31 protein-coding genes and 2 pseudogenes are annotated in these 43,516 nt (G+C 59.1%); 18 read left to right on the forward strand and 15 right to left on the reverse strand.

Annotated features, from left to right (window positions below; translation table 11 throughout):
- Positions 1-152: 152 nt before the first annotated feature.
- Both EYC95_RS30255 and EYC95_RS26585 read right to left on the reverse strand, forming a co-directional pair.
- The gene (locus EYC95_RS30255) at positions 153-530 is read right to left on the reverse strand and encodes a hypothetical protein (RefSeq protein ID WP_165557510.1); all 378 of its coding nucleotides are present in this window, start codon (positions 528-530) and stop codon (positions 153-155) included.
- Positions 523-5,322: an RHS repeat-associated core domain-containing protein gene (locus tag EYC95_RS26585; RefSeq protein ID WP_131062976.1), complete on the reverse strand. Its 4,800-nt coding sequence runs from the start codon at positions 5,320-5,322 to the stop codon at positions 523-525. Before EYC95_RS26585 ends, EYC95_RS30255 begins: the two co-directional genes overlap by 8 nt.
- A gap of 251 nt (positions 5,323-5,573) precedes the next feature.
- Here EYC95_RS26585 and EYC95_RS26590 point away from each other — a divergent pair, with 251 nt between their 5' ends.
- Positions 5,574-6,269 carry an HAD-IA family hydrolase gene (locus EYC95_RS26590; RefSeq protein WP_131062977.1) on the forward strand — a complete coding sequence of 232 codons (696 nt, stop codon included), beginning with the start codon at positions 5,574-5,576 and terminating at the stop codon, positions 6,267-6,269.
- A 123-nt stretch (positions 6,270-6,392) separates the two neighbouring features.
- Here EYC95_RS26590 and EYC95_RS26595 read toward each other — a convergent pair whose 3' ends face one another.
- Positions 6,393-7,139: a 3-oxoacyl-ACP reductase family protein gene (locus EYC95_RS26595; RefSeq protein WP_131062978.1), complete on the reverse strand. Its 747-nt coding sequence runs from the start codon at positions 7,137-7,139 to the stop codon at positions 6,393-6,395.
- Positions 7,140-7,264: 125 nt separating this feature from the next.
- Here EYC95_RS26595 and EYC95_RS26600 point away from each other — a divergent pair, with 125 nt between their 5' ends.
- Positions 7,265-8,188, forward strand: a complete 924-nt coding sequence (locus EYC95_RS26600) for a LysR family transcriptional regulator (RefSeq protein ID WP_131062979.1) — start codon at positions 7,265-7,267, stop codon at positions 8,186-8,188.
- Positions 8,189-8,304: 116 nt separating this feature from the next.
- Here EYC95_RS26600 and EYC95_RS26605 read toward each other — a convergent pair whose 3' ends face one another.
- The 3 genes and pseudogenes from EYC95_RS26605 to EYC95_RS26620 form a co-directional block, all read right to left on the reverse strand.
- Positions 8,305-9,033, reverse strand: coding sequence for an aspartate/glutamate racemase family protein (locus EYC95_RS26605; protein ID WP_131062980.1), 729 nt, complete (start codon positions 9,031-9,033; stop codon positions 8,305-8,307).
- Positions 9,034-9,090: 57 nt separating this feature from the next.
- Positions 9,091-10,631 (reverse strand): annotated as a pseudogene (locus EYC95_RS26610) (NCS1 family nucleobase:cation symporter-1).
- 571 nt (positions 10,632-11,202) lie between these two features.
- A complete protein-coding gene (locus EYC95_RS26620) occupies positions 11,203-11,943 on the reverse strand; it encodes a phosphoadenylyl-sulfate reductase (protein ID WP_131062981.1) in 741 nt (246 codons plus the stop codon).
- Positions 11,944-12,116: 173 nt separating this feature from the next.
- On the opposite strand from EYC95_RS26620, the gene thrH reads away from it, so the two are divergent.
- Positions 12,117-12,734 (forward strand): bifunctional phosphoserine phosphatase/homoserine phosphotransferase ThrH, encoded by a 618-nt coding sequence (thrH, locus tag EYC95_RS26625; protein WP_131062982.1) that lies wholly within the window; start codon positions 12,117-12,119, stop codon positions 12,732-12,734.
- Positions 12,735-12,821: 87 nt separating this feature from the next.
- Here the strand turns inward: thrH and pabB are convergent, their stop codons facing one another.
- The 4 genes from pabB to EYC95_RS26645 form a co-directional block, all read right to left on the reverse strand.
- Positions 12,822-14,159 carry an aminodeoxychorismate synthase component I gene (gene pabB, locus EYC95_RS26630; protein WP_131062983.1) on the reverse strand — a complete coding sequence of 446 codons (1,338 nt, stop codon included), beginning with the start codon at positions 14,157-14,159 and terminating at the stop codon, positions 12,822-12,824.
- Positions 14,160-14,364: 205 nt separating this feature from the next.
- Positions 14,365-15,351 carry an alpha-L-glutamate ligase-like protein gene (locus EYC95_RS26635; protein ID WP_131062984.1) on the reverse strand — a complete coding sequence of 329 codons (987 nt, stop codon included), beginning with the start codon at positions 15,349-15,351 and terminating at the stop codon, positions 14,365-14,367.
- Complete coding sequence (locus EYC95_RS26640) at positions 15,351-16,886, reverse strand: inactive transglutaminase family protein (protein WP_131062985.1); 1,536 nt, start codon at positions 16,884-16,886, stop codon at positions 15,351-15,353. Before EYC95_RS26640 ends, EYC95_RS26635 begins: the two co-directional genes overlap by 1 nt.
- Before the next feature lie 5 nt (positions 16,887-16,891).
- Positions 16,892-17,428 (reverse strand): ATP-dependent zinc protease, encoded by a 537-nt coding sequence (locus EYC95_RS26645; protein ID WP_131062986.1) that lies wholly within the window; start codon positions 17,426-17,428, stop codon positions 16,892-16,894.
- 395 nt (positions 17,429-17,823) lie between these two features.
- Here EYC95_RS26645 and EYC95_RS26650 point away from each other — a divergent pair, with 395 nt between their 5' ends.
- From EYC95_RS26650 to prpD, 6 genes are all read left to right on the forward strand, one after another.
- Complete coding sequence (locus EYC95_RS26650) at positions 17,824-18,546, forward strand: GntR family transcriptional regulator (RefSeq protein ID WP_131062987.1); 723 nt, start codon at positions 17,824-17,826, stop codon at positions 18,544-18,546.
- Entirely contained in the window at positions 18,543-19,433 is an 891-nt protein-coding gene (gene prpB / locus EYC95_RS26655; protein WP_008146328.1) for a methylisocitrate lyase, read from the forward strand. Before EYC95_RS26650 ends, prpB begins: the two co-directional genes overlap by 4 nt.
- 139 nt (positions 19,434-19,572) lie before the next feature.
- Complete coding sequence (prpC, locus tag EYC95_RS26660) at positions 19,573-20,700, forward strand: 2-methylcitrate synthase (RefSeq protein ID WP_131062988.1); 1,128 nt, start codon at positions 19,573-19,575, stop codon at positions 20,698-20,700.
- Between the two features lie 203 nt (positions 20,701-20,903).
- A complete protein-coding gene (gene acnD, locus EYC95_RS26665) occupies positions 20,904-23,498 on the forward strand; it encodes a Fe/S-dependent 2-methylisocitrate dehydratase AcnD (RefSeq protein WP_131062989.1) in 2,595 nt (864 codons plus the stop codon).
- Between the two features lie 56 nt (positions 23,499-23,554).
- Positions 23,555-24,745, forward strand: coding sequence for a 2-methylaconitate cis-trans isomerase PrpF (prpF, locus tag EYC95_RS26670; protein ID WP_131062990.1), 1,191 nt, complete (start codon positions 23,555-23,557; stop codon positions 24,743-24,745).
- Positions 24,746-24,959: 214 nt separating this feature from the next.
- Positions 24,960-26,444: a 2-methylcitrate dehydratase gene (gene prpD / locus EYC95_RS26675; RefSeq protein WP_131062991.1), complete on the forward strand. Its 1,485-nt coding sequence runs from the start codon at positions 24,960-24,962 to the stop codon at positions 26,442-26,444.
- Between the two features lie 86 nt (positions 26,445-26,530).
- Here the strand turns inward: prpD and EYC95_RS26680 are convergent, their stop codons facing one another.
- The gene (locus tag EYC95_RS26680; protein WP_165557511.1) at positions 26,531-27,418 is read right to left on the reverse strand and encodes a DMT family transporter; all 888 of its coding nucleotides are present in this window, start codon (positions 27,416-27,418) and stop codon (positions 26,531-26,533) included.
- 137 nt (positions 27,419-27,555) lie between these two features.
- On the opposite strand from EYC95_RS26680, the gene EYC95_RS26685 reads away from it, so the two are divergent.
- Positions 27,556-28,965 (forward strand): PLP-dependent aminotransferase family protein, encoded by a 1,410-nt coding sequence (locus EYC95_RS26685; RefSeq protein WP_131062993.1) that lies wholly within the window; start codon positions 27,556-27,558, stop codon positions 28,963-28,965.
- A 107-nt stretch (positions 28,966-29,072) separates the two neighbouring features.
- On the opposite strand, the gene EYC95_RS26690 is transcribed toward EYC95_RS26685, so the two are convergent.
- Complete coding sequence (locus tag EYC95_RS26690; RefSeq protein WP_131062994.1) at positions 29,073-29,891, reverse strand: pyruvate, water dikinase regulatory protein; 819 nt, start codon at positions 29,889-29,891, stop codon at positions 29,073-29,075.
- Between the two features lie 174 nt (positions 29,892-30,065).
- Here EYC95_RS26690 and ppsA point away from each other — a divergent pair, with 174 nt between their 5' ends.
- The 8 genes from ppsA to EYC95_RS26730 all read left to right on the forward strand — a co-directional run bounded on the left by ppsA (position 30,066) and on the right by EYC95_RS26730 (position 38,217).
- Positions 30,066-32,441 (forward strand): phosphoenolpyruvate synthase, encoded by a 2,376-nt coding sequence (gene ppsA / locus EYC95_RS26695; RefSeq protein ID WP_131062995.1) that lies wholly within the window; start codon positions 30,066-30,068, stop codon positions 32,439-32,441.
- A 192-nt stretch (positions 32,442-32,633) separates the two neighbouring features.
- The gene (locus EYC95_RS26700; protein ID WP_131062996.1) at positions 32,634-33,623 is read left to right on the forward strand and encodes an alpha/beta fold hydrolase; all 990 of its coding nucleotides are present in this window, start codon (positions 32,634-32,636) and stop codon (positions 33,621-33,623) included.
- A gap of 121 nt (positions 33,624-33,744) precedes the next feature.
- Positions 33,745-34,236, forward strand: a complete 492-nt coding sequence (gene rraA / locus EYC95_RS26705; protein ID WP_027922555.1) for a ribonuclease E activity regulator RraA — start codon at positions 33,745-33,747, stop codon at positions 34,234-34,236.
- A 26-nt stretch (positions 34,237-34,262) separates the two neighbouring features.
- Positions 34,263-35,258: a zinc transporter ZntB gene (locus tag EYC95_RS26710; RefSeq protein WP_131062997.1), complete on the forward strand. Its 996-nt coding sequence runs from the start codon at positions 34,263-34,265 to the stop codon at positions 35,256-35,258.
- 63 nt (positions 35,259-35,321) lie between these two features.
- Positions 35,322-35,570: a hypothetical protein gene (locus EYC95_RS26715; RefSeq protein WP_007944521.1), complete on the forward strand. Its 249-nt coding sequence runs from the start codon at positions 35,322-35,324 to the stop codon at positions 35,568-35,570.
- Positions 35,571-35,572: 2 nt separating this feature from the next.
- Complete coding sequence (locus tag EYC95_RS26720) at positions 35,573-36,397, forward strand: mechanosensitive ion channel domain-containing protein (protein WP_008027407.1); 825 nt, start codon at positions 35,573-35,575, stop codon at positions 36,395-36,397.
- An 87-nt stretch (positions 36,398-36,484) separates the two neighbouring features.
- Positions 36,485-37,075, forward strand: coding sequence for an RNA polymerase sigma factor SigX (sigX, locus tag EYC95_RS26725; protein WP_131062998.1), 591 nt, complete (start codon positions 36,485-36,487; stop codon positions 37,073-37,075).
- A gap of 107 nt (positions 37,076-37,182) precedes the next feature.
- Positions 37,183-38,217 (forward strand): OmpA family protein, encoded by a 1,035-nt coding sequence (locus EYC95_RS26730; RefSeq protein ID WP_131062999.1) that lies wholly within the window; start codon positions 37,183-37,185, stop codon positions 38,215-38,217.
- A gap of 84 nt (positions 38,218-38,301) precedes the next feature.
- Here the strand turns inward: EYC95_RS26730 and cobA are convergent, their stop codons facing one another.
- From cobA to EYC95_RS26745, 3 genes and pseudogenes are all read right to left on the reverse strand, one after another.
- A complete protein-coding gene (cobA, locus tag EYC95_RS26735) occupies positions 38,302-39,066 on the reverse strand; it encodes a uroporphyrinogen-III C-methyltransferase (protein WP_131063000.1) in 765 nt (254 codons plus the stop codon).
- 10 nt (positions 39,067-39,076) lie between these two features.
- The gene (locus tag EYC95_RS26740) at positions 39,077-41,791 is read right to left on the reverse strand and encodes a molybdopterin-dependent oxidoreductase (protein WP_371928438.1); all 2,715 of its coding nucleotides are present in this window, start codon (positions 41,789-41,791) and stop codon (positions 39,077-39,079) included.
- A 2-nt stretch (positions 41,792-41,793) separates the two neighbouring features.
- Positions 41,794-43,050, reverse strand: a pseudogene (locus EYC95_RS26745) (NAD(P)/FAD-dependent oxidoreductase); the annotation flags it as partial.
- Between the last annotated feature and the right edge of the window lie 466 nt (positions 43,051-43,516).

Here is a 43,516-nt window from a genome sequence, read left to right on the forward strand (position 1 = left end):
CTTGATCATCTTCACGACTTCCAGCTTGAAGCTGTCGTCGAATGTTCTGCGTTTGTCGGTCATGAAAATCTCCTCGATAGATGCATTTTCCACCTATCGAGGTGTCCGGGGAAATTAGACCACTACAGTATGGGCGTTGTTTTTGATTGTTACTATAAAAAGTTCACATCAATTCGATCTACTTCTAGTTTTATAAACTGATCGTTTAATTCCGGGTAATCGTAATGTATGTCTTCATCATGAAAGTCCGTGAACGATTCAAAAATATCGTTTTTTAGTGTGCCGCAGAGAAGATAGGCATAGCCTTTTTTTGTTTTTTCAATAAGTGCGGTGTTATCAGTCGTTTTTTCTACTTGGTAAGAGTCGGACAGATTTAATACTAGCTCCACTTGATATGATTTTCCGATTTCTATTTTGTGGGGGCATGAGTTGATAAAACATTCAACGGCGTACCCGTCAACCAGCAGGGTTGCATCTTCTTCGTTCGTGTCGCTAAGGTGAAGGACCTTTACAGTTTTTATGTTATTCATTGTAGGGCCTGATGGTTTTATCTTGGGCGTCGTTATTGATTGCCTTCCAAAAGTCTTTTCCAGTTTTTACATGCAAAGTGGTTATTTCTTGCTGATTGTTCGTGCCTACGAACGAAAATTTTGCTTTCCCTTTGCTGTTGTTGCCCAAGAACATCACAAATCCTGTTCTTGTTTCAGTCTTATAAGGGTATTGAACCCTAATTCCGTTACTCATGATGTAGCGTGCTGTGTCGAGATAGTCGACAGAGTTTTTTGCTCCAAATTTGTCACCGTGCTTCTCAAAATGATCATTGAGTTTATCTCTTGTTCCAAAATTGGGTAGCTGCTGCGTGGGGCTAGGTGAAGTTGGCTCACCCTCATCAACCTTCGCCTTCCCCGCCGGATCCTCATCCCCAAGCGAAGGCCTCTTACACCCATCCGCCCCCGGACAATCACTCAACCCCAACGGATCAACCCACCCCGTGGGATTGCGCGTGTACTGATACCCGTTGATACCACCCGCCAACTTACTCGGATCCGGCGTCAGATACCGTCCCACATCCGGGTTGTAATACCGATGCCGGTTGTAATGCAGCCCCGTCTCCGCATCGTAATACTGCCCCTGAAACCTCAACGGCTGATCCAGAACCTGATGCGTGTCGCGGTTGAGTCGGGTCAGGCGGCCATACGCCGTGTACTGGGCGGCCCAAATAATGTCGCCGCTGTAGTCAGTAAGTTCTTGTGGTGTCCCGAGGTGGTCGAGTTGGTAGTAGAACGGGCACGCCTGGCGCGGGCCTTTGCCGTCGAGCATGGCCAGCGGACGGAAGGTGCCGGGTTCGTAGAGGTAGCTGCGGTGGTGGTCCTGGCTGTGTTCGGCGACGAGGTGCTCACCTTGCCAGAAGAATTCGGTGGTTTTGCCATCAACGGTTTTGCTGATACGGCGGCCGAAGGCGTCGTAGTGGTAGCTGGCAGTGTTGCCGTTCGGGAGAGTGACGCCGACTAAACGATGCTGGCAGTCGTAGCGGTATTCGGTGACGAGTTTTTGTGCGGTGCCGCGGCGCTCGCGGATCAGGTTGCCAAAGGCGTCGTAGTCGAAGTGACGATCGCCTTGCATCAGCAGGCGATTGCCTTTGACGGTGGTCGGGCCGGGCCGATCCTGCATCAACAGGTTGCCGGCGGGGTCATGGGCAAAGCTTTCGGGCTGCTGGTCGCGGGAGTGGCGGACGCGGATCAGTCGGTCGAGCGGATCGTATTGATAGCTGCGTTGACCATGACGGGTGTCGGCGATGTGTTCGAGATTGCCGTTGGCGCTGTAGGCATAGTCGCGGCGATACAGTGGCTGATGGTGCTGGCTGATGGCGTGGGCTTTCAGGCGGCCTTGTTCGTCGTAGTCATAGTGGTTGAGCAACAGGCCTTGCTGGCGTTGAAACTCTCGGCCGGACTTGTACGTGTGGCTTGTAAGGCGTGTGCCGTTGAGATCGATGGCTGTCAGCACACCGCCCTTGGCGTGGTGATAGTCGAGTTTGCTGTTGTCCGGCAGACGCAGATGGTTGAGCTTGCCGCAGGCGTCGTAGGCATAGCGCAATGTGCCCCAACCCTGATGCTCGGTGATCAGGCGATTCTGCTGGTCGTACTCGAACTCCAACGGATGGTCATGGCCGTCATCGACGCTGGCCAATCGGCCAAGGCTGTCATAGCGATACTCGACGTTGACGCCGTCGGGCAGGTTTTTGACCAGCAGTCGTCCGGCCGTATCCCGTTGGTAACTCGTGAACAGCTGCGAGCCGTCATCGCCGAATTCTGTTTTTTCCAGTAGATGGCCGTTGAGGTCGTAGGCATACGCTGTGCGCCGGCCATCGAAGCCGGTTTCCTGTCGGATCAATCCGCTGGGCGTGTAGTCCAGTCGATAGCGTTCGCCGGATTCGTTTTCAATTTCCGTCAGTAGCAGCCGTGCGTTGTCGTAGCGATATCGCAGCTGCGTGCCGTCGGGATTGATCCGGCGGCTGACCAGGTGCAGGTCATTCTCGTATTCAAATCGGGTGACGCGGCCCAGTTCATCGCGTTCGGCGGTGATCTTGCCGTAGGCGTTGTAGCTGAACGCGCGGCTGGTGCCTGTTGGAAGAATCGTCTGAGTCAGTCGGCCAACGGCGTCCCATTGGTAGTGAGTGACGGCGCCATGTTCGTCCTGACGGGTAATCCGCCGGCCCAATACATCGTAGGAAAAACGCCGCTGACTGCCGTCCGGCAAGGTCTCTTCGACCAATTGCCCGATTGCATCCCACACGAACACATGACGGCTGGTGTCCGGGTAACGGATAGACAGCAGCCGTCCTTGAGCATCGTAGTGGTAGTGAGTGATGTGGCCGTCGGGATCGATGGCCTCCGTGACATCACCCTGCGCGTTCCGCTGATACTTCCACACCGCTTTGCCGTGATACCGCGCGTGCAAGAAACCGTTACGGTATTCGTAGGACGTTGGCTCTTCTTCAGGAGGAATCAGCGCAATCAGCCGCCCCATCTCGTCATAGCGGTATTGAGTAATCGCCCCCAGCGGCCCTTGCTCGGCAATTAACTGACCGTTTTGGTCGTACGCCTTGAGATGCTCGCCGCCCTCCGGCCCAACCCGGCGCACCAACCTCGCCTTATCGTCATGGACATAAACTTCTTCGCTGCCATCGACGTTCTTGACCAATACTCCGCCGTCGTCATCCCAGACATAGTGCGTATCCATCTGCGAAAAAGTCGCCCAGTGCCTGACGCATCTGGCTGCTTTGCCGGACCTTTCCCACTCCCAAAAGAAACTCGCCCCACCGGCCAGTTGCCGCTGGAGAATCACGTGTTGATCGTCGTAGTCGTACCGCTCGCTTTCGCCGGCAGCATTGGTCGCTTCGATCAGCCGGTGACGAGCGTCATAGCGGTAGGCAATCAGCGTTTGCTCTGTACGCCAGGCATCCACCAAACCTTCGGCGGGATGAAACGACTGATACTCGACCGTAACGATGTGCCTGCGCTCGTAACGCAACAACAGTGAACGTCCTGCGCCGTTGTCGATGCGTTGAATGCGATCCTGACGGTCGCGGGTGATGTGCAGCTGGTTGTCGTAGGCATCACTGATGGTCGTCAGCCGACCATTCACAAAGTGATAAAACCGCGCCGTTTCACCGGCCAGTGCAAGAATCAGCTCCTCCGGTTTATGTCCGAGATAAATGGCCGCGCGGGACAGGCTGTTATGAATCGCCGGACGCGAAAGACTGGGCAGGGGAAACGTCGTGCGACGGTTTTCATGGTCGGTCCAGACGACGCGTTCCGCGTCCAGCTCCAGCCGATGCGCCAGCGAATGACTCCAGCCCAAACCCAGCCCGCAATCCGTTTCCACGGCGCTGGTTCGGTACAAACGGGTAAACGCAAACGGGAGCAAACCGTTCAGCGCCCCATCGTCCAGGGTCAGCAATTCTTCGCCGGTGACCATCGACACCGGACAACCGTTGGTGCAGGTCAGAGGCGCGCAATCAGCGCTGTCGCCGTTGGGGTTTTTCGCTTGATCGGGAGCGTCGTCACGGTGTTCCTGCCGGCCCAATCGGGTCATGGCTGCGGATTTGTCGCGAGCAATGGCGACCGGATTCTGCACCAACAAAACCGGCGCAGTGCCCGCGCTGATCTGCAACGGCACGGCGGGCGCGGGTTTCAGCGGAGCATTTCGGACATTGACCGCGAGGGGCTTGAGTACGCCCGCGTGGGTCGTCAGGTCGGACCTTGCGCCAAGCCCGGCCAGCCTCAGGCTTGCGGCGGCCAGCCAGTTGCGCGCGCGGTCGGATTTGACCTTTTCCAGCACCTTGGCGCTGACGCCGAGCTTCAACCCGGCAGGTCCTGTGAAGCGCGCAAGTAGGAGGCTGATCAATATTCCCGTACGAATCTCCGCCACGACTTCGGCGATGTACTGTGGTGGCGACATCCTCAGCCAACTGGTGATCGCCGCCAGATGAATGAACATCAACGGCTCATCACTCAACACCAGCAACAGATTGGCGACGGATTCAGCCGAAGCCTTCAGCAGCGTTTCAAGTTCGGTCTCGGTCAGGTACTCAAGAAGCTTTTCACTGTTGGCTTGCAGGTCCGCGATCAGCTCGTAGATCTGCTTCACGTCATCCCACAGCCCGTTCAGCGAGTTCTCGAAACCGCGCCAGTCGGCCTGTTGCAGCAGGCCGTAGCGTTTGGTGAAACCGGCCTCGGCGAACTCAGTCCACAAGGGTTCGAATTCGGTGCTCCACTCATTACGCAGCCAGCTTTCCAGATCGCTGATCACGCCTTGATAAGAGGCGTAAAGCGCTTTGACGTGCTCAGTGGAAACGTTCGGAAAGAAGGTGATGCGATAACGCAGGCTGCGCTCGCACTCGGGGATTTCCAGGATGCCGCTGGGGCCGATCTCGTGGTAGACCGGCTCGCCAAACACGCCCTTGGAGATCATCGGCTCAAGCATCACCGGGGTATTGCCGATCGGTACGAACCGCGCCGCATCGAACATGTGCACCAGCGTCAGGGGACCCGCTGCCGGGCACGCGGCGACGGTAGAACTGACAGGCGTGGTGGAATTCTTCGGCGCGACCAGGCGAACTTCATTACCGACCTTGAACACCTGCTCGATATCCAGCGCCTTGCCGGTCCAGAAACTTTCAGCCCAGGCGTCGTACTCATTGAGGCAAAGTCGAAAGTCACCGAGCAACGCTTCGACATTCGGCTGCTCGGGGTCCATGGCTGCGACCACCAGCAGGCCGATGGCGTTATTCAAGGCCAGTACCTTGTCAGGTACGAAAATTCGCAGTCCCTCGCGCAGATCAAGTTGAGCGCGAGACTTTGCTTGGGATCAACGGGTAAAGAAGTCGGGAAAGGAGGCGTTTTATGTAGGGCAAATCGCTAAATGACGACGAACACTTTTTGTATTCGACAGGGATTGCCCGTTGCTCGATGGCAGCCGCGCTCGCTATGCTGCTGAATCCTTTAATCGATCACGGACCCGGCCGCACCTGAGCCGCCTCTGGGATGTCATTAGAAAACGGATCAGATGCGATGAATGCACCGCTGAATGAGTTCGGCCCGATCAAGGCCGTGATTTTCGATATGGATGGCTTGCTGCTGGACACCGAGGGCATTTATACCGAGGTGACGTCCATGATTGCTGCGCGCTACGGTCGAGTCTTCGACTGGAGCATCAAACAGAACATCATCGGCCGTGGCGCGGGTGACCTGGCGCGGTACGTGGTCGAGGCGCTGGAGCTGCCCATCACCGCCGAAGAGTTTCTGGTGATCCGCGAACCGCTGATGCGCGAGCGTTTTCCGCAAGCGTTGGCGATGCCCGGCGCCGAGGAACTGGTCCGGCACTTGAAAGCCAATAACATCCCGATTGCGGTCGGCACCAGTTCTTCGCGGCAGTCGTTCGGCCAGAAAACCACCTTGCACCGCGACTGGTTTGCGCTGTTCGATTTTGTTGTGACGGCCGATGACCCTGAAGTGGGCGCGGCTAAACCGGCGCCGGATATCTTTCTGACGGCAGCGCGGCGCCTGGGCGTTGCGCCTGAAGATTGTCTGGTGTTTGAAGACTCGCCGTTCGGCGTGACCGCGGCGAAAGCGGCGGGGATGACGGCGATTGCGATTCCCGACGCGGCGATGGCTGACGAAAAGTACGCACACGCCGATGGCATTCTTCGTACGCTGAAGGCGTTCCAACCGAGTGCTTGTGGTTTGCCAGCCCTCGAGTGGGCTTGATATAGAAATTGTAGGAGCGAGCCTGCTTGCGAAAGAGAGTGTCAGACAACATCAATGTTGCCTGACACTCCGCCTTCGCGAGCAAGCTCGCTCCCACATTTTATTTTGCGTTGACTGACCGCATCAGGCGCCAAAACCACCGTCGATGGTCAGGCTTGCACCTGTGATGTAACCCGCTTCCGGCCCTACCAGGTACGCAACGAAGCTGGCGATTTCTTCGGCTTTGCCGTAACGGCCCACCGCCATCAGCGGGATCAGGCTTTCGGCGAAGTCACCACTGGCCGGGTTCATGTCGGTGTCGACCGGGCCTGGTTGCACGTTGTTGATGGTGATGCCGCGTGGACCGAGGTCGCGGGCCAGGCCTTTGGTCAGGCCGACGAGTGCCGCTTTGCTCATGGCGTACGGGCCGCCACCGGCGAAGGGCATGCGGTCGGCGTTGGTGCTGCCGATGTTGATGATGCGACCACCTTCAGTCATGTGCTTGGCGGCGGCCTGGGTGGCGATGAAGACGCTGCGCACGTTGATGGCCAGGGTCTGGTCGAAATCTTCGAGTTTAAAATCCTCCAGCGGTGCAACAGCCAGTACGCCGGCGTTGTTGACCAGGATATCCAGGCGACCAAAGGCCTCTACGGTGGCGGTCACGGCGCTGCGGATGGCCTCGGCGTCGGCGCTGTCAGCCTTGATGGCGAGGGCTTTGCCGCCATTACCGGTGATGCTGTTCTGCAATTCTTCGGCTTTGGCCGTGGAGCTGACGTAGGTGAAGGCGACTGTCGCGCCTTCAGCGGCCAGGCGTTTGACAATGGCTGCACCGATGCCGCGGGACCCGCCTTGAATCAAAGCCACTTTACCGCTGAGGTTCTGAGTAGTCATATCGATCTCCGAAGTCCCGAGGCGAAATGTCTCGGTTGATGGAGCCTAGTATTGATTCAGGAACGCACCCTGTGTAGACAGCAATTGCGATAGTCTGTGTAAACCAGAAGTTTATAGTGGCGCCTATGGAAACCTTCAGCAGTATCGAATGCTTCGTGCGCAGCGCCGAGGTTGGCAGCTTTGCCGAAGCCGCACGACGCTTGAGCTTGACCCCGGCGGCGGTCGGTAAAAGTGTTGCAAAGCTTGAGACGCGGCTGGGTGTGCGGCTGTTTCAACGCAGCACGCGCAGCCTGACGCTGACTGAGGCCGGTCATCTGTTTCTCGGCGAAGTCAGTTCCAGCTTGCACACGATTCAGAACGCGGTGGCCAACCTTGCCAGCGCCGAGGGCCGGCCGGCGGGGACACTGAAGGTCAGCATGGGCACGGTGTTCGGGCGTTTGTATGTCGTGCCGTTGCTTGGCGAATTTCTGCGGCGTTTTCCGGCGATCAACCCGGACTGGCATTTCGATAACCGTCAGGTCGATCTGATTGCTCAGGGTTTCGATGCGGCGATTGGTGGGGGATTCGAGCTGCCGCAAGGCGTGGTGGCGCGCAAGCTGACACCGGCGCATCGGGTGTTGGTGGCGTCAGCCGAGTATCTGGCGGCGCGGGCTGTGATCGTCGAGCCCGATCAACTCACGGACCACGATGGCATCCTGATCCGCTCCCCACAAACCGGCCGAGTGCGCTCCTGGCAATTGACCAGTCGCACTCAGCAACACAACCCGCTGACGCTCAAGGCGCGAATGACCATGAGCGATTCGGAGGCGGCGTGTGCGACGGCGGCCCAGGGGTTGGGCATTGCATTGGTGAGCATGCCGTTCGCCGTGGGCTATCTGGAGGCTGGGACGTTGCAACGGGTGTTGCCGGACTGGTATGTCGATGACGGCAACATTTCTATCTATTACGCGGAGCACAAACTGCTGCCGGGCAAGACCCGGGCGTTTGTGGATTTCATTATTGAGCAGTTTGCGGAGCAGGGGTTGGGGCGCAGGTTTAGTGCGGTTTGAGCCAGCCTCAAAACCGAGTCGCGGCCTTCGCGGGCAAGCCTCGCTCCTACAGGTTTTTGTGGACGCCACAGATCCCTGTAGGAGCGAGGCTTGCCCGCGAAGAACGATGACGCGGTCTACCTGCCAAACCGCCCAGGCCAGCCAATGATGTTCTTGGGCCGCGGCGTCGCATAAGTGCGCACCTTGGAAGTCGACAAGCCCAACCTGACCAGCGATTCGGCAATCGTCACCGCCGCCGTCACGCCATCCACCACCGGCACCCCGGTGCGTTGGCGAATCTGTTCATCCAGCCCGGCCATCCCGCCGCAACCCAGGCAAATCACTTCCGCCTTGTCCTCCCGCACCGCCATTTCCGCCTGGCGAACAATCGCTTCCAGCGCCCGTTGCGGATCGGATTCCAGCTCCAGCACCGCCAGGCCACTGGCCCGCACCGACGCGCAGCGGTCCCACAATCCGGACAGTTTCAGCCGATCTTCGATCAGCGGCACGGTTCGGTCCAGCGTGGTGACCACCGAGTAGGCATGGCCAAGGAACATCGCCGTGCTCGCCGCCGCATCGGTGATGTCCACCACCGGTACGTTGAGCAATTCCTGCAGGCCTTCGCGACCGTGCTCGCCATAACCGGCCTGGATCACGGCATCGAAGGGTTGGTCGTAAGACATCACCCGGTCCATCACCGCGATGGCGGCCAGGTAGCTTTCGAAATTGCCTTCGATGGAGTCGGCGCCGAAATGTGGCGTCAGGCCGATGATTTCCGTACCCGGCGCGGCCACCGCCTGGGCGGAACGGGCGATGGCTTGGGTGATGGATTCGGTGGTGTTGACGTTGACCACGAGAATTCGCATGAAAAGTCCTTAATGCAGGGTGGTTCTGCGGCCCGACGCTGCCGGGCCGCCAGTGAGTTAGTGGCTGACGTTGTCGACCGCGATGCTTTCACCGCTGACGTCGGCGTAGTGGGGCTGCCGCTTGGCGATGATCAAATAGAGCATCCCGGCAATCCCGGCACCTATCAGCCAGGAGAAGGGCGACACACTGTCGAAACCCGGCACCAGCGCAAGGACGATGGCGATCAACGCTGCAGGAATGAACGCCGCTACGGCGCGTAAATTGACCCCGCGGCTGTAGTAATAAGCGCCGTTGGGGTCTTCGCTGTACAACTGCGGCACGTTGACCTGGCCTTTTCGTACAAGCCAGTAGTCGACCATGATCACGCCGTACAACGGCCCGAGCAGGGCGCCGAGGCCGGACAGGAAATACACGATTACCAACGGGCTGTTGTAGAGGTTCCACGGCAGGATCAGCACCGCGATGGTCGCGCTGATCAGCCCGGCGCGGCGGAAGGTCAGGTACTTGGGCGCCAGGTTGCTGAGCACGAAAGCCGGGGCGACGAAGTTGGCCATGATGTTCACCGCCACGGTGACGATCAGGAAGGCCAGGCAGCCAAGCACCAAGAAGAAGGTGTTGGGGATCGACGCGATGATTTCTGTCGGGTTTCGATGATCCGGCCATTGATCTGGAACTGCGCACCGCAGAGCAGGACCGTAATGGCCGCGAACACCAGAATATTCACCGGCAGGCCCCAGAAATTTCCGACCTTGATGGTTTTGCGGCACGGCGAAGAACGGGCGAAGTCGCAAAAGTTGAGGATCAACGTGCCGTAGATCGCCAGCCACAACGCACCGCCGGCAAAGATGTTGCGCCACATCTCACCACCCGTCAGCGGTTCGCGAATCGACCAGGCGATGGTCGCGTTGGCCTGGGTGTACATCCATCCGGCGAGGGCGGCGACAGTCAGCAGAATCACGGGACCGGCGAAGGCTTCATAGCGCCGCACCATTTCCATGCCATAGGCGAGGATGCCCAGTTGCACCAGCCAGATCGCCACGAAACACACCCAGCCCAGGCTCGACAGGCCAAGAATCGAATTGTGGTCGTACTCGGCGAACCCGGGGTGCACCGCCGTCAGCAACACGCGAAACACAACCGACGCCAGGTACGTCTGAATACCGAACCAGGCGATGGCGATAACGGCGCGGATCAATGCAGGAATCTGCGCCCCGTGAATGCCGAAACTGATCCGGCTGATGACAGGAAACGGCACGCCGGTCTTTTGACCCATGTAGCCGGAGAGGTTCATGAAGCAATACACCAGCGCCGCGCCGATCCCCAGGGACAACAGAATCTGCCAGCCGCCCAGACCCAACGCGTACAGCCCGATGGCGAAGGAATAGTTGGCAATGTTGTGAACGTCATTGGTCCACAGGGCGAAGATGCTGTAGCGGCCCCAGCGTCGGCCTTCGGCTTTGGTCGGCGCCAGGTCTTTGTTGTGCAGGCGAGGGCTGAGCACCACGGGTTCTTCAAACGTTTGGTCGTGAGGGATGGAGGTGGGTGATAAGGAGGGCAGATCCAGCGCGTTGTTGTTATTGGAGAGGCTAGTACGCATTCCGGCAGGCTCCGAGCTTGGCGTCGCGATGACTGTGCATGAGCGTCGGCTCGACAAATCTTCGTCGCGGGCAAAAAGCATCATTGGTTGCGGGGCATCTGCAGCCTGTACGGGATAGGGCGCTTCAGGCTTGCGGATCTAAAGTGTGTGTATGTTTTGAGGTGATTGTATACAAAACATGTATGCACTTAAGCCAGATCCATGCCAGTTACGGGCCTGTGAAAGTCAGGGCTAATTTTGTTTTGTTATCGGTGTGAGATAAGTGACTGAAAAAAAGGCGATATAAATTGACCGATTGAACAGGTATTTATTTTTCGGCCGAGGTTGTGAGAAAGCGCGACTGAGGAAGTCAGGAAAGGAGGATGTAACTTTTTGGGGCGCAGAAACTAAAAGTGCACACACAAATGGCACCTATGGTGACATTCGTGTGTACACATCTTCAGGTCGCTCAAAGAACCTGTGGGAGCGGGCTTGCTCGCGAAGACGGACTAACATTCAACATCGTTGGAGCCTGATACGACGTCTTCGCGAGCAAGCCCGCTCCCACAGGGGGATTTCACAAGGCACGGAATCAGGCTTTGGACTTGCTGATGATATTCCCCGCATGCAACCCGCATTCTTTCTGCGTCGCTTCTTCCCACCACCAACGGCCTTCACGCTCATGCTGGTTCGGCAGCACTGGGCGGGTGCACGGTTCGCAGCCAATGCTGATGAAGCCGCGTTCATGCAGGCTGTTATACGGCAGCTCGAGCATGCGGATGTAACCCCAGATCTCTTCGCTGGTCATCTGCGCCAGCGGGTTGAACTTGTAGAGGGTGCGTTCCGGGGTGGAAAACGCGGTGTCGATTTCCATCACCGCCACGGCACTGCGGGTGCCCGGGCTCTGGTCCCGACGCTGGCCAGTGGCCCAGGCGGTCACGCTCGACAGCTTGCGTCGCAGCGGCTCGATCTTGCGAATGCCGCAGCACTCGCCATGACCGTCCTTGTAGAAACTGAACAGGCCTTTTTCCTTCACGAACGGTTCAAGTTTCGTGTAGTCCGGTGACACCAGTTCGATGTCGATCTTGTAGTGCTCGCGCACTTGATCGATGAATCGGTAGGTCTCCGGGTGCAAGCGGCCGGTGTCGAGGCTGAACACTTTGACGTTCTTGTTCAGCTTCCAGGCCATGTCCACCAGCACCACGTCTTCGGCGCCGCTGAAAGATATCCACAGGTCATCGCCAAACTCGGCGAACGCGAGTTTCAGGATGTCCTGGGCGGATTTGTTGGCATAGGTCGTGGCGAGTTCCACGACATCGAACGATGGGCTCATCAGGGCGGCTTCCTACAGGTCGGTGGCGCTGGGCGCTCTATATAGGGCTGATGGTAACAAAATCCTGCAGCGGCGGGCGCGCCCTCTGCGTTGCGCGGGGCAGCCTGAGTCGCTAGAGTTCGGCAGTCCTTTTACTCGCTCGACTCAATAATCAATACAAATGGGAGTGTCTTGTGGAAATTGCCTGTCTGGATCTCGAAGGTGTGCTGGTCCCGGAAATCTGGATCGCGTTCGCTGAAAAAACCGGTATTGAATCCCTGAGGGCGACCACCCGGGACATTCCCGACTACGACGTGCTGATGAAGCAGCGCCTGCGGATTCTCGACGAGCACGGCTTGAAACTCACCGACATTCAGGAAGTGATCGCCACGCTGAAGCCGCTGGACGGCGCCATTGAATTCGTCAACTGGCTGCGTGAGCGGTTTCAGGTGGTGATTCTTTCGGACACGTTCTATGAGTTTTCCCAGCCGCTGATGCGTCAACTGGGGTTCCCTACGTTGCTTTGCCATCGCCTGATAACCGACGATTCGGGGCGGGTGACGAGCTATCAGTTGCGTCAGAAAGATCCGAAGCGTCAGTCGGTTCTGGCGTTCAAGAGCCTTTACTACCGAGTGATTGCGGCGGGGGATTCCTACAACGACACCACGATGCTGGGTGAGGCGGATGCGGGGATTCTGTTTCATGCACCGGATAACGTGATTCGCGAGTTTCCGCAATTTCCGACGGTGCACAGCTTTGAGGATTTGAAGCAGGAGTTCATCAAGGCTTCGAATCGTGCTTTGAGTTTGTAGTCGTTTTCAAGGACGCCTTCGCGGGCAAGCCTCGCTCCTACAAGGCCTTACGCGGTCCTGTAGGAGCGAGGCTTGCCCGCGAAGCTTTTAGAGGTTTTGCAGGGTGTCGAGCAGGACCTTCACCTTGGTAATCGATTCCTGATACTCCGCCTGCCACTCCGAGTCCGCGACAATCCCGCCACCGCCCCAGCAGCACACCTGCCCATCCTTGACCAGCAAACTGCGGATCGCGATGGAGCTGTCCATCTCGCCTCGCACGTCCAGGTACAGCAACGAACCGCAGTACAAGCCGCGCCGGGTCGGCTCTAGCTCATCAATAATCTGCATGGCACGAATCTTCGGTGCACCGGTAATCGATCCGCCCGGAAAACTGCCGGCGATCAGGTCCAGGGCGTCCCGGCCATCCGCCAGTTCACCGGTCACGCTGCTCACCAGGTGATGCACATTCGGATAGCTTTCCAGACTGAACAGTTCCGGAACCCGCACCGAACCGATGCGGCACGTGCGGCCAAGGTCGTTGCGCAGCAGGTCGACGATCATCAGGTTTTCCGCGCGGTCCTTGGGGCTGGCCAGCAGTTCAGCGGCGTATGCGGCATCTTCGGCAGCGGTCAGGCCCCGCGGGCGGGTGCCTTTGATCGGGCGGGTTTCCACATGGCGTTCGCTGACTTTGACGAAGCGCTCAGGAGACAGGCTCAAAACCGCGCCGCCGCCAGGCAGGCTCTGGAAACCGGAAAACGGTGTCGGGCACGCGGCCCGCAGCGCCACATAAGCAGCCCACGAATCACCTTGGCACTCAGCCCGGAAGCGCTGGGCGAAATTCACCTGATAGCAATCGCCGGCCTGGATGTAGTGCTGAATGCGTTCCAGGGCGTAGCGATATTCATCGGCGCTCAGGTCGGCTTTCATCGGCGCTTTCAGCGTGAACGGCTCGATCGGTTCAACCGTAGGCTGACTGAACAAGGCGATCAGGCGCAGGCGCTCACTGTCGATCAGCGTCGGGTGGAACACCAACTGACTGGTTGCCAAGTGGTGATCGCTGATCAGTGCCCAGTCGTACAACCCGAAACGCGCATCCGGCAGTTGCAGGTCGTCCTGCGCCTGGCTCGGCAGGTGTTCCAGATGGCGGCCGAAGTCATAACTCAGGTAACCGATCAGGCCACCGGCGAACGGCAATTCATAGGGAACGGCCGCTTCGCCGAGTCGCGTCAGATTGTCGCGAAGGCGTTGCAGGAAATGCAGGCCGCTTTCGTCCGGCAGCACCGCCAGTTGCTCCAGCGGCCAGGCGCTGAGCAGGTCATATCGCCCGCGATCAGCGGTTGGCCGGCCACTGTCGAGCAGCACGGCGCCGGGGGCATGACGAATCGCCGCGAAGTACTCGGCGGGGTTGGCGCGATAGGGCAGCGGGTGTACGGAACAGGTCAACATGGGCGGGGCAGATCAGCCATCGAGGCGGGGTGGCGATTGTAGTCCTCTGCAGGATTTGCTCCTAGAGGGGATGTCGGGGATTGGCAGGTTGAGAGCTGCTGGCAAGAGACCTGTGGCGAGGGGATTTATCCCCGTTGGGCAGCGAAGCGGCCCCAGAATCAGGCCTGCTGCGCAGTCCAGCGGGGATAAATCCCCTCGACACAGGTCAACCCTCAACCGCAGGAATATGCCCAAACATCTCCTGAACAAACTCCACTCGCTCGCGCACCGTCTCGGTGATCCCGCGTGCTTTCAATTCTTCCAACCGCGCTTCAACCGCATGCGTGCGCAGCGTCAGCCCGCAATCATTGGCAATCTGAATGTTCAACCCGGGCCGGGCATTAAGCTCAAGAATCAGCGGGCCCTTTTCCTGGTCGAGCACCATGTCGACACCGATGTAACCTAACCCGCACAGCTCATAACAGCCGGCAGCGAGATTCATGAAACCGTCCCAGTAGGGCAGTTGCACGCCGTCCACGGCGTTGGTGGTGTCCGGGTGTTTGGTGATGATGTTGTTTAGCCAGGTGCCGCGCAGCGTCTGCCCGGTCGCGAGGTCGACGCCGACGCCGATGGCGCCCTGGTGCAGGTTGGCCTTGCCACCGGACTGGCGCGTCGGCAAGCGCAGCATGGCCATCACCGGATAGCCCATGAGCACGATGATGCGGATGTCCGGCACGCCTTCGTAGCTGATGCTTTTGAAAATCTGGTCCGGGATCACCCGGTATTCGATCAGTGCGCGGTCGCGGTGACCACCCAGGGAATACAGGCCGGTGAGGATGCTGGAGATATGGTGCTCGAGTTCCTCATGGCCGATGATCTTGCCGGACACCGTGCGATAGCGGCCCTCGAAACGGTCGGCCACCACAATGATGCCGTCGCCGCCCGCGCCCTGGGCCGGTTTGATCACGAAGTCGTTGCGCTCACCGATGATCTTGTCGAGGTTATCGATTTCCTTCTCGGTGGAGATCACGCCGTACAGTTCCGGCACATGAATGCCGGCCTTGATCGCGCGCTCCTTGGTGATGATCTTGTCATCGACGATCGGGTACAGACTGCGCTTGTTGTACTTGAGCACGTAGTCCGCGTTGCGCCGATTGATCCCCATGATGCCCCGGGCTTCCAGGGCCTTCCAGGTCTTCCAGAAGCCGAACATCAGGCGTCAGCCTTCTTCAGGAAAGCCTTGAAGCGCACCAGTTCGGTCAGGCGGTAACCGCGATAACGACCCATCGCCAGCATGAAGCCCACCAGGATCAACAGGATTGCCGGGAAGGTGAACACGAAGTACACCAGCTCCGGAACGCTCATGATCAGGTGCGCCAGGGAGGCGGCGAACAGCGTACCGATGGCCACTTTCATCGCATGCCCGGAACCGCGTTCTTCCCAGGTAATCGACAGGCGTTCGATGGTCATGGTCAGAATCACCATCGGGAACAGCGCCACCGACAACCCGCGCTCCAGCCCGAGTTTGTGGCTGAACAGGCTGATCGCCGCGATCAGCACCACCACAAAGGTCAGCACCACCGACAGCCTCGGCAGCATTTGCAGTTTCAAATGCTCAAGGTAGGAACGCAGTGATAGCCCCAGCGCCGTAATGACCGTAAACAGCACGATCCCGAAGCCGAGCTGGGTTTCGCGGAAGGCGAGGGCGATCAGCACCGGGGTAAAGGTGCCGAGGGTCTGCAAGCCGATCAGGTTACGCAGGATCAGGATCACCAGCACGCCAATCGGGATCATCACCATGATCATGAAGGTCTGCTGGGTTTGCAGCGGCAAACCGTACAGCGAGTATTCGAGGAAGTTGGCGTCGGTGTTTTCGTCGGTCAGCTTGGCCAGGCGAATGGCGTTCATTTCGCTGTTGTTCAAGCTGAACGTCACGTTGGCTTTCTTGCCGCCATCGACGGTGATCAGGTTTTCGTCACCGGTCCACCACAGCAGGCGGTCGGTCGGCAGGCCCTGTTCACCGGTTTCCGGGTTGAAGTACAGCCAGTCGGTGCCGTTGAAGCTGCGCAGCCAGAGTTCCGGCAGTTGCGGCTGGTCGGTCACCAGACGGATGGTGTGGACCTTTTCTACCGGCACGTGGGCGATGGACAGCACCAGCTCGACGATTTTCGCCTTGTGGCCGGGGGACGGATCGCCGCCCAGCAACAGCTTCACGTTTTCGTCGTTGAGATTGTTGACACGTTTGATGGCTTCGCCGATGAAGGTTTCGACGTCGGCCGAGTGTTGACGGATCGGCGCGAGCAGCGCTTCGGCAGCGACTTTTTCTGCGCCTTCGACGGCGATGCTGTCGCGGAAGGTCGGGCCCTTGACCTTGGATTTTTCGCCGGTGTAGCGCTTGGTCAGCACCAGGCGGTAATAAAGGGTCTGATTGCCCTTGGCCCGGCGCGCCGACCAGGTGACTTTGCGGTTGCCGTCGACACGGTTCACGGCCACGCCGTAGTTATTGGAAATGAAACTCTCGTTGAGGCTCACGTAATCGCGGCTCAGCGGCGGCACGAACATCTGGATCTTGACCGGGTCTTTGGCACTGGCGACGAACTCGACCTTGGCGTCGATGTTCCACAAGTCGTCGGTGGCGTCTTCGGTCACGGGAATACCGAGTACGAAAATCTGATAGGCCGTAACTGAAATGCCCAGCACCACCAGGATAGCGATCAGGAATTTCAGGTGAAGGGTAAGAGAGCGCATGGGAATTACTCTGCGGTATGTGCGTCGGTGGCGCAGGCGGGTTTGCCAGCAGCGTATTTAAGACTGGGGTCGACCAGCGCGTCGAAGCGTTTCAATGCTTCGGAGCCGATCAAGAGCGGGTATTGGAAGGCACTTCGGTCAGTTAGGTTCACTTCGATGCTGCGTAAAGCCGAACCCATGCAGATATCCAGCTCGATCACCGGACGGGCGGTGTACTTCTTGCCTTCATCCGGGTCGTAGTCGCCGGCACGACGCTTGATCTTGCTGACGCGGGCCAGTGGCCGTTCGATGGGGTGCGAATGCGCGGTGTCGATGGCCAGATAGAAGCGCACCCAGGACTCGCCATTGCGTTTGAAGCGTTTGATGTCGCGGGCACTCAAGGACGCGGTTTTCGCCCCGGTGTCGAGTTTGGCGGCGACTTCCAGGTCGATGCCGTCCAGGGAAGCGTACTCGTTGAGGCCGTACACGGTCTTTTCCCCCGCCGCGGCGAAACCGGGCAGGCAAAGAAGGTAAAGGAATGTGGGGAAGGGCTTGAGTCTCATAAATCCTGGTGCGCAGCGGTCCGTACTTCGATTCAAGGCCCTGGCATCGCTGCACAAGCTCCCTCGTATGCCTATCAACTATTTATGACAAGCAGTGCAGATGTCACAAACAAATGCGGGCGGCATTCTAGCACGGTGGGTTTATGGCGCCAGCGCTGGCGGGGGGCTATAAGCCTTTGAGTCCGTAGGAGCGAAGCTTGCTCGCGAAGAACGATAGCGCGTTCAGCCTGAATCACTGCGTTGTCCGTTTTCGCGGGCAAGTCGGATCGCCGCACCGCTCGCTCCTACAGTCGTATGTGGTTATTAGACGATTGTCGACACTCTCTATTTATTCTTTGACTGTTGCGCCTGCTTTCGCTAGTTTTTGCGGCATTGGCTTTCAAGGTGTCGACAATATGCTGGATCAACTCGATCCCCCGGTGGTTACGCAAGACGATTCGGAGACGCTGTCCGAAAACGTCTTCCGCCGCATTCAGGCGGCCATCGTCAAGGGCGAGATCGCCCCAGGCAGCAAGATCTCCGAGCCGGAGCTGGCGCGCACCTATGGCATCAGCCGCGGGCCGCTGCGCGAGGCGATACACCGTCTGGAAGGCCAGCGCCTGCTGGTTCGTGTACCGCACGTCGGGGCGCGGGTGGTTTCGCTGAGCCATGCCGAGCTGCTGGAGCTCTACGAGATTCGCGAATCCCTCGAAGGCATGGCCTGCCGTCTGGCGGCCGAGCGCATGACCGTCGAAGAAATCGATGAGCTGCGCCGGGTCCTCGAAACCCACGAGCGCGATGAGGCGTTCCAGGCGGGCAGAGGCTATTACCAGCAGGAAGGCGATTTCGACTTCCACTACCGAATTATCCAGGGCAGCGGCAACCGCACCCTGACGCAGATGCTTTGCGGCGAGCTTTATCAACTGGTGCGCATGTACCGCATCCAGTTTTCCACCACGCCCAATCGTCCGCACCAGGCCTTTGCCGAGCACCACCGAATTCTCGACGCCATCGCCGACCGTGACGGTGAGCTAGCCGAGTTGTTGATGCGCCGCCACATCGGCGCCTCCAAACGCAATATCGCCCGTCACTACCAGGACGGCGCTAACCCGACAGCCACTGAACGAGGTGAGTCATGAGTTCCAACAAGAGCACTCCAGGCCAGCGTTTCCGCGATGCGGTCGCCAGCGAACATCCGCTGCAAGTGGTCGGCGCGATCAACGCCAACCACGCGCTGCTGGCCAAGCGCGCCGGTTTCAAGGCTATTTACCTGTCGGGTGGCGGGGTGGCTGCCGGCTCCCTCGGCGTGCCGGACCTGGGCATTACCGGCCTGGATGACGTGCTGACCGACGTTCGTCGCATTACCGACGTGTGCGACCTGCCGCTGCTGGTGGACGTGGACACCGGTTTCGGCTCCTCGGCGTTCAACGTCGCGCGCACCGTCAAGTCGATGATCAAGTTCGGCGCGGCGGCGATTCACATCGAAGACCAGGTCGGCGCCAAGCGCTGCGGTCACCGTCCTAATAAAGAGATCGTGTCCCTGCAGGAAATGGTCGACCGGATCAAGGCTGCCGTCGATGCGCGCACCGATGACAGCTTCGTGATCATGGCCCGCACCGACGCCCTCGCGGTGGAAGGTCTAGAATCTGCACTGGATCGCGCCGCGGCGTGCATCGAGGCTGGCGCCGACATGATCTTCCCGGAAGCCATCACTGAACTGGACATGTACAAGCTGTTCGCCAGTCGCGTGAAGGCGCCAATCCTGGCCAACATCACCGAATTCGGCGCGACGCCGCTGTACACCACCGAGCAACTCGCCGCTGCCGACGTGTCGCTGGTGCTATACCCATTGTCCGCGTTCCGCGCGATGAACAAGGCGGCGGAAAACGTCTACACCGCGATCCGTCGCGATGGCACCCAGCAGAACGTTATCGACACCATGCAAACCCGTATGGAGCTTTACGATCGCATCGACTACCACACCTTCGAGCAGAAGCTCGATGCGTTGTTCGCCGCGAAGAAGTAATGAAAGCCCCTGTAGGAGCGAAGCTTGCTCGCGAAAGCGGTGTATCAGACGACATTAATATTGAATGGCAGTCCGTCTTCGCGAGCAAGCTTCGCTCCTACAAGTTTCCCTAACAAATTCAAGAAAACTGGAGACAGCAATGGCCGAAGCAAAAGTACTCAGTGGCGCCGGGCTCCGTGGCCAGGTTGCCGGGCAAACCGCTCTGTCCACCGTGGGCCAGTCGGGCGCCGGCCTGACCTATCGCGGCTACGACGTCCGCGAACTGGCGGCTGACGCGCAATTCGAAGAAGTGGCTTACCTGCTGCTTTACGGCGAACTGCCGACCAAAACACAGCTCGCCGCTTACGTGAGCAAATTGAGCAAGTTGCGCGACCTGCCGCTAGCGCTGAAAGAAGTGCTGGAGCGCATCCCCGCCGACGCCCACCCGATGGACGTGATGCGCACCGGTTGCTCGTTCCTGGGCAACATCGAACCGGAGAAAGACTTCTCCGAACAACACGACGTGACTGACCGCCTGCTGGCCGCGTTCCCGGCGATCATGTGTTACTGGTATCGCTTCAGCCACGACGGCAAACGCATCAGCTGCGTGAGCGACGAGCAATCCATCGGCGGTCACTTCCTGCACTTGCTGCACGACAAGAAGCCGAGCGAGTTGCACGTCAAAGTGATGAACGTTTCGCTGATTCTCTACGCGGAACATGAGTTCAACGCCTCGACCTTCACCGCACGGGTATGCGCCTCGACCCTGTCGGACATGTATTCCTGCGTCACGGCGGCTATCGGTTCGCTGCGCGGTCCGCTGCACGGCGGCGCCAACGAAGCGGCGATGGAAATGATCGAGCGCTTCAGCTCGCCGGAAGAGGCGATCAAAGGCACCCTCGGCATGCTTGAGCGCAAGGACAAGATCATGGGCTTCGGCCACGCGATCTATAAGGACAACGATCCGCGCAACGAGGTGATCAAGGGCTGGTCGAAAAAACTCGCTGACGAGGTGGGCGACACGGTGTTGTTCCCGGTCTCCGAAGCCATCGACAAGACCATGTGGGAGCAGAAAAAACTGTTTCCGAACGCCGACTTCTACCATGCGTCGACGTACCACTTCATGGGCATTCCGACCAAGTTGTTCACACCGATTTTCGTCTGCTCGCGCCTGACCGGCTGGGCGGCGCACGTGTTCGAACAACGTGCCAACAACCGCATCATCCGCCCGAGCGCCGAGTACGTCGGCGTCGAACAGCGCAAGTTCGTGCCAATCGAACAACGCTGAATGGTGTGGGCTGACGCTGGCAACTGAAGGAACCGAAAGCCCTTGTAGGAGCGAAGCTTGCTCGCGAAGACGGACTGACATTCAAGATTGATGTCGACTGATACACCGCTTTCGCGAGCAAGCTTCGCTCCTACAGGGGACGGTTTCAATTCAGGACTGTGCCAGGCCCCACCTTTTGTAACCACCGTGACCGAGTCCTGACGATGAACACTGAATTCCGCAAACCGCTGCCCGGCAGCCATCTGGATTATTTCGACGTCCGCGCGGCTGTCGAGGCCATCCAGCCTGGCGCCTACGACACTCTGCCGTACACCTCCCGCGTGCTGGCGGAAAACCTGGTGCGTCGCTGCGACCCGGCCACGCTCACCGAATCCCTGAAGCAACTCATCGAGCGCAAACGCGACCTCGACTTCCCGTGGTTCCCGGCCCGTGTGGTGTGCCACGACATTCTCGGCCAGACCGCGCTGGTCGATCTCGCCGGCCTGCGTGACGCCATCGCCCTGCAAGGTGGCGATCCGGCGCAAGTGAACCCGGTGGTGCCGACGCAATTGATCGTCGACCACTCCCTGGCCGTCGAGCGCGGTGGTTTCGACCCGGAGGCGTTCGAGAAGAACCGCGCCATCGAAGACCGTCGCAACGAAGACCGTTTCCACTTCATCAACTGGACCAAAAAAGCGTTCAAGAATGTTGATGTAATTCCACCGGGCAACGGGATCATGCACCAGATCAACCTGGAGAAAATGTCTCCGGTGATCCAGGTGCGCGACGGCGTGGCGTTTCCCGACACCTGCGTCGGCACCGACAGCCACACCCCGCACGTCGATGCGTTGGGCGTGATTGCCATCGGCGTCGGTGGTCTGGAAGCGGAAAGCGTGATGCTCGGCCGCGCATCGTGGATGCGTCTGCCGGAAAGCGTCGGCGTTGAACTGACCGGCAAGCTGCAACCGGGCATCACCGCCACCGACATGGTGCTGGCGCTGACCGAGTTCCTGCGCAAGCAAAAAGTGGTCGGCGCATGGCTGGAATTCTTCGGTGAGGGCGCCGCCGCGCTGACCCTCGGCGACCGCGCAACCATCTCCAACATGGCCCCGGAATACGGCGCCACGGCGGCGATGTTCTACATCGATCAGCAAACCATCGACTACCTCAAACTCACTGGCCGCGAAGATGAGCAAGTGCAGCTGGTCGAGAACTACGCCAAGACCACAGGCCTGTGGGCTGACAGCTTGAAGAACGCGCAATACGAGCGTGGGTTGACCTTCAACCTGTCCTCGGTGGTGCGCAACATGGCCGGCCCGAGCAACCCGCACGCTCGCGTCGCGACCTCGGACCTCGCTGCCCAAGGCATCTCCGGCCAGTGGACCGAAGTGCCCGGCCAGATGCCGGACGGCGCGGTGATCATCGCCGCCATCACCAGCTGCACCAACACCAGTAACCCGCGCAACGTGATCGCCGCCGGCCTGCTGGCGCGCAATGCCAACAAGCTCGGGCTGACCCGTAAACCCTGGGTGAAATCTTCCCTGGCGCCAGGTTCGAAAACTGTCGCGCTGTACCTCGACGAAGCCGGCCTCACCAGCGAACTGGAGCAACTCGGTTTCGGCATCGTCGCTTTTGCCTGCACCACCTGCAACGGCATGTCCGGCGCGCTGGACCCGGTGATCCAGCAAGAGATCATCGATCGCGACCTGTACGCCACGGCGGTATTGTCCGGCAACCGTAACTTTGACGGCCGGATTCACCCGTACGCCAAGAACGCGTTCCTGGCTTCGCCGCCGTTGGTGGTGGCTTACGCCATCGCCGGGACCATCCGTTTCGACATCGAAAAAGATGTGCTGGGCGTGGTCGACGGCAAGGAAATCCGCCTGAAAGACATCTGGCCAAGCGACGAAGAAATCGACGCGGTGGTGAAAGCCTCGGTCAAACCGGAGCAGTTCCGTCAGGTCTATATTCCGATGTTCGCCATCCACGAAGACACCGGCCCGAAAGTGACGCCGTTGTACGACTGGCGCGAGATGAGCACTTACATCCGCCGTCCGCCGTACTGGGAAGGCGCGTTGGCGGGCGCTCGTCCGCTCAAGGGCATGCGCCCGCTGGCGGTGCTGCCGGACAACATCACCACTGATCACCTGTCGCCGTCGAACGCCATCATGCTGGACAGCGCCGCCGGCGAATACTTGGCGAAAATGGGCTTGCCGGAAGAGGACTTCAACTCTTACGCGACTCATAGGGGCGACCATTTGACGGCGCAGCGCGCAACCTTCGCCAACCCGAAACTGTTCAACGAAATGGTTCAGGAAAACGGCAAGGTCAAACAGGGTTCTTTGGCTCGCGTCGAGCCGGAAGGCCAGGTTATGCGCATGTGGGAAGCCATCGAAACCTACATGGAGCGCAAGCAGCCGCTGATCATCATTGCCGGCGCCGACTACGGTCAGGGTTCGTCCCGCGACTGGGCGGCCAAAGGCGTGCGTCTGGCGGGTGTGGAAGCGATTGCCGCCGAAGGTTTCGAGCGCATTCACCGCACCAACCTGGTGGGCATGGGTGTGTTGCCGCTGGAGTTCAAACCGGGCACCGACCGTCACACCTTGGCCATCGACGGCAGCGAAACCTACGATGTGATCGGTGAGCGCACACCGCGCGCCGACCTGACACTGGTGATCAACCGCAAGAACGGCGAGCGCGTTGAAGTGCCGGTGACTTGCCGCCTCGACACCGCCGAAGAAGTGTCGATCTACGAGGCGGGTGGCGTGTTGCAGCGCTTCGCGCAGGACTTCCTCGAAGAGTCGGCGGTCGCCGTCTAAAACACGCTTTGCGGGCAGGGGATTTCAAGTCCCTTGCCCGCTATGAAGGAGCACCAATGGCTCACGTACCTCAAATCAAAATCCCCGCCACCTACATGCGCGGCGGCACCAGCAAAGGCGTGTTTTTCAGCCTGAAAGACTTGCCCGAAGTTGCACAGATTCCCGGTCCGGCTCGCGATGCATTACTGCTGCGCGTGATCGGCAGCCCCGACCCGTACGACAAGCAAATCGACGGCATGGGCGGCGCGACGTCCAGCACCAGCAAAACCGTGATCCTGTCGAAAAGCATCAAGGCTGATCACGACGTCGATTACCTGTTCGGTCAGGTCTCCATCGACAAGCCTTTCGTCGACTGGAGCGGCAACTGCGGCAACCTGTCAGCCGCTGTCGGTTCGTTCGCCATCAGCAATGGTCTGGTGGACCCCAGCCGCATTCCGCACAACGGTGTGGCCGTGGTTCGCGTGTGGCAGGCCAACATCGGCAAGACCATCATTGCCCACGTGCCGATCACCAACGGTGAAGTGCAGGAAACCGGTGATTTCGAACTCGACGGCGTGACCTTTCCCGCCGCCGAAGTGCAGGTCGAATTCATGGACCCGTCAGCGGAAGAAGAGGGCGGCGGCGGTTCGATGTTCCCCACCGGGAATCTGGTGGATGACTTGGAGGTGCCGGGTGTCGGGACCTTCAAGGCGACCATGATCAATGCCGGCATCCCGACGATTTTCGTCAACGCCGAAGACATTGGTTACACCGGTACCGAGTTGCAGGGCGCGATCAATAGCGATCCGAAAGCGTTGGTGATGTTCGAAACCATTCGGGCTTACGGCGCGTTGCGCATGGGCTTGATCAAGGATCTGGACGAAGCGGCCAAGCGTCAGCACACGCCGAAGGTTGCCTTCGTGGCCAAGCCTGCGGACTACGTTGCTTCGAGTGGCAAAGCGATTGCGGCGGGTGATGTCGACCTGCTGGTGCGCGCGTTGTCGATGGGTAAGTTGCATCACGCAATGATGGGCACGGCGGCGGTGGCGATCGGTACGGCGGCGGCGATTTCCGGCACGTTGGTGAATCTTGCGGCGGGCGGTATCGAACGCAATGCTGTGCGCTTTGGGCATCCGTCCGGCACCTTGCGCGTGGGTGCTGAAGCCAGCCAGGTGAACGGTGAATGGACCGTGAATAAGGCCATCATGAGCCGCAGTGCGCGGGTGTTGATGGAAGGGTTTGTTCGTGTGCCGGGTGATTCTTTCTAACCCGGATCCCGAGATAAATACAAAACTCGGTGGGAGCGGGCTTGCTCGCGAAAGCGGTGGGTCAGTCGACGTCAATATTGGATGTCAGTCAGCCTTCGCGAGCAAGCCCGCTCCCACATTTGATCTCCATTTTCAAAATAAGAAAGTAGTAACCGACTGAGATTTAACCTGAACCGAGGTCCCATCAACGAACCACTTCAAGAGTGAATCGAACATGAGCGCCAACGTCGACCTGAACAACCGACCCGACTACGACACGGTCCTGCAGGACATCGCCGATTACGTCCTGACCTTCAAAATTGAATCCCAAGAAGCATTGGACACCGCCCGCAACTGCCTGATGGACACCCTCGGCTGCGGTCTCCTGGCCCTGCGTTTCCCCGAATGCACCAAACACCTTGGCCCGATCGTCGAAGGCACCGTCGTTCCGTTCGGCGCTCGCGTCCCCGGCACCCCTTACCGTCTCGATCCAGTCAAAGCGGCGTGGGACATCGGTTGCATCGTCCGCTGGCTCGACTACAACGACACTTGGCTTGCGGCCGAGTGGGGGCATCCGTCCGATAACCTCGGCGGCATTCTCGCGGTGGCCGATCACCTGTCGCAAAAACGCCTGGCAAATGGCGACGCACCGCTGACCGTTCGCGCGGTACTCGAAGCCATGATCATGGCCCACGAGATCCAGGGCGTGATCGCGCTGGAAAACTCCTTCAATCGTGTAGGCCTCGATCACGTCATCCTGGTGAAAGTCGCCTCGACCGCTGTCACCGCCAAGCTGATGGGCGCCAATCGCGAGCAGATGTTGTCCGCGTTGTCCCATGCCTTCGCCGACGGTCAGGCGCTGCGCACTTACCGGCATGCGCCGAATGCCGGGTCGCGTAAATCCTGGGCGGCCGGTGATGCGTCCAGTCGCGGTGTGCGTCTGGCGGACATTGCGATGCGCGGTGAGATGGGCATTCCCGGCGTGCTGACCGCCAAACAGTGGGGCTTTTACGACGTATTGTTCAGCCACACCAACAACGATCTGGCGCTCAAGCTTGAAGACAAACGCGTGTTCAGCTTCTCCCGAAAGTACGGCAGCTACGTGATGGAGAACGTGCTGTTCAAGATCAGCTTTCCGGCCGAGTTCCACGCACAAACCGCTTGCGAAGCCGCTGTCACCCTGCATCCGCAAGTCAGAAATCGCCTGCACGAAATCGACAAAATCGTCATCACCACCCACGAATCGGCGATCCGCATCATCTCCAAGGTCGGCCCGCTGGCCAACGCCGCGGACCGTGACCATTGCCTTCAGTACATGACTGCCGTGCCGCTGGCGTTCGGCAATCTGGTGGCCGAGCAGTACGAGGACGACTTCCACGCGGCGCATCCGATCATCGACGTGCTGCGCGAAAAAATGGTTATCGTCGAAGACCCGCGTTATACCCGCGAATACCTGGAACCCGACAAACGCTCGATTGCCAACGCGGTGCAGGTGTTCTTCAAGGACGGCTCCAGCACCGAGAACGTGTTGGTGGAGTATCCGATCGGCCATCGTCGACGCCGTGCCGCCGGGATTGCGCTGCTGGAAGACAAGTTCAAGGCCAACCTGGCGACGCGCTTTACCGCGCAGCGCAGCGCCGAGATTTTTGCGTTGTGTAAGGACCAAGCGAAGCTTGAAGCCACTCCGGTGAACCGATTTGTCGACCTGTTCGTGATCTAAACAAAACCCTGTAGGAGCCAGGCTTGCCGGCGAAGGCGTACTTGAGGGCGCCTTCGCCGGCAAGCCTGGCTCCTACAGGATCGTGTTCAGCCGTTGAGCCATTTATCGACCGGCAACTTGGTGATGGCGAACCCAGTAAGCAACACCGCCGAATACCCCATCAACTCCCGTGTCAGACTTTGCCCCTCATACCAGGCACCGATGATCACCGCGAACACCGGAAAGATGATGAACACAAACGACAGAATGATCGGGCTCAGTCGCTTGAGCAGCAAAAAGTAAACGATAAACCCGCCCACCGACGCCACTAGCCCCAGATAGAGCAGGGCGCCCCACGAACGTGCGGTGATGTTATCGAACACCGGAGCTTCAAAGCGCAGCCCCGCCACAAACAGCATCAAACCGGCCAGGCCGATGGGGAGCGTGTTGTAAGTAATCACGCTGATCGCACTGCCTTGCTTCTTGGTGACCACGTAGCACAGCGCATGCATCACCGCCGCGGTCAGAATCGCCAGCACCCCGAAGAACTCGACATGGTCCAGGTGCAAGCCCTGACTGCGGATAATCATGAACAGACTGCCGAACCCGATGGCGATGCCGATCACTTGCGAGGGATAGATTTTCTCCCGCAGCAATACCGCCGAAAAGATCAGGATGAACACCGGCATGCAGCTGAACAGCAGCGCCGTCAGACCAGACGAAACGTGCATCTCGCCGTAGTTGAGCAAGTAGTACGGCAGGCTGAAGTACGAGAGCGTGACGAAGACAAAGAACCCGCGGCTTTCCTTCGGAAACAGCAGCGGTTCGCGGCGCAGCAGGGCAAAGCTGAGGAACAACGGAAAGGCGATCAGGAACCTCAACCCCGCGGCAGTGAGTGGCGGCACACTTTCAACTGCAATCTTGATCCCGAGCCACGTCGTGCCCCAGCTCAGGCAAACGATCAGGAACAACACGCTGGTGACCAGGGCGGCCAGCCAGGGTTTTGCGGTACTTGAAGGCGCGCTGACGGCAATGGACATGATCGAGCTCCTGTTGTTGTCGGAATTGACCTTCATCCGCAAAAGGTCTATCCCTGATTGGACCTGTTTTAAGCACGCTATTCGGGACTGTAATGACTGTCAAAACAAGTATTGCCATGGTGTCAATCCTGCGCGACGGCCTCGTCAACGGTCTGGGTGTGAAATACAAACGCCTTGCTGAGGCTGTCGGAAAAGGCATTGCCGAGGGGCTGATCGAGCCCGGCTGCAAATTACCGCCTCACCGACTGTTGGCCGACAGCCTCCAAGTGACCATCGGCACCATCAGCCGTGCTTACGGGGAACTCGAACGTGTGGGTTTGGTAGTCGCTCGCGTAGGAGATGGCACGTATGTGCGTCAGCGCGGGATGGAACGACCGCGGGACCGTGGCTTTCGCAATGTCAGCGATGAACCGCAGGCGTTTTTCGACATGAGCCGCAATCAACCGATTCCGGGGCAGGAAGCGCTGTTTTTGAGTCAGAGCCTGCAAGCGTTGTCCCTAGATCCTGAGGCGTTGCAACACATCAGCGGCTACACCGCCGATGTCGGTTTGCAACGCTATCGTGCGGCGGGCGCGAAATGGCTCAGCCATCAAGAATTTGTCCCGAGCGCCGAGCAGATCGTTTGCGTGAACGGCGGCCAACACGGTCTGTTGTGTGCCTTGATGGGGTTGCTCAAGGCGGGCGATACGTTGGTGACGGAGCACCTGACCTACCCGGGGCTGATCAGCGTCGCACGCCAACTCGGGATAAAACTCATCGGTGCCGGGATGGATGATGAAGGGCTGATGCCCGATGCCCTGGAGGAGGTTTGCCGCAACCATCGTGTCTCAGCACTGTATTGCACGCCGACGATCCAGAATCCTACGGCTGCAGTGATGTCCGTCGCACGACGCGAGGCGATTGCAGAGCTGTGTCGTCAGCACAATTTGCTGATCTTCGAAGACGAAGCCCATGCCGTGCTGGCGCAACAGCGTCCGTTACCGCTCAGCTATTTTGCCCCGGAGCGCTCGGTGCTGATCGGCAGTTTGAGCAAGGCCGTATCGGCAGGTTTGCGGGTCGGTTACCTGCATGCGCCGCAACCGTTGATCGGACGCTTGAGCGCAGCGGTGCGCGGGACGTGCTGGATGGCCAGCCCGCTGTCGCTGGAAGTGGCGAGTCTGTGGATAGAAAACGGGATTGCCAAGCAGTTGCTGGGCCAGCAAATTGTTGAGATCGGTCGGCGCAAGGCGTTGATCAGTGGGCTGCTGGAGGGTTTGGCGTACAAAACCCATCCCCATAGTCCGCACTTCTGGATTGAAGTGCCTGAGCCTTGGCGGGCGTCGCAGATTGCGGCCGAACTCAAGGAGAATAATTATCTGATCTCCACCGCCGAGGCGTTTGCGGTCGGGCATGGGGCGGTGCCGCAGTTTGTTCGGGCAAGTGTTTGTAATTCGGCGGGGGATGATCGGTTGTTGCTGAAAGGGTTTGAGGCGTTGGTGGGGGCATTAACTGAAACCGTGTAATCGTTCTTCGCGGGCAAGCCTCGCTCCTACACGGTTCTGCATGGCTTCAGAATTCAAGTGTAGGAGCGAGGCTTGCCCGCGAAGCTGGTCTGGCAGGCGCTAAAAAACTACTTGAACCGCCGCTCCACACCTTTCTCCACCAGGATCTTCGCCGAAATCTCTTCCACCGAAAAATGCGTGGAATTGATGTGCGGAATGTTCTCGCGGCGGAACAGATTTTCCACCTCGCGCACTTCGAATTCGCACTGGGCGTAGCTCGAATAGCGGCTGTTGGGCTTGCGCTCATTGCGGATCGCGGTGAGGCGGTCCGGGTCGATGGTCAGGCCGAACAGTTTGTGCTGGTGGGCACGCAGGGTGCCTGGCAGTTGCAGGCGCTCCATGTCGTCTTCGGTCAGCGGGTAGTTGGCCGCGCGGATGCCAAATTGCATGGCCATGTACAGGCACGTCGGCGTCTTACCACAACGCGACACGCCCACCAGGATCAGGTCCGCCTTGTCGTAATAATGCGTGCGCGCACCGTCGTCGTTGTCGAGGGCGAAGTTCACCGCCTCGATCCGCTCCATGTAATTGGAGTTGCTGCCAATCGAGTGGGACTTGCCGACGGTGTACGAAGAATGCTCGGTCAGTTCCTGTTCAAGCGGCGCCAGAAAGGTCGAGAAAATGTCGATCATGAAACCATTGGACGTTGCGAGGATCTCACGGATGTCCTGATTGACAATGGTGTCGAAGATGATCGGCCGAAAGCCGTCGTTTTCGGCGGCTTTGTTGATTTGTTGTACCATGGCCCGCGCTTTATCCACGTTGTCGATGTAGGGACGCGTGAATTTGCTGAAGGTAATGTTTTCGAACTGCGCCAGGAGGCTTTGGCCGAGGGTTTCGGCTGTAATGCCGGTGCCGTCGGAAATAAAGAAAGCAGATCGTTTCATTTGCACCTTGGGCCTTAAGCTAATGATCATTCTTGGATATGATAGGCGCGATTTGCCGGCCGCCAGTGGCCCGCATTCTCACTTATTTTCCAGGTCCCGGCCATACAGCTGGCAAATGCTCCCCCGAGCAGCCGGCTTCTGAGCTTTTCCAACACAGTTAGTGGAGAGATCACCTTGGTAGAGTACGTAGTTTCCCTCGATAAGCTCGGCGTCCATGATGTAGAGCACGTGGGGGGCAAGAACGCATCCCTCGGCGAGATGATCAGTAACCTTGCAGGTGCCGGTGTATCGGTGCCCGGTGGCTTCGCCACGACAGCTCAGGCTTATCGTGATTTTCTGGAACTGAGCGGCCTGAACGATCAGATCCACGCCGCCCTCGACGCCCTGGACGTCGATGATGTCAACGCCCTGGCCAAGACCGGCGCCCAGATCCGCCAATGGATCATGGAAGCCGAATTCCCCGAGAAGCTCAACGCCGAGATCCGCACTGCGTTCGCTACGCTGTCGGTCGGCAACCCTGACATGGCCGTGGCCGTGCGCTCTTCCGCCACCGCCGAAGACCTGCCGGACGCTTCCTTTGCCGGTCAGCAGGAAACCTTCCTGAACATCCGTGGTGTCGAAAACGTCATTCGCGCCGCCAAAGAGGTGTTCGCTTCGCTGTTTAACGACCGCGCCATTTCCTATCGCGTGCACCAGGGCTTCGACCACAAGCTGGTGGCCCTGTCGGCCGGCGTGCAGCGCATGGTCCGCTCCGAAACCGGCACCGCCGGCGTGATGTTCACCCTCGATACCGAGTCGGGCTTCCGTGACGTGGTGTTCATCACCGGCGCCTACGGCCTGGGTGAAACCGTCGTACAAGGCGCGGTGAACCCGGATGAGTTCTACGTTCACAAAGGCACGCTGGCAGCCGGTCGTCCGGCGATCCTGCGTCGCAACCTGGGCAGCAAAGCCATCAAGATGATCTACGGCGAAGTCGCCACGGCCGGTAAATCGGTCAAGACCATCGACGTGGACAAGGCTGATCGCGCACGTTTCTGCCTGAGCGATGCCGAAGTCAGCGAACTGGCCAAACAAGCGATGATCATCGAGAAGCACTACAAGTGCCCGATGGACATCGAATGGGCCAAAGACGGCGACGACGGCAAGCTCTACATCGTTCAGGCCCGTCCTGAAACCGTGAAGAGCCGTACCTCGGCCAACGTCATGGAACGCTACCTGTTGAAAGAAACCGGCACCGTGCTGGTTGAAGGTCGCGCCATCGGCCAGCGCATCGGCGCCGGCAAGGTGCGGATCATCAAGGACGTGTCCGAGATGGACAAAGTCCAGCCTGGCGACGTTCTGGTCTCCGACATGACCGACCCGGACTGGGAGCCGGTCATGAAACGCGCCAGCGCCATCGTCACCAACCGTGGCGGTCGTACCTGCCACGCGGCGATCATCGCTCGCGAGCTGGGCATCCCGGCCGTGGTCGGTTGCGGCAACGCCACCCAGCTGTTGAAAGACGGCCAGGGCGTGACCGTGTCCTGCGCTGAAGGCGACACCGGTTACATCTTCGAAGGTGAACTGGGCTTCGACATCAAGAAAAACTCCGTGGACGCCATGCCTGATCTGCCATTCAAGATCATGATGAACGTCGGCAACCCGGATCGTGCCTTCGACTTCGCGCAACTGCCGAACGCCGGTGTGGGCCTGGCCCGTCTGGAGTTCATCATCAACCGCATGATCGGTGTCCACCCCAAAGCGCTGTTGAACTACGACGGTCTGCCACAGGAAATCAAGGACAGCGTCGACAAACGCATTGCCGGTTACGACGATCCGGTCGGCTTCTACGTCGAGAAGCTGGTTGAAGGCATCAGCACCCTGGCCGCTGCGTTCACCCCGAAAAAGGTCATCGTGCGTCTGTCGGACTTCAAGTCCAACGAATACGCGAACCTGATCGGCGGCAAGCTCTACGAGCCGGAAGAAGAAAACCCGATGCTGGGCTTCCGTGGCGCCTCGCGTTACATCAGCGAAGCGTTCCGTGACTGCTTCGAGCTCGAGTGCCGTGCCATCAAGCGCGTGCGCAACGAGATGGGCCTGACCAACGTTGAAATCATGGTGCCGTTCGTCCGTACCCTGGGCGAAGCGAGCCAGGTGATCGATCTGTTGGCCGAAAATGGCCTGGCCCGCGGCGAGAACGGTTTGCGCATCATCATGATGTGCGAACTCCCTTCCAACGCGATCCTCGCTGAAGAATTCCTTGAGTTCTTCGACGGTTTCTCCATCGGCTCCAACGACCTGACTCAGCTGACGCTGGGCCTGGACCGTGACTCCGGGATCATCGCTCACCTGTTCGACGAGCGTAATCCAGCGGTCAAGAAGCTGTTGGCCAACGCGATTCAGGCGTGCAACAAGGCTGGCAAGTACATCGGCATTTGCGGTCAGGGCCCTTCGGACCACCCTGATCTGGCCAAATGGCTGATGGAACAGGGCATCGAAAGCGTTTCGTTGAACCCCGATTCCGTACTGGAAACCTGGTTCTTCCTGGCTGAAGGTCAAGCGCCGGCTTGATGGTGTGAGTGAAAGGGCCGCTTCCTGTAGGAGCGAGACCGGCTTGCCGGCGAAGACGGACTGACATCCAGCATGGGTGTCGGCTGATATACCGCTTTCGCGAGCAGGCTCGCTCCTACACGGGCTGGCCTTTTTAGAGATTCAAGTAGGGCGGGCTCCTCTGTATGCCGCCCTTTTTTGTGCAAGAGCATTATGCAAAGCAGCAGCAACCTATTTCCTGTCGCCCTGATCAGCGCCGAGCGGCGCGGCGATCTGAGCGAAGATGTCTATCGTCTGAAACCCGGCAACAGTCCTGATGGCACTGTGGAGTTGGCTGTGACCCGTTTGGGCATGGCGGACGAGCCCGCGCACGGTGGCGTGCCGGTGATTCTGTTGCACGGCAGCTTTTCCAATCGCCGGTTCTGGTTCTCGCCGAAAGGGCTTGGCCTGGGCGCCTACCTGACGCGTCTGGGATTCGATGTCTGGATTCCCGAAATGCGCGGTCACGGCCTGTCCCAGCGCAATCAGAACTACCGCAAGAACCGCGTTGCCGACTACGCCCGTTACGATCTGCCGGCCATTGGCGCCTTTGTGCGCGAGCAGAGCGGCCAGGTCCCGCACTGGATCGGTCACTCGCTGGGCGGCATCACGCTGGCGGCGGCGTTGGGTGGCGAATACATCGGCGAACCTGTGGTCGCATCTGCGGCGTTCTTCGGTACGCAGGTCAGTCGCACTTACTGGCCGTTGAAAATTCCACCGGTGGAGTGGAGCGGGCGCTTCATTCTCAAGCGTTTCGCCCAGCTGTCCGGTTCACGGCTCAAGCGCGGCCCGGAGGATGAGCCGATTGGCCTGGCCCTGGAAAGCATGCGCTGGTATGGCCTGTTCGGACGCTTCGGCGATGCGGACAAGGACTGGTGGGCGGGATTGGCCGAGGTTCAATTGCCAGTACTGGCCGTAAGCGCTGCCGGCGATCATCAGGATCCGGCGTGGGCGTGCCGCAAGCTGTTCGATCAGGTGGATTCCGAGCACAAGCAATTCATCAACCTTGGCCGCGAGCAGGGCTTTGGCGATAATTTCGGTCACGTGGAAATGCTCGTCAGCAAAGCCGCTCAGGCCGAAGTCTGGCCGTTGGTGGCGCGCTGGCTGGCCGATCAGCAAACGCCTTTGTTGGGAGAAAAGCCGGATTTGGCCGCGGCGGTCTGAGCCTGATGCTCTAACAAGGGCATTTCGCTCTGTTCGGCTTGCGGCTAAGATATGACGCATTGTGCTGTTCCGGTCACTTTACGACATCCTCGATTGTCTTCCTCTTTACAGGAGTTTCTCGATGAACCATTACCTTACGCCTGACCTGTGCGACGCCTACCCGGAGCTGGTGCAGGTGCTGGAACCGATGTTCAGCAATTTCGGTGGCCGTGATTCGTTCGGCGGCGAAATCGTGACCATCAAGTGCTTCGAAGACAACTCGCTGGTCAAGGAACAAGCCGAGCTCAAGGGTAATGGCAAGGTGTTGGTGGTCGATGGAGGCGGTTCCCTGCGTCGTGCGCTGCTGGGCGACATGATCGCCGAGAAAGCCGCGAAAAACGGTTGGGAAGGGCTGGTGATCTACGGCTGCATCCGTGACGTCGACGTCATCGCGCAAACCGACCTGGGCGTTCAGGCGCTGGCCAGCCATCCGATGAAGACCGACAAGCGCGGCATCGGCGATCTCAACGTGGCGGTGACCTTTGCGGGCGTGACGTTCCACCCAGGCCATTACATTTATGCGGACAACAACGGCGTGATCATCTCGCCAAGCCCGCTGAAGATGCCTGAATAAAGCCGCGAATCAACAAAGGGGTGAGGATGTTCGAGGAAGACAACGCGCAGTGGGGGCTGGTGCATGCCCTGGTGCTGGATGGTAAAGGCGGCGCGCGTTCGATAGCCCGGACTGAACTCGATGACTTGCAGCTGCAGGCCCATGAAAGCCTGTGGCTGCACTGGGATCGCAGTCACCCGCAAACCCGCACCTGGCTGCGCACATCCAGTGGTTTGAGTGAATTCAGCTGCGACCTGCTGCTCGAAGAGAACACCCGGCCTCGTCTTTTGCCGCTGCCGGACTCCGAACTGCTGCTGTTTCTGCGTGGGGTCAACCTGAACCCGGGCGCGGAGCCGGAAGACATGGTCTCGGTGCGGATCTTCGCCTCCGCCCAGCGCGTCATTTCCCTGCGTTTGCGTCCATTGCGAGCCACTGATGAGTTGCTGGTGCAACTGGCCGATGGCAAAGGGCCGAAAAGCGCGTCCGAACTCATCCTTTATATGGCTCAGTACCTCACCAATAAGGTGCAGGATCTGGTCAGTTGCCTCTCGGAAGTGGTCGATGAGGAAGAAGAAAAGCTGGATGCCGACGAGCGGTATACACCCGAGCACGGCGCCATTTTGCAGATCCGTCGAAGGGCTGCTGCGCTGAAACGTTTCCTGGCTCCGCAACGGGATATTTTCGGACAGCTCACGCGGATAAAACTGCCCTGGTTCGTCGAAGACGATGGTGATTACTGGAACGAATTGAACAACAGCCTGACCCGTTATCTCGAGGAGCTGGAATTGGCCCGGGAGCGGGTGGGGCTGGTCCTCGAGGCCGAGGACAGACGTTTGAGCGTGCGCATGAACCGCACGATGTACCGCTTCGGGATCATCACCGGGATCTTCTTGCCGATGAGTTTTCTGGCCGGTCTGTTGGGCATAAATGTCGGTGGCATTCCGTTCTCGGCAAGCCCTTATGGCTTCCTGATCGCGTGCCTGATGATGGTCTCGGTGGCGCTCGGTCAGTGGTGGTTATTCCGCCGCTTGCGCTGGGTGTGACGATGACTCATGTGACCCGGGCAAATTTGACCGCGTCTTTCACAGACATCACGAGAGGTGCGTATGCACGATCCGTTTGAACAGTCTTTGCGCGACATGCTAAACGCTTCGCCGTCCACCCGTGACGACGATGCGTGCCTTGGGCGTGTCCTGAAAACCGCCAACCGCCAGGTCGGCGCCGGTGATCTGTTCAGCCTGCTGGGCCGCTGGTTGCCCGCGCTGATGATTGCCCTCAATAACGGCTCGGCCCACGTCTCGCCGGTATCCCGTCACCGTAAACCTACCGTTCGCACCGCTGATAAGGCTGATTGAATATGGAACTTGATCTCTGGACTCAGAGCCTCGTCACTGCAATGACTGCGTTATGGACCAAGGTGGCAAATTTCATTCCGAACCTGTTCGGCGCACTGGTCGTGCTGCTGTTGGGTTTTGTCGTTGCGAAACTTTTGGACACTTTGCTGTCCAAGTTGCTCGCCAAGCTTGGGCTCGATCGCCTGATGGGCGGCACCGGACTGACCAAATTGCTGTCCCGGGCCGGCCTTCAAGTGCCGATCTCGACCTTGATTGGCAAGATTGTCTATTGGTTCGTTTTGCTGATTTTTCTGGTTTCTGCCGCAGAATCCCTTGGACTTGAGAGAGTTTCGGCTACGCTGGACATGCTTGCGCTGTATTTGCCGAAAGTATTTGGCGCCGCGCTGGTGCTGCTGGTGGGTGTTTTGCTGGCGCAACTGGCCAATGGGCTGGTGCGTGGCGCCGCAGAGGGTGTAGGGCTGGATTATGCTGCGGGCCTGGGGCGAATTGCTCAGGGCCTGGTGATTATCATCAGTATTTCGGTCGCAATCAGCCAGTTGGAGGTCAAGACTGACCTGCTCAACCATGTGATTGTGATCGTATTGATTACCGTTGGTCTGGCGGTTGCGCTGGCAATGGGATTGGGAAGCCGGGAAATTGCCGGTCAGATTCTTGCGGGAATCTATGTGCGTGAGTTGTATCAGGTTGGGCAACAAGTGCGTGTTGGCGAGGTCGAAGGTCAGATCGAAGAGATCGGCACGGTTAAAACCACATTGCTGACCGATGAGGGTGAGCTAGTCTCTCTCTCCAATCGGATTCTCCTGGAGCAGCATGTGAGTAGCCGCTAACCCGGCAAACCCTGCTAATGTATGCCGCCGCAAAGTGCCCTGTAAGGGTTGCGGCGGACATTGACCTGACTGTCGGCCCGACTTGTTTTGAATAAAGCTCAATCGCTCTCCACGCGCTACGACCCCCGCGAGCTCTCTGATGAGGAGTTGGTCGCGCGCTCGCATACCGAGCTGTTTCACGTAACACGCGCCTATGAAGAACTGATGCGGCGTTACCAACGAACATTATTTAACGTCTGTGCACGATATCTGGGGAACGATCGCGACGCAGACGATGTCTGTCAGGAAGTGATGTTGAAGGTGCTGTATGGCCTGAAGAACTTCGAGGGCAAATCGAAGTTCAAGACGTGGCTCTACAGCATCACGTACAACGAATGCATCACACAGTATCGGAAGGAACGGCGAAAGCGTCGCTTGATGGATGCTTTGAGTCTGGACCCCCTCGAGGAAGCATCTGAAGAAAAGATGCCGAAACCCGAGGATAAGGGTGGACTCGATCGCTGGCTGGTGTATGTGAACCCGATCGACCGTGAAATTCTGGTGCTACGATTTGTCGCAGAGCTGGAATTTCAGGAGATCGCAGACATCATGCACATGGGTTTGAGTGCGACAAAAATGCGGTACAAACGTGCTCTAGATAAATTGCGTGAGAAATTTGCAGGCATTGCTGAAACTTAGTTCGGCGCAAATATCTCTTACGTGTAGGCAAGTTCTGATAGACTTGCCGCCGAGTTGTCCCCCGGTTTGCGGGACTGCTTCACAATCACCAGATGGGGATTTAACGGATGAAACTGAAAAACACCTTGGGCTTGGCCATTGGTTCTTTGATTGCCGCCACTTCGTTCGGCGCTCTGGCACAAGGCCAAGGCGCAGTTGAAATCGAAGGCTTCGCTAAGAAAGAACAATTCGACAGCGCTCGTAACTTCAAGAACAACGGCAACCTGTTCGGCGGTTCGATCGGTTACTTCCTGACCGACGACGTTGAACTGCGTCTGGCTTACGACGAAGTGCACAACGTGCGTTCCGACGACGGTCGTAACATCAAGGGTGCTAACACCGCTCTGGACGCTCTGTACCACTTCAACAACCCGGGCGACATGCTGCGTCCGTACGTATCGGCTGGCTTCTCCGATCAGAGCATCGGTCAGAACGGTTCGAACGGTCGTAACCGTTCCACCTTCGCCAACGTTGGCGGCGGTGCAAAACTGTACTTCACCGACAACTTCTACGCTCGTGCCGGCGTTGAAGCGCAATACAACATCGACCAGGGCGACACCGAGTGGGCTCCAAGCGTCGGTATCGGTGTGAACTTCGGTGGCGGCTCCAAGCCTGCTGCTGCTCCAGTTCCAGCACCAGCTGAAGTCTGCTCCGACAGCGACAACGATGGCGTGTGCGACAACGTTGACAAGTGCCCGGACACCCCAGCCAACGTAACTGTTGACGCTGATGGCTGCCCAGCAGTTGCTGAAGTTGTTCGTGTTGAGCTGGACGTGAAATTCGACTTCGACAAGTCGGTAGTCAAGCCTAACAGCTACGGCGACATCAAAAACCTCGCTGATTTCATGAAACAGTACCCATCCACCAGCACCACTGTTGAAGGTCACACTGACTCCGTCGGTCCTGACGCTTACAACCAGAAACTGTCCGAGCGTCGTGCAAACGCCGTTAAGCAAGTTCTGACCAACCAGTACGGTGTTGAATCGTCCCGCGTTCAGTCTGTTGGCTACGGCGAATCCCGCCCAGTTGCTGACAACAAAACTGACGCTGGTCGCGCTGTAAACCGTCGCGTAGAAGCGCAGGTTGAAGCTAACGCTAAGTAATTAGTCGCAGCTCTGAGAAAAGCCCGGCTTAGGCCGGGCTTTTCTTTGTCTGCAATTTGGTGAGGGAGGTTGAGTCAGGGAGATTCAGGCTGTTCGATCGGCCGTCATCGCGGGCAAGTCGCGCGCCCACAGAGATTGAGTGCCGCATGCTGCAACTGCGCCAATCACCAGGATCGCCGGGCTTTTCAATTCGAACACTGAGGCGTCTTCTTCCATTGCCGTCAGATCGCTCCGACATTCCCGTTGGTGCGGCAGGGAAGCGTTTTCAATCATCGCCACCGGCGTATCCGCCGCCATCCCCCCAGCCAGCAGTTGCTCGCGAATCTCGCTCAGCTTCGCCACGCCCATGTAAACCACCAGCGTCGTGCCGCCTTGGGCCAGGGCCTGCCAGTTCAGGCTGCTGCCATCCTGAGTGTGGGCGGTGACAAGCGTAACGCCGCGGGCAACGCCTCTGAGTGTCAACGGAATATCGCATTGGGTCGCACCCGCCAGCCCGGCGGTGATGCCGTTGACCAGTTCGACTTCAACACCGCGCTCGCGCAACCAGTGCGCTTCTTCACCACCGCGGCCGAAGATGCACGGATCGCCGCCCTTGAGCCGCACCACGCATTTTCCGTGGCGGGCATAACGCAGCATCAGGCGATGAATGAAGGCTTGAGGCGTGGAGCGACAGCCGCCGCGTTTGCCCACGGGAATAATCCGCGCGCCCGGGCAATGCTCCAGCACCGCGTCATTGACCAGATCGTCGATCAGCACCACATCCGCTTCTCTCAACGCCCGGACCGCCTTGAGGGTCAGTAATTCAGGGTCCCCGGGACCCGCACCCACCAGCCAGACTTTTGCGCTCATAGTGTTTTCCTCACGAGATGACGGCGATCGGCTGCGCGGCGGCAGCCAGCAGACGCTTGATTTCCGGTACGCAGGAGCCGCATTGCGTGCCACAGCCCAATTCTTGTTTCAGACCCTGCAAGTCCAGGCCACGGCTAATGCCGGCACAGACCGCGCTTTGGCTGACGTTCTTGCAGTTGCACAGGGTTTTTGTGCCCGTTGCCGCTGTTCCAGCGTTGCCCGGTGGCGCGCTTAGCGGTGCCAGCAGCCAGCGCCGCAGTTGTTCGTCGGCGCGGCCCTCAAGCCAAAGGTTTTGCAGCCAGTGTTGGGCGAGGGTTTCGCCGGCCAGGCGAATCGCGGTAATGCGGCCGTTCTCTATTCGCACGCGTTTGCCGATGGAACGCCGTGGGTCGTCGTAGGCCAGTACCGGGCCGTCGTTGAGCTCCAGGCATTGATCGATGTCACGCAGCAGTAGCGGATCTGGCGCAACGGCGCTGGCAGCGCGTATCAGCAGCGCGGGCCGCTCGCGACCGACCAAGCTCAGGCTGGCGTAGGAAAACGCCTCACAGTGCGGGCGTAGCGTCTCAAAATGCTGTTGAACATTGCCCTCGATCAGGACGAATAGCTGCCAAGGCAGTTGCACAGGCTCCAGTCGTACGCCGCTGTGTTTGAGTTCCGGTTGTTTCGACAGCGGATCGAAGGCGGGCAGGGTGAGGGTATTCACGCCGCCCTTGAGAAAGCGGTCGCCAAAATGCATCGGCAGAAAGGCTTGGCCGGGCCGTACGCTGTCGTCGCTTGCGACCGGCACGATCACCGCGCCACGACGACTTTTCAGGCTGATCAAATTGCCGGGTTGCAAGCGATGCCGGCGCAGTTCGTCCGGGTGCAGGCTCAACACGGCTTCACTGACGTGACCGAACAGCTGCGCGGCGGTGCCGGTGCGGCTCATGCCGTGCCATTGATCGCGCAGACGCCCGGTGATCAAGGTCAGAGGAAAGCGTGCGTCGCGTTGTTCCTTGGCCGCGCGATACGGATCAGCCACAAACTGAGCGCGTCCGCTGGCGGTCGGGAACATACCGTCCAGATACAGGCGGGCGGTGCCTTTGCTAGCGCCCATAGGAAAGGGCCATTGCTGAGGACCGAGGCGGTCAATCAGCTCATGACTGATACCGGACAGGTCCAGATCACGCCCACGGGTCAGGTGTTTGTATTCGTCGAAGACTTGCGCCGGCGTTTCAAAGTTAAACAGGCTGTTTTGCCCAGGGCGCAGATGTTTTTCCAGGCGTTGTGCGAAATCTACCGTGATCGCCCAGTCGGCGCGCGCTTCACCCGGTGCGATGATGGCCCGGCGAACGTGAGAAATGCGCCGTTCGGAGTTGGTCACCGTGCCGTCCTTTTCGCCCCAACTGGCGGCGGGCAATAGCAGGTCGGCAAACGCGGCGGTTTCGGTGGTGCGAAAGGCTTCCTGCAACACCACGAACGGGCAAGCCTCCAGTGCGGCGCGCACGGCGGTCTGGTCCGGCAGCGATTGGGCCGGGTTGGTGCAGGCGATCCACAGGGCTTTGATTTTGCCGCTACGAACCTGCTCAAACAACTCGATCGCGGTGAGCCCGGTGTGTTCGGGCAGTTGATCAACGCCCCAATACGCCGCCACTTCCGCGCGATGTTCGGCATTGGCCGCTTCGCGATGGCCTGGCAGCAGGTTCGACAGACTGCCGGTTTCCCGACCGCCCATGGCATTTGGCTGACCGGTCAGGGAGAACGGTCCTGCGCCGGGACGGCCGATTTGCCCGGTGGCCAAGTGCAGATTGATCAGCGCACTGTTTTTAGCGCTGCCGGCAGTGGACTGGTTCAATCCCATGCACCACAGCGACAGAAAACTCTTGGAGGTGCCGACCCATTCAGTGCACTCCTGCAATTGCTCGATGCTGATCCCGCACAGCTGCGACACCCTCTGCGGCGTGTAATCGCGCACCAGGTTCTTCAGCTCGACCAAGCCTTCGGTGTGAGCCTGGATGAAATCGCGGTCAATCCAGTCTTCCCACAGCAGCAGGTGCAGAATCCCATGGAACAAGGCGACATCGGTCCCGGGAAGAATCGCCAGGTGCAGGTCAGCCAAATCGCACGTGTCGGTACGACGTGGGTCAATGACGATGACTTTCATCTGCGGGCGGCGGGATCTGGCTTCTTCCAGGCGACGAAACAGTACCGGGTGGGCGTAGGCCATGTTACTGCCGACGATCATCACGCAGTCGCTCAACTCCAGGTCTTCGTAGCTGCACGGTGGGGCATCGGCCCCCAGGCTGCGCTTGTAGCCGACCACCGCAGACGACATGCACAGCCGCGAATTGCTGTCGATGTTGTTGGTGCCTACCAGCGCGCGCGCCAGTTTGTTGAAGGCGTAGTAGTCCTCGGTCAGCAACTGCCCGGAAATGTAGAACGCCACGCTGTCCGGACCGTGTTCGGCGATGGTTTGGGCGAAGACATGGGTCGCATGGTCAAGGGCGGTGTCCCAGTCGGTGCGGTTGCGGGCCAGGCCTTTGCCGAGGCGCAATTCGGGGTAAAACGCTCGCGCGGTCAAGTCGCCTGTCAGGTGCAAGGTCGACCCCTTGCTGCACAACTTGCCGAAGTTCGCCGGGTGGCTCGGATCGCCGCTGACGCCGAGGATGCGCTTGCCGTCATGCTCGATCAGCACGCCGCAGCCGACCCCGCAGTAGCAGCAGGTGGAAGCGGTGATCTGGTTCATCAGCTTGCTTCCCGGCCTGGGTGTCCTGCGTCGCCAAGGGCCTGCTCCATAAACGAAGAGCCGCCGAACATCAGGTGATCGCGGATCTGCGCGATATCGTGGTTCTCACGAATCTGCCGGAAATACCAACCGCCATCTGCCGTATCGCCGTACAGACAGGCGCCGACCAGCACGTCATCCTTGATCACCAGTTTTTTGTAGACCCCGCCGATCGGGTCGGAGAGGGTGATGGTTTCGGTGCCTTCACCGCCCATGAAATCGCCAGCGGAAAACAGGTCGATGCCGGTGACTTTCAGTTTGGTCGACGTCACCGAACCCTTGTAGGTGGCGAAGCCCAGCTGCGCGAGGTGGTTGGCGCAGACCTTGGCTTGCTCGAACAGCGGCGCGACCAGGCCATAGGCGGTTCCGCGGTGGTTGGCGCATTCGCCGATGGCATAGACCCGAGGGTCGTAGGTTTGCATCGTGTCGTTGACCAGAATTCCGCGATTGCAGGGGATGCCGGTTTTTTCTGCCAGTTCAGTACTTGGGCGAATGCCGGCGGCCATGATCACCAGGTCGGCGGGGATGATGTCGCCGTTCTTGAATTCAACCGAGCCGACCCGGCCATTGCCAGCGTCGTGCAGGGCCTGAGTCTGTTCGTGCAGGCGAAAGTGCAGGCCGCGGCCTTCAAGCGCGGTTTGCAGAAGTTGACCACTGGTTTTATCCAGTTGCCGCTCCAGCAACCACTCGCCGATGTGCACCACGGTGACGTGCATGCCGCGCAGCATCAGGCCGTTTGCGGCTTCGAGGCCGAGCAGGCCGCCACCGATCACCACGGCGTGCTTGTGGGTTTTCGCGGTGTTGATCATGGCCTGGGTGTCGGCAATGTCGCGATAGCCAATCACGCCCTGCAAGGTGTTGCCGGGAATCGGCAGGATGAACGGGGTCGAGCCGGTCGCGATCAGCAGGCGATCGTATTCGGCTTCGGTGCCGTCTTCGGCGATCACGCGGCGTTTGATCCGGTCGATCTCCACCACTTTGCGGTTGAGCAGCAGCTTGATGTTGTTGTCCAGGTACCAGTCGAGATCGTTGAGCACGATCTCTTCGAAAGTCTGCTCACCGGCCAGAACCGGCGACAGCAGGATGCGGTTGTAGTTGGTATGGGGTTCGGCGCCGAAGACGGTGATGTCGTACAGCTCATTGCTCAGCTTGAGCAGTTCTTCCAGGGTGCGGACCCCGGCCATGCCGTTGCCGATCATCACCAGTTTTAGTTTTTTCATCAGGTTCTCCGGGGAGCTCGGACCCGCCTCATCAGGGCTTTCAGGTCTTGCTCGACAAATTTTGCGCAAACAAAAAAAGGCGTCCCGCTAGTTGCCTAGCGAGGACGCCTTTGTCCTGGTCCCGTTCTCTCGGGAAGCGCATCCTTCGTCGTTGAAGGCTGGGCTTTATGTCTGTTGGGAGAGGTAATGCAGTGGTTGTGCCAAGTCGCCAAGGTGGCGGATTTGTTAGGACAGAGGCGGTTTATGCAGGCTGTTATTGCGGCTGATGCACCGAATCGAAGCGTGTTGCCCGCTAATGGAGCGGGTTGCCAATAAATTTGGAGTGACTGTAAGTCCGCCATCACGCCCTGAGCCTTTCCGTCAACGCGGTTTTGCTGTGTCCAGCTCGCTGGTCAACGGTGAGCCGTGCCGGAGCAAGGCCTGTAAATAAACCTTTTCGTCGTACACGGTACTGGTCTTCCAGCAC

The sequence above is a fragment of the Pseudomonas sp. BGI-2 genome (assembly GCF_004310295.1).
Classification (GTDB): Bacteria; Pseudomonadota; Gammaproteobacteria; order Pseudomonadales; family Pseudomonadaceae; genus Aquipseudomonas.

Excerpts from the sequence above, each read along its gene's own strand:
- EYC95_RS30255 (WP_165557510.1), bottom strand. The coding sequence starts at position 530 with ATGAATAACATAAAAACTGTAAAGGTCCTTCACCTTAGCGACACGAAC.
- EYC95_RS26590 (WP_131062977.1), top strand. The coding sequence starts at position 5,574 with ATGAATGCACCGCTGAATGAGTTCGGCCCGATCAAGGCCGTGATTTTC.
- EYC95_RS26595 (WP_131062978.1), bottom strand. The coding sequence starts at position 7,139 with ATGACTACTCAGAACCTCAGCGGTAAAGTGGCTTTGATTCAAGGCGGG.
- EYC95_RS26600 (WP_131062979.1), top strand. The coding sequence starts at position 7,265 with ATGGAAACCTTCAGCAGTATCGAATGCTTCGTGCGCAGCGCCGAGGTT.
- EYC95_RS26605 (WP_131062980.1), bottom strand. The coding sequence starts at position 9,033 with ATGCGAATTCTCGTGGTCAACGTCAACACCACCGAATCCATCACCCAA.
- EYC95_RS26620 (WP_131062981.1), bottom strand. The coding sequence starts at position 11,943 with ATGAGCCCATCGTTCGATGTCGTGGAACTCGCCACGACCTATGCCAAC.
- pabB (WP_131062983.1), bottom strand. The coding sequence starts at position 14,159 with ATGTTGACCTGTTCCGTACACCCGCTGCCCTATCGCGCCAACCCCGCC.
- EYC95_RS26635 (WP_131062984.1), bottom strand. The coding sequence starts at position 15,351 with ATGTTCGGCTTCTGGAAGACCTGGAAGGCCCTGGAAGCCCGGGGCATC.
- EYC95_RS26640 (WP_131062985.1), bottom strand. The coding sequence starts at position 16,886 with ATGCGCTCTCTTACCCTTCACCTGAAATTCCTGATCGCTATCCTGGTG.
- EYC95_RS26645 (WP_131062986.1), bottom strand. The coding sequence starts at position 17,428 with ATGAGACTCAAGCCCTTCCCCACATTCCTTTACCTTCTTTGCCTGCCC.
- EYC95_RS26650 (WP_131062987.1), top strand. The coding sequence starts at position 17,824 with ATGCTGGATCAACTCGATCCCCCGGTGGTTACGCAAGACGATTCGGAG.
- prpB (WP_008146328.1), top strand. The coding sequence starts at position 18,543 with ATGAGTTCCAACAAGAGCACTCCAGGCCAGCGTTTCCGCGATGCGGTC.
- prpC (WP_131062988.1), top strand. The coding sequence starts at position 19,573 with ATGGCCGAAGCAAAAGTACTCAGTGGCGCCGGGCTCCGTGGCCAGGTT.
- acnD (WP_131062989.1), top strand. The coding sequence starts at position 20,904 with ATGAACACTGAATTCCGCAAACCGCTGCCCGGCAGCCATCTGGATTAT.
- prpF (WP_131062990.1), top strand. The coding sequence starts at position 23,555 with ATGGCTCACGTACCTCAAATCAAAATCCCCGCCACCTACATGCGCGGC.
- prpD (WP_131062991.1), top strand. The coding sequence starts at position 24,960 with ATGAGCGCCAACGTCGACCTGAACAACCGACCCGACTACGACACGGTC.
- EYC95_RS26685 (WP_131062993.1), top strand. The coding sequence starts at position 27,556 with ATGACTGTCAAAACAAGTATTGCCATGGTGTCAATCCTGCGCGACGGC.
- EYC95_RS26690 (WP_131062994.1), bottom strand. The coding sequence starts at position 29,891 with ATGAAACGATCTGCTTTCTTTATTTCCGACGGCACCGGCATTACAGCC.
- EYC95_RS26700 (WP_131062996.1), top strand. The coding sequence starts at position 32,634 with ATGCAAAGCAGCAGCAACCTATTTCCTGTCGCCCTGATCAGCGCCGAG.
- rraA (WP_027922555.1), top strand. The coding sequence starts at position 33,745 with ATGAACCATTACCTTACGCCTGACCTGTGCGACGCCTACCCGGAGCTG.
- EYC95_RS26710 (WP_131062997.1), top strand. The coding sequence starts at position 34,263 with ATGTTCGAGGAAGACAACGCGCAGTGGGGGCTGGTGCATGCCCTGGTG.
- EYC95_RS26715 (WP_007944521.1), top strand. The coding sequence starts at position 35,322 with ATGCACGATCCGTTTGAACAGTCTTTGCGCGACATGCTAAACGCTTCG.
- EYC95_RS26720 (WP_008027407.1), top strand. The coding sequence starts at position 35,573 with ATGGAACTTGATCTCTGGACTCAGAGCCTCGTCACTGCAATGACTGCG.
- EYC95_RS26730 (WP_131062999.1), top strand. The coding sequence starts at position 37,183 with ATGAAACTGAAAAACACCTTGGGCTTGGCCATTGGTTCTTTGATTGCC.
- cobA (WP_131063000.1), bottom strand. The coding sequence starts at position 39,066 with ATGAGCGCAAAAGTCTGGCTGGTGGGTGCGGGTCCCGGGGACCCTGAA.
- EYC95_RS26740 (WP_371928438.1), bottom strand. The coding sequence starts at position 41,791 with ATGAACCAGATCACCGCTTCCACCTGCTGCTACTGCGGGGTCGGCTGC.